The 54,768-nt window shown below is 69.9% G+C and carries 54 protein-coding genes and 1 pseudogene (2 of these 55 cut by a window edge); 30 read left to right on the top strand and 25 right to left on the bottom strand.

The genetic code is table 11. The features are described 5' to 3' along the window. Positions 1-163, bottom strand: partial view of an MFS transporter gene (locus ABSY19_RS11750; protein WP_382162890.1) — the start only. 1,343 nt of this gene lie to the left of the window's left edge; only the first 163 of its 1,506 coding nucleotides appear in the window; the start codon lies at positions 161-163; its stop codon lies beyond the left edge, outside the window. A gap of 138 nt (positions 164-301) precedes the next feature. Between ABSY19_RS11750 and ABSY19_RS11745 the strand changes: the two genes are divergently transcribed. Then, complete coding sequence (locus ABSY19_RS11745) at positions 302-1,411, top strand: AI-2E family transporter (RefSeq protein WP_382162887.1); 1,110 nt, start codon at positions 302-304, stop codon at positions 1,409-1,411. Here the strand turns inward: ABSY19_RS11745 and ABSY19_RS11740 are convergent. Further along, positions 1,408-1,641, bottom strand: coding sequence for a cysteine-rich CWC family protein (locus ABSY19_RS11740; RefSeq protein WP_382162885.1), 234 nt, complete (start codon positions 1,639-1,641; stop codon positions 1,408-1,410). The two genes, ABSY19_RS11745 and ABSY19_RS11740, sit on opposite strands and share 4 nt — an antisense overlap. 60 nt (positions 1,642-1,701) lie before the next feature. Between ABSY19_RS11740 and ABSY19_RS11735 the strand changes: the two genes are divergently transcribed. Then, complete coding sequence (locus tag ABSY19_RS11735) at positions 1,702-2,517, top strand: crotonase/enoyl-CoA hydratase family protein (protein WP_382162883.1); 816 nt, start codon at positions 1,702-1,704, stop codon at positions 2,515-2,517. Here the strand turns inward: ABSY19_RS11735 and ABSY19_RS11730 are convergent. Continuing rightward, positions 2,504-3,571 (bottom strand): acyltransferase family protein, encoded by a 1,068-nt coding sequence (locus ABSY19_RS11730; protein WP_382162881.1) that lies wholly within the window; start codon positions 3,569-3,571, stop codon positions 2,504-2,506. The genes ABSY19_RS11735 and ABSY19_RS11730 overlap by 14 nt on opposite strands. 35 nt (positions 3,572-3,606) lie before the next feature. Beyond that, on the bottom strand, positions 3,607-5,193 hold the full coding sequence (locus ABSY19_RS11725) for a gamma-glutamyltransferase family protein (protein WP_382162878.1): 1,587 nt from the start codon (positions 5,191-5,193) through the stop codon (positions 3,607-3,609). Positions 5,194-5,315: 122 nt separating this feature from the next. Between ABSY19_RS11725 and ABSY19_RS11720 the strand changes: the two genes are divergently transcribed. Next, positions 5,316-6,065, top strand: a complete 750-nt coding sequence (locus tag ABSY19_RS11720) for an SGNH/GDSL hydrolase family protein (RefSeq protein WP_382162875.1) — start codon at positions 5,316-5,318, stop codon at positions 6,063-6,065. A gap of 13 nt (positions 6,066-6,078) precedes the next feature. On the opposite strand, the gene ABSY19_RS11715 is transcribed toward ABSY19_RS11720, so the two are convergent. Continuing rightward, the gene (locus ABSY19_RS11715; RefSeq protein WP_382162873.1) at positions 6,079-6,381 is read right to left on the bottom strand and encodes a hypothetical protein; all 303 of its coding nucleotides are present in this window, start codon (positions 6,379-6,381) and stop codon (positions 6,079-6,081) included. Positions 6,382-6,528: 147 nt separating this feature from the next. Between ABSY19_RS11715 and ABSY19_RS11710 the strand changes: the two genes are divergently transcribed. The 8 genes from ABSY19_RS11710 to ABSY19_RS11675 are packed head-to-tail and all read left to right on the top strand — an operon-like array spanning position 6,529 to position 13,726. Further along, positions 6,529-7,707: an ABC transporter substrate-binding protein gene (locus tag ABSY19_RS11710; RefSeq protein WP_291117322.1), complete on the top strand. Its 1,179-nt coding sequence runs from the start codon at positions 6,529-6,531 to the stop codon at positions 7,705-7,707. A 25-nt stretch (positions 7,708-7,732) separates the two neighbouring features. Next, positions 7,733-8,590 (top strand): branched-chain amino acid ABC transporter permease, encoded by an 858-nt coding sequence (locus ABSY19_RS11705; RefSeq protein ID WP_382162870.1) that lies wholly within the window; start codon positions 7,733-7,735, stop codon positions 8,588-8,590. Further along, entirely contained in the window at positions 8,587-9,600 is a 1,014-nt protein-coding gene (locus ABSY19_RS11700) for a branched-chain amino acid ABC transporter permease (protein WP_382162867.1), read from the top strand. The genes ABSY19_RS11705 and ABSY19_RS11700 overlap by 4 nt, the downstream gene beginning before the upstream one ends. Next, entirely contained in the window at positions 9,597-10,358 is a 762-nt protein-coding gene (locus ABSY19_RS11695; RefSeq protein WP_382162864.1) for an ABC transporter ATP-binding protein, read from the top strand. The genes ABSY19_RS11700 and ABSY19_RS11695 overlap by 4 nt, the downstream gene beginning before the upstream one ends. Then, positions 10,351-11,052, top strand: a complete 702-nt coding sequence (locus ABSY19_RS11690) for an ABC transporter ATP-binding protein (protein WP_382162861.1) — start codon at positions 10,351-10,353, stop codon at positions 11,050-11,052. The genes ABSY19_RS11695 and ABSY19_RS11690 overlap by 8 nt, the downstream gene beginning before the upstream one ends. Before the next feature lie 22 nt (positions 11,053-11,074). Further along, positions 11,075-11,635: a MarR family winged helix-turn-helix transcriptional regulator gene (locus ABSY19_RS11685; protein WP_382162858.1), complete on the top strand. Its 561-nt coding sequence runs from the start codon at positions 11,075-11,077 to the stop codon at positions 11,633-11,635. Between the two features lie 3 nt (positions 11,636-11,638). Beyond that, on the top strand, positions 11,639-12,595 hold the full coding sequence (locus tag ABSY19_RS11680) for a PDR/VanB family oxidoreductase (protein ID WP_382162855.1): 957 nt from the start codon (positions 11,639-11,641) through the stop codon (positions 12,593-12,595). A 36-nt stretch (positions 12,596-12,631) separates the two neighbouring features. After that, a complete protein-coding gene (locus ABSY19_RS11675) occupies positions 12,632-13,726 on the top strand; it encodes a Rieske 2Fe-2S domain-containing protein (protein WP_382162852.1) in 1,095 nt (364 codons plus the stop codon). A gap of 42 nt (positions 13,727-13,768) precedes the next feature. Here the strand turns inward: ABSY19_RS11675 and ABSY19_RS11670 are convergent, their stop codons facing one another. Further along, positions 13,769-15,982 carry a malate synthase G gene (locus ABSY19_RS11670; protein ID WP_382162849.1) on the bottom strand — a complete coding sequence of 738 codons (2,214 nt, stop codon included), beginning with the start codon at positions 15,980-15,982 and terminating at the stop codon, positions 13,769-13,771. A 379-nt stretch (positions 15,983-16,361) separates the two neighbouring features. Between ABSY19_RS11670 and ABSY19_RS11665 the strand changes: the two genes are divergently transcribed. Next, positions 16,362-17,450, top strand: coding sequence for a porin (locus tag ABSY19_RS11665; RefSeq protein WP_382162846.1), 1,089 nt, complete (start codon positions 16,362-16,364; stop codon positions 17,448-17,450). Positions 17,451-17,575: 125 nt separating this feature from the next. Here ABSY19_RS11665 and ABSY19_RS11660 read toward each other — a convergent pair whose 3' ends face one another. After that, the gene (locus ABSY19_RS11660; protein ID WP_382162842.1) at positions 17,576-18,322 is read right to left on the bottom strand and encodes an IclR family transcriptional regulator; all 747 of its coding nucleotides are present in this window, start codon (positions 18,320-18,322) and stop codon (positions 17,576-17,578) included. A gap of 108 nt (positions 18,323-18,430) precedes the next feature. Between ABSY19_RS11660 and ABSY19_RS11655 the strand changes: the two genes are divergently transcribed. From ABSY19_RS11655 to ABSY19_RS11640, 4 genes are all read left to right on the top strand, one after another. Then, the gene (locus ABSY19_RS11655; protein WP_382162840.1) at positions 18,431-19,354 is read left to right on the top strand and encodes a hydroxymethylglutaryl-CoA lyase; all 924 of its coding nucleotides are present in this window, start codon (positions 18,431-18,433) and stop codon (positions 19,352-19,354) included. 18 nt (positions 19,355-19,372) lie between these two features. Next, positions 19,373-20,584 (top strand): CaiB/BaiF CoA transferase family protein, encoded by a 1,212-nt coding sequence (locus tag ABSY19_RS11650; RefSeq protein WP_382162837.1) that lies wholly within the window; start codon positions 19,373-19,375, stop codon positions 20,582-20,584. Between the two features lie 63 nt (positions 20,585-20,647). Beyond that, positions 20,648-21,574: a LysR family transcriptional regulator gene (locus ABSY19_RS11645; RefSeq protein ID WP_291117359.1), complete on the top strand. Its 927-nt coding sequence runs from the start codon at positions 20,648-20,650 to the stop codon at positions 21,572-21,574. A gap of 13 nt (positions 21,575-21,587) precedes the next feature. Further along, positions 21,588-22,154 (top strand): NADPH-dependent FMN reductase, encoded by a 567-nt coding sequence (locus tag ABSY19_RS11640; RefSeq protein ID WP_382162834.1) that lies wholly within the window; start codon positions 21,588-21,590, stop codon positions 22,152-22,154. 15 nt (positions 22,155-22,169) lie between these two features. On the opposite strand, the gene ABSY19_RS11635 is transcribed toward ABSY19_RS11640, so the two are convergent. The 12 genes from ABSY19_RS11635 to ABSY19_RS11580 all read right to left on the bottom strand — a co-directional run bounded on the left by ABSY19_RS11635 (position 22,170) and on the right by ABSY19_RS11580 (position 33,332). Next, positions 22,170-22,625 (bottom strand): SRPBCC family protein, encoded by a 456-nt coding sequence (locus tag ABSY19_RS11635; RefSeq protein ID WP_382162832.1) that lies wholly within the window; start codon positions 22,623-22,625, stop codon positions 22,170-22,172. 123 nt (positions 22,626-22,748) lie between these two features. After that, entirely contained in the window at positions 22,749-23,378 is a 630-nt protein-coding gene (locus ABSY19_RS11630; protein WP_382162829.1) for a hypothetical protein, read from the bottom strand. Positions 23,379-23,406: 28 nt separating this feature from the next. Continuing rightward, entirely contained in the window at positions 23,407-23,934 is a 528-nt protein-coding gene (locus ABSY19_RS11625) for a hypothetical protein (RefSeq protein WP_382162826.1), read from the bottom strand. Between the two features lie 187 nt (positions 23,935-24,121). After that, entirely contained in the window at positions 24,122-24,778 is a 657-nt protein-coding gene (locus ABSY19_RS11620; RefSeq protein WP_382162823.1) for a hypothetical protein, read from the bottom strand. Positions 24,779-24,826: 48 nt separating this feature from the next. Continuing rightward, positions 24,827-26,047, bottom strand: coding sequence for a helix-turn-helix domain-containing protein (locus ABSY19_RS11615; protein ID WP_382162821.1), 1,221 nt, complete (start codon positions 26,045-26,047; stop codon positions 24,827-24,829). A gap of 43 nt (positions 26,048-26,090) precedes the next feature. Continuing rightward, positions 26,091-26,906, bottom strand: coding sequence for an ABC transporter substrate-binding protein (locus tag ABSY19_RS11610; protein ID WP_382162818.1), 816 nt, complete (start codon positions 26,904-26,906; stop codon positions 26,091-26,093). A gap of 1 nt (position 26,907) precedes the next feature. Next, positions 26,908-27,882, bottom strand: coding sequence for a Bug family tripartite tricarboxylate transporter substrate binding protein (locus ABSY19_RS11605; RefSeq protein ID WP_382162815.1), 975 nt, complete (start codon positions 27,880-27,882; stop codon positions 26,908-26,910). A 28-nt stretch (positions 27,883-27,910) separates the two neighbouring features. Beyond that, complete coding sequence (locus tag ABSY19_RS11600; RefSeq protein ID WP_382162812.1) at positions 27,911-28,900, bottom strand: zinc-binding dehydrogenase; 990 nt, start codon at positions 28,898-28,900, stop codon at positions 27,911-27,913. Between the two features lie 21 nt (positions 28,901-28,921). After that, positions 28,922-29,731 carry an enoyl-CoA hydratase gene (locus tag ABSY19_RS11595; protein ID WP_382162809.1) on the bottom strand — a complete coding sequence of 270 codons (810 nt, stop codon included), beginning with the start codon at positions 29,729-29,731 and terminating at the stop codon, positions 28,922-28,924. Continuing rightward, the gene (locus ABSY19_RS11590; RefSeq protein WP_382162806.1) at positions 29,731-30,921 is read right to left on the bottom strand and encodes a CaiB/BaiF CoA transferase family protein; all 1,191 of its coding nucleotides are present in this window, start codon (positions 30,919-30,921) and stop codon (positions 29,731-29,733) included. The genes ABSY19_RS11595 and ABSY19_RS11590 overlap by 1 nt, the downstream gene beginning before the upstream one ends. Before the next feature lie 13 nt (positions 30,922-30,934). Then, entirely contained in the window at positions 30,935-32,308 is a 1,374-nt protein-coding gene (locus ABSY19_RS11585; RefSeq protein ID WP_382162803.1) for an MmgE/PrpD family protein, read from the bottom strand. 52 nt (positions 32,309-32,360) lie between these two features. Further along, positions 32,361-33,332 (bottom strand): Bug family tripartite tricarboxylate transporter substrate binding protein, encoded by a 972-nt coding sequence (locus ABSY19_RS11580; protein ID WP_382162800.1) that lies wholly within the window; start codon positions 33,330-33,332, stop codon positions 32,361-32,363. 94 nt (positions 33,333-33,426) lie between these two features. Between ABSY19_RS11580 and ABSY19_RS11575 the strand changes: the two genes are divergently transcribed. Continuing rightward, positions 33,427-34,374, top strand: a complete 948-nt coding sequence (locus ABSY19_RS11575) for a LysR family transcriptional regulator (protein WP_382162797.1) — start codon at positions 33,427-33,429, stop codon at positions 34,372-34,374. A gap of 44 nt (positions 34,375-34,418) precedes the next feature. Here ABSY19_RS11575 and ABSY19_RS11570 read toward each other — a convergent pair whose 3' ends face one another. The 4 genes from ABSY19_RS11570 to ABSY19_RS11555 form a co-directional block, all read right to left on the bottom strand. After that, positions 34,419-35,018: a hypothetical protein gene (locus ABSY19_RS11570; RefSeq protein WP_382162794.1), complete on the bottom strand. Its 600-nt coding sequence runs from the start codon at positions 35,016-35,018 to the stop codon at positions 34,419-34,421. A gap of 64 nt (positions 35,019-35,082) precedes the next feature. Next, positions 35,083-35,883 carry a carbon-nitrogen hydrolase family protein gene (locus ABSY19_RS11565; protein ID WP_382162791.1) on the bottom strand — a complete coding sequence of 267 codons (801 nt, stop codon included), beginning with the start codon at positions 35,881-35,883 and terminating at the stop codon, positions 35,083-35,085. Positions 35,884-35,885: 2 nt separating this feature from the next. Then, positions 35,886-37,574 carry a flavin monoamine oxidase family protein gene (locus ABSY19_RS11560; RefSeq protein WP_382162788.1) on the bottom strand — a complete coding sequence of 563 codons (1,689 nt, stop codon included), beginning with the start codon at positions 37,572-37,574 and terminating at the stop codon, positions 35,886-35,888. Positions 37,575-37,590: 16 nt separating this feature from the next. Continuing rightward, entirely contained in the window at positions 37,591-38,220 is a 630-nt protein-coding gene (locus ABSY19_RS11555) for a LysE/ArgO family amino acid transporter (RefSeq protein WP_382162785.1), read from the bottom strand. Positions 38,221-38,332: 112 nt separating this feature from the next. On the opposite strand from ABSY19_RS11555, the gene argP reads away from it, so the two are divergent. After that, positions 38,333-39,238, top strand: a complete 906-nt coding sequence (argP, locus tag ABSY19_RS11550; protein WP_382163776.1) for an HTH-type transcriptional regulator ArgP — start codon at positions 38,333-38,335, stop codon at positions 39,236-39,238. A gap of 21 nt (positions 39,239-39,259) precedes the next feature. On the opposite strand, the pseudogene ABSY19_RS11545 reads toward argP, so the two are convergent. Then, positions 39,260-41,565, bottom strand: a pseudogene (locus ABSY19_RS11545) (molybdopterin-dependent oxidoreductase). 33 nt (positions 41,566-41,598) lie between these two features. Beyond that, complete coding sequence (locus ABSY19_RS11540; protein ID WP_382162782.1) at positions 41,599-42,060, bottom strand: Lrp/AsnC family transcriptional regulator; 462 nt, start codon at positions 42,058-42,060, stop codon at positions 41,599-41,601. A gap of 126 nt (positions 42,061-42,186) precedes the next feature. Here ABSY19_RS11540 and metC point away from each other — a divergent pair, with 126 nt between their 5' ends. From metC to ABSY19_RS11480, 12 genes are all read left to right on the top strand, one after another. Further along, positions 42,187-43,374, top strand: a complete 1,188-nt coding sequence (metC, locus tag ABSY19_RS11535) for a cystathionine beta-lyase (protein ID WP_382162779.1) — start codon at positions 42,187-42,189, stop codon at positions 43,372-43,374. A 125-nt stretch (positions 43,375-43,499) separates the two neighbouring features. Next, positions 43,500-44,435: a 4-hydroxy-tetrahydrodipicolinate synthase family protein gene (locus tag ABSY19_RS11530; protein WP_382162776.1), complete on the top strand. Its 936-nt coding sequence runs from the start codon at positions 43,500-43,502 to the stop codon at positions 44,433-44,435. Between the two features lies 1 nt (position 44,436). Then, positions 44,437-45,216, top strand: coding sequence for an SDR family oxidoreductase (locus tag ABSY19_RS11525; protein WP_382162774.1), 780 nt, complete (start codon positions 44,437-44,439; stop codon positions 45,214-45,216). 86 nt (positions 45,217-45,302) lie between these two features. Continuing rightward, the gene (locus ABSY19_RS11520; RefSeq protein WP_382162771.1) at positions 45,303-46,325 is read left to right on the top strand and encodes a Bug family tripartite tricarboxylate transporter substrate binding protein; all 1,023 of its coding nucleotides are present in this window, start codon (positions 45,303-45,305) and stop codon (positions 46,323-46,325) included. 64 nt (positions 46,326-46,389) lie between these two features. Continuing rightward, a complete protein-coding gene (locus tag ABSY19_RS11515; RefSeq protein ID WP_382162768.1) occupies positions 46,390-47,658 on the top strand; it encodes a D-amino acid dehydrogenase in 1,269 nt (422 codons plus the stop codon). A 77-nt stretch (positions 47,659-47,735) separates the two neighbouring features. Continuing rightward, positions 47,736-49,409, top strand: coding sequence for an arginine--tRNA ligase (gene argS, locus ABSY19_RS11510; protein ID WP_382162765.1), 1,674 nt, complete (start codon positions 47,736-47,738; stop codon positions 49,407-49,409). Positions 49,410-49,423: 14 nt separating this feature from the next. After that, complete coding sequence (locus ABSY19_RS11505; RefSeq protein WP_382162762.1) at positions 49,424-50,125, top strand: SPOR domain-containing protein; 702 nt, start codon at positions 49,424-49,426, stop codon at positions 50,123-50,125. A 73-nt stretch (positions 50,126-50,198) separates the two neighbouring features. Continuing rightward, positions 50,199-50,852 (top strand): thiol:disulfide interchange protein DsbA/DsbL, encoded by a 654-nt coding sequence (locus ABSY19_RS11500; protein WP_382162759.1) that lies wholly within the window; start codon positions 50,199-50,201, stop codon positions 50,850-50,852. Between the two features lie 122 nt (positions 50,853-50,974). Beyond that, positions 50,975-51,610, top strand: a complete 636-nt coding sequence (gene lptA, locus ABSY19_RS11495) for a lipopolysaccharide transport periplasmic protein LptA (protein WP_382162756.1) — start codon at positions 50,975-50,977, stop codon at positions 51,608-51,610. Then, the gene (gene lptB, locus ABSY19_RS11490; protein WP_382162753.1) at positions 51,607-52,404 is read left to right on the top strand and encodes an LPS export ABC transporter ATP-binding protein; all 798 of its coding nucleotides are present in this window, start codon (positions 51,607-51,609) and stop codon (positions 52,402-52,404) included. The genes lptA and lptB overlap by 4 nt, the downstream gene beginning before the upstream one ends. 4 nt (positions 52,405-52,408) lie before the next feature. Continuing rightward, positions 52,409-54,025, top strand: coding sequence for an RNA polymerase factor sigma-54 (gene rpoN / locus ABSY19_RS11485; RefSeq protein ID WP_382162750.1), 1,617 nt, complete (start codon positions 52,409-52,411; stop codon positions 54,023-54,025). Then, positions 54,022-54,768, top strand: the 5' portion of a protein-coding gene (locus ABSY19_RS11480; protein ID WP_382162748.1) for a class I SAM-dependent RNA methyltransferase. The gene runs 612 nt beyond the window's last position; only the first 747 of its 1,359 coding nucleotides appear in the window; the start codon lies at positions 54,022-54,024; its stop codon lies beyond the right edge, outside the window. Before rpoN ends, ABSY19_RS11480 begins: the two co-directional genes overlap by 4 nt.

Raw genomic sequence — 54,768 nt, 5'->3', positions numbered from 1 at the left:
GTGCGAAGTGGTGGCTCATGTCGGGGATGGCCACGTTGATGATGGTGGACGACATGATGGCCGCCATGGTGCCGACCATCACCGAAAGCAGCAGCAGCCAGCGGTAACGCTCGCCGTACCGTTCGCGCAAAGCGGGCAGGGAATGGTCGGGCGGTGGGCTCATGGGGTGGGTGCCGTGGTGACGGTCAAGCTTAGCGCCTTTGCGGGCCGGGCCGCGAACGGGCGCGTGTCATCGGGCACCGTAGGGGGTCGGGTATATTGCCCCAGGTCTTTTTGTCTCTCTCCGCGCCCTTCTCCCTCCATGCCACCTGTCCCGAACGCTTCACTGATCATTCGCGGCCTGCTGCTGCTGATCGTGGCGGCCGGTGTCTACTTCTTCCGTGGTTTCCTGGTGCCGGTGCTGGCCGCGCTCATCATCGGCTTCGCCAGCTGGCCGCTGTACCGCCGGGGCGTGCGCGCCTGCGGCGGGCGCACCGCGCTGGCGGCCAGCCTGGCCCTGGTGGTGGTGGTCGTGGTGCTGGTGGTGCCGCTGAGCCTGGCCCTGCACTACGCGCTGAAGGAGGCGGGTGGGCTGGTGGCCTGGCTGCTGGACGTGAACCGCTACGGCGCCCCGCCGCCGCAGTGGATCGAAGCCCTGCCCTGGGTGGGCGAGACGCTGGCCACCTACTGGCGCGAGCACCTGGGCGAGCCGCACGCGCTGGGCGACTGGATCCAGCTGCTCAGCGGCCAGCACATCGGCAACATCTACCGCATGGTGCTCAGCGCCACGGGCGATGCCGTCAACCTCGCGCTGACGGTGCTGTTCATGCTGATCACGCTGTTCTTCGTCTACAAGGACGGCGCGCGCATCGCCGGCCAGCTCGACACCATCGGCGAGCGCATCCTGCCGCTGCAGTGGCAGCGTTTCTCGCGCGTGGTGCCGGCCACCGTGAGCGCCACCGTGACCGGCCTGGGCCTGATCGCCATCGGCGAGGGCGTGGTGCTGGGCGTGGCGTACTGGGTGGCGGGTGTGCCCTCGCCGGTGCTGCTGGGCGTGGCCACCGGTTTCATGGCGCTGATCCCCGGCGGCGCACCGCTGTCGTTCAGCCTGGTCTCGCTCTACCTCGTGGGCTCGGGCCACCTGTGGGCCGGCGTGGGCCTGTTCGCCTGGGGCTCGATCGAGCTCTTCATCGTGGACAAGACCCTGCGCCCGCGCCTGGTGGGCGGGCCGGTGAAGCTGCCCTTCCTGCCGACCTTCTTCGGCCTGGTGGGCGGCGTGAAGACCATGGGCCTCGTCGGCCTGTTCGTGGGCCCGGTGCTGATGGCGCTGCTGGTGGCGATCTGGCGCGAGTGGCTGCACAGCCTGAGCGCGGCGCCCGCGCCGCCGCTGGTGCCGCCGCCCGAGGCGGACCAACCGCCGCGCGAGCCCTAGCCGGCCGCTTCGCGCGCCGCGCGCAGGGCCTGGGCCGCGCAGGCCGTGCAGATGCAGGCCTGGCCGCGCGCGGCCTCGGGGATGCGCTTGAACAGATCCGGGCTGAAGGTCGCGTCCACGCACCAGCAGGGCGGCTGGGGTTCACCGGTCTCGCGCTGGATTTCCATCGCGCAGCGGTTGTCGGCGCCGCAGAGCGGGCAGCGGCCGGGGTCGATCGTGGGGGCGGGCATGGCGCAGTGTATGACGCCTCAGCGACAAGCGCAGCGCCCCGCCTCACTACCATGGGTCGCATGAACGACGACGCACTCACACCCCCTTCCGAAGGCCGCATCCGCACCGAGGTGCAAGGCCCCGTGCTGCTGATCGCGATCGACCGCGCGACCAAGCGCAACGGCTTCACGCCAGCCATGCTGCAGGCCCTCGCCGAGGCCTACACCCGGCTCGACGACGACCCCGCGCTGCGCGTGGGCGTGCTGCACGCCGAGGGCGACCACTTCACCGCCGGGCTGGACCTGCCCAGCTTCGCGCCGTTGATGCAGCGCGGCGAACGCGCCATCGCCGAGGGCCTGGTGGACCCGCTCAACCTGGGCCGCCCCGGCCTGCGTCGGCGCACCAAGCCGATGGTGGTGGCGGTCAAAGGCATCACCTACACGCTGGGCATCGAGCTCATGCTGGCGGCCGACATCGTGGTCGCGGCCGACGACTGCCGCTTCTCTCAGCTGGAGGTGCAGCGCGGCATCATGGCCACGGGCGGCGCCACGCTGCGCATGGCCGAGCGCGCGGGCCTGGGCAACGCCTTGCTGCACCTGCTGACCGCCGACGTGTTCGACAGCGCCGAGGCGCTGCGGCTGCACTTCGTGCAGCGCGTGGTGCCCGCCGGCAGAGAGCTCGACGAGGCCCTGCGCATCGCGCAGGCGATCGCCCAGCAGGCGCCGCTCGCGGTGGTGGCCACGCGGCTCAACGCGCTCAAGGCGGTGGAGGAAGGGCCGATGGCGGCGGCCGACGAATTCGAGGCCACGCAGCGGCGCCTGGCGAACAGCGAGGACGCGCGCGAAGGCGTGTTGTCCTTCCAGGCCAAGCGCGCCGCGCGCTTCACCGGGCGCTGAGCGGCGCCGTCCCGGGCAGGGCCGGCTCGCGCCGGCGCCCGATGCGGCCCAGCGGTTGTTCCACTGCGTGGTGGAACAGCGCCCCCGCCACGTTGCACGCGAGCCAGGCCAGCAGCACACCGATCGTCTGCACCTCGGCGTCGGCGCTGCCGTAGCGCGTGAACAGCGCGTTGACCACCAGCGCGATGGGGAAGTTGAGCAAGAACACCGCGTAGGAGATGCGGCTCAGGTAGGCCACCACGCGGCTGCGCGGCCAGGTGAACAGCCAGCCCTGGCGCTGCGAACAGACCAGCGCCAGGCACACCGCGAGCGCCAGCGCGATGCGCTCGCGGAAGTCGATCGCCAGCGCCAGCAGCGTCATCGCCACCAGGGCGCCGAGCAGCCAGCGGCCGCTGCGCCAGGCCTCGTCGCTGTGGGTGGCCCACCAGGTCAGCGCGCCCAGGCCGTAGGCGCCGAAGAAGTACAGCGCCCAGCTGTCCCAGTCGCTCTCGCGGTTGAAGTGCAGCAACGAGGCCGCCACCACCACCACCACCAGGGCCTGCGCCCAGGCGCCGGCCGCGTGCTGGCGGCGCGCCAGCCAGAGCAGGCCCAGCAGCAGGGCGTAGAGCTGGAAGTCGATCGCCACGTACCAGACGCCGGCCGAGAGCGAGTCCACGTCCAGCAGGGTGTGCAGCAGCAGCGCGTGCGAAATGAACTGCCACAGCCCGGGCGGCGCAGAAAGCGAGTCGTGCGCCATCCACAGGCGGGCCAGTTCGGTGCACAGCATGGCGACCAGCAGCGAGGCGATGTAGGGCAGGGCGGTGCGCACGTAGCGCTGGCCGACCTGGCCCAGCGGCGAGGCGGCGCGCAGCACGCCGTCGGGCGCGAGGCTGCGCGCCGCGAGGAAACCCGCGACCACCAGGAAGACCTGCACCGCCATGCGCGCGTCCTGGCTGAACCAGGTCACGAGCTCGGGCGCGAGCCGGTGCGTCCAGTCCGACATGGGGCCGTAGAAGGCGAGGTGGTGCAGCACGATCAGCTGCGAGCCCACGGCCTTGAGCAGGTCGATGAACATCAGGCGCTCACCCGCGCCGGGGCTTGCAGCGGCCCTCACAGCGCCGCCACGCCGCCGTCGCTGCGCGGGTCGGCCGCGCCCTCGATCACCCCGTCGGGGTGGCGCACCAGCGCGCCCGCGTGGCCCATGGTGTCGCTGAAGGCCTCGGGCAGTTCCTCGATCACGTGGCCGGCGTCGCGCAGGGCCTGCACCAGGGCCGGGTCGAAGCGGCGCTCCAGCTTGAGCGTGGTGCTCTTGTCGCCCCAGGTGCGGCCCAGCAACCAGCGCGGCGCGCTCACGGCCTGCTGCAGCGGCTGGCCAAAGCGCGCGTAGCGCGTGAACACCGCGGCCTGCGTCTGCGGCTGGCCTTCGCCGCCCATGGTGCCGTAGGGCATCACGCGGCCGTCGTCGAACAGCGCCAGCGAGGGGTTGAGCGTGTGAAAGGGCTGGCGGCCCGGCTCGAGGTGGTTGAGCGCCTGCGGGTCGAGCGAGAAGCTGGTGCCGCGGTTCTGCCAGCAGATGCCGGTGTCCTGCAGCACGGTGCCCGAACCGAATTCCCAGTACACGCTCTGGATGAAGCTGACCGAGCGGCCCTGGGCGTCGATCGCGCCCATCCAGATGGTGTCGCCCGGCGCGGCCGGGTCGGGCCAGGGCAAGGCCTGGCGCGGGTCGATCTGCGCGGCCAGGGTGTCCAGCGAGGCGGCCTCCAGCAGGCTTTGCGGGTCGGTCGGCACGCGCCCCGGGTCGGTCACCACGCGGTCGCGCACGCGGAAAGCGCGCTTGGTGGCCTCCACCAGGCCGTGCAGGTGCTCGAAGCCCTCGCCTTCGCTCACGCCCAGGCGGTCGAACAGGCCGAGGATCATCAGCGCCGACAGGCCCTGCGTGGGCGGCGGCAGGTTGTAGACCGTGCTGTCCTTCAGGCGCACCGCGAGCGGCTGGACCCGCTTGGCGCGGTAGGCCGCGAGGTCTGTGGTGCGCAGCGGGCTGCCCAGGCGCTCCAGCTCGGCACCGATGCGCCGGCCCAGCTCGCCGCGGTAGAAGTCGTCCAGGCCGCGTTCGGCCAGCGTGGCCAGGGTCTGGCCCAGCGCGGGTTGCCGCAGCAGGTGGCCGGGCTCGGGCGGCTGGCCTTCCACGAGGTAGGTGGCGGCGAAGCCCGGTGCGTCCTTCAGGCCGTCGAGCTTCTGCCGGGTCAGGGCAGACTGGCTGGTGCTCACCACCACGCCGTCGCGCGCGTGGCGGATCGCGTCGGCCAGCAGGCGCGCCAGCGGCAGGGCCTGGCCCCAGGGCGCGGCCAGGTTCAGCGCTTCGGCCCAGCCGCCGAGGGTGCCGGCCACGGTGAGCGCGGCGGTGGGGCCGCGCGCGGGGATCTCCTGCGCACCGGCATAGAAGTCGCGCGTGGCCAGCGCGGCGGCCGGTCCGCTGGCGTCGATCGCCACCACCGGCTGCCCGGGTTCGTGGATCAGCCAGAAACCGTCGCCACCGATGGCGTTCATGTGGGGGTAGACCACGGCGATGGCCGCGGCGGCGGCCACCATGGCCTCGACCGCGTTGCCGCCGTCGCGCAGCACATCGCGCCCGGCCTGTGCCGCCAGGTGGTGGGGTGCGACCACCATGCCGCCCAGGGCCTTGTGGGTATGGATCATCGGAAAGCGTCTCCTGCGCGTCGGGAAATGAACATGGGGCAACCCGCTATTGTCGCGGCGCCGCGAAGGGCCAAATCCGGGCCGTTGACGCGCCAGCGACGCCGGGGCATAGACTGGGCCGCATGAGTTCCCCGTCCTGGCCCGTGCTGCCCACCCTCATCGCCGTTCTGCTGGTGGTGCTGCTCGCGACCTCGGGTTGCGCGGTCTGGCGCATGGGCCAGGCCCGGGAGCTGGCCCAGCGCAGCGAGCCGCTGCAGCAGGCCCCGGCGGACGCCACGCTGCGCCTGCTCATCGTGGGCGACAGCACCGGCGTGGGCACCGGTGCCAGCGACCCGCGACACAGCCTGGCCGGCCTGCTGGCGCAGGCCTACCCGAGGCTGCACATCGACAACCGCGCCAGCGATGGCGCGACCTTCGCCCAGGTGATCGGCCAACTCGAGGCCGCCACCGCACGCCACGACCTGGTGCTGGTGCAGGCCGGCGGCAACGACGTGATCCGGCTGCGCGCGCTCGACGGCGTGCGCGCCGACATCGAGCGCGTGGCCGTGCTCGCCCGCGCGCGCGGCACTCGCGTGCTGCTCATGCCGGCGGGCAACGTGGGCAACGCGCCCTTTTTCTTCGCACCGGTGTCCTGGCTCATGAGCTCGCGCGCCCGTTCGATGCATGGCATCGTGCGCGAGGCCGCGGCGCGGCACGGGGCGGTGTACGTGAACCTGTTCAAGGAGAAGGCGGACGACCCGTTCGCCCAGCGGCCTGAGCTCAACGCGGCCGATGGCCTGCACCCCAGCGACGCGGGCTACCGCGTGTGGTTCGACGAACTCATGGCGCAAGGCCGGCTCGAGCCCGTGCTGGCGCCCGCGAAGGCGCGCTAGCGCTGCGGGGCCTTCAATCGGCTGGCGCGAAGTGCGCCAGCAGGGCCTCGCCCCAGGCCCAGGGGCCGGTGACCGTCAGCGTCACCGTGGTCCATTCACCGTCCGCCCGCACCTGCTCGTCGGCGTCCCAGGCGCCGCCCTCGTCGAGCGGGCCGCGCGGGCCTGGCGCGTGGGTCTCGGCCCAGTCCAGCACGGCGCGCACCTCGGTCATCACGTCGGGCAGCTGCGCGGCGCGCACGCTGGCCATGGCGTCCCAGGTGCCGGTGCCTTCGCCGTCGTCGCTGGCGTCAAAAAGCAGGTAGTTCATTGCGGGCATGGCGGCGAGCTTAGCCGGTCCACCGAACGCTGTTCAGGGTAAACCCGTATTTAGTTGATATTGCAACTGGTTGGCAATACAACCATAATTCGAGCCGTCAACACCGATGCCATTTCCCCCGAGTGGCGCAACAACCAGGAGACAGACATGTCCATCTCACGACGCGTTCTCTGCGGCACGGCCCTGGCGGCCGCCGTCCTGTCCACCGCGCCCGTCCACGCGCAGGACCCGGCGATCAAGGTGGGCGTCATCGGCCCGTTCTCCGGCCCGTTCGCGCACTACGGCACCTTGTTCAAGGCCGGCGTGGAGGCTTATGTGGCCAGCCAGGGCGGCAAGCTCGCGGGCAAGTCGGTGGAGTTCATCTACCGCGACACCGGCGGCCCGAACCCCGCCCAGACGCGGGTGCTGGCGCAGGAGCTGATCGTCAAGGACAAGGTGGATTACCTGGGTGGTTTTGTCTTCACGCCCAACGCGCTCGCGGTCGCGCCGCTGATCCAGCAGTCGCAGACGCCCACGGTCATCTTCAACGCGGCCACCTCGTCGATCACCGAGAAGTCCGAGTACTTCATCCGCAGCAGCTACACGCTGTGGCAGGTCACGGTGCCGCTGGCCCAGTGGGCCGCCAAGCAGGGCATCAAGAAGGTGGTGACGGCGGTGACGGACTACGGCCCGGGCCTGGACGGTGAAGCGGCGTTCAAGAGCGAATTCGTCAAGCAGGGCGGGACGGTGGTCGAGACCATCCGCATGCCCATCGCCACCACGGACTTCGGCCCGTTCGCGCAGCGCATCCGCGCCAGCGGCGCGCAGGCGGTCTACACCTTCCTGCCGGGCGGCCCGCCGAATCTCGGTTTCGTGAAGGCCTACAACGAGAACGGCCTGGCCAAGGCCGGCATCCAGTTCCTGGGCACCTCGGAAACGGACGAGTTCGACCTGCAGAAGTTCGGTGACTCGGCGCTCGGCCTCACGACCGCGTTCCACTATTCCGGCGCGCACGACTCGCCGGCGAACAAGGCCTTCGTCGCCGCGCTGAAGAAACAGAACCCGGCGGCGGTGGCCAACTACGCCTCGGTCGGCGCGTGGGACGGCATGCACGTCATCCACAAGATGATCGAGGCCACCGGCGGCCAGAAGAACGGCGCCAAGGCCCTGGCCGCGGCGCGCGAGCTGCAGTGGGAAAGCCCGCGCGGCCCGGTGCGCATCGACGCCAAGACGCGCCACATCACGCAGAACGTCTACCTGCGCAAGGTGGAGAAAGAGGGCGGCGTGCTGGTCAACAAGGAAGTGCAGAGCTTCGGACCGCAGACCGATCACGGCCTGAACCCCTGATGCGGCGGCTGATGGACGAAGCGACGTGATCACGTTCTCCAACATCCTGATCGACGGCCTGGCCTACGGCATGGTGCTGTTCGTCATCGCCGTCGGCCTGTCGGTCACGCTGGGGCTCATGCGCTTCGTGAACCTCAGCCATGGCGCCTTCGCCATGGTGGGCGGCTACTGCGTGGCCCTGCTGACGCGCGAGCTCCAGTGGAGTTTCTGGATCGCCGTGCCGCTGGCGGTGCTGGCCACCGGCCTGCTGGGCGCGCTGCTGGAAGCGCTGGTCCTGCGCCACCTGTACCAGCGCAAGGAGCTGGACCAGGTGCTCTTCACGATCGGCCTGACCTTCGTGCTGATCGCCTCGACCAATGCCCTGGTCGGCCCGCAGGTGCAGATGGTCCAGCTGCCGCCCTCGCTGTCGGGCTCGGTGGACCTGGGTTTCCGCACCCTGCCGGCCCAGCGCCTGCTCGTGATCGGCGTGGGCCTGGCCGTGGCCGTGCTGGCCGCGCTCACGGTGACGCGCACGCGCTTCGGCATCTGGCTGCGCGCGGCGGTGGACCACGCGGGCACGGCCTCGACGCTGGGCATTCCGATTCGCCGCGTGCAATGCCTGACCTTCGCCGCCGGTGCGGCGATGGCCGGCCTGGGCGGTGTGCTGGGCGCGGAGGTGATGCCGCTGGAGCCTTACTACGCGCTGAAGTACCTGGTGCTGGTGCTGGTCGTCGTGGCCGTGGGCGGCATGGGCAGCATCGCGGGCTCGCTGTGCGCGGCCATCGTGCTCGGCCTGATCGAGACCGCGAGCAAGTACCTGGCCTCGGACTGGGGCAGCCTTTTCTTCTTCGCCGCCATGGCCCTCTTTCTGGCCTGGCGTCCCAACGGACTGTTGAAACGATGAACGCCCTGTCCTTGTTCAAGACGCGCGCCCTCGCCAGCCCGCAGGACGGTGACGGCGATGCCGCCTCGCCGCGCTGCGCGCCGGCCTGGCGCGCGCCGCTGGTGATGCTGGCGCTGGGCCTGGCGGCCTGCCTGCTGCTGCCCGACCAGCTGGGGCTGCTGACGCGCATCTTCATCATGGGCCTCTTCGTGCTGTCGCTCGACCTGGTGGTGGGCATCGCCGGCCTGGCCACGCTGGGACACGCCGCGATGTTCGGCGTGGGCGCCTACGCGGCGGGCGTGTTCGCCTTGCGCGTGATGCCCGACCCGCTGGTGGGCCTGGCCGTCGGCGTGCTGGCGGGCGCCGTGCTCGCAGCGGCGACCGGGGCCTTCCTGCTGCGCTACCAGGGCTTCACCTTCCTCATGCTCACCGTGGCGGTGGCGCAGATGGTGCTGTCGCTGGCGCACAAGGCGCGCGACTGGACGGGCGGCGACGACGGCCTCTCGGGTTACGTGATGGGCCCGCTGCTGGGGCAGTTCCAATTCGACCTCGAAGGCCGGCTGGCCGCGTTCTACGCGCTGGCGGTGCTGGTGGTCTGCTTCTATGCCGCGCGCCGCCTGGTGGACTCGCCGTTCGGCATGGCCGTGCGCGGCATCCACGAAAACCGCGCCCGCATGGCCGCCCTGGGCACGCCGGTCTACCGCCGCCTCTGGGGCATGTACGCCGCCGCGGGCGCGCTGGCCGGCGCGGCCGGGGCGCTCTCCGCGCAGACCACCGCCGTGGTGGGCCTGGACAGCCTGTCGTTCTCCCTCTCCGCCGAAGCCCTGGTCATGCTGATCCTGGGCGGCGCCGGGCGCCTGAGCGGCGCCCTGGTGGGCGCGGCGGTGTTCCTGGTGCTGCACCACACCGCGGCCTCGATCAACCCCTACCACTGGTTGTTCGTGGTGGGCGGCCTGCTGATGCTGGTGGTGCGGGTGTCGCCCGCGAAGGCCGTGGCCTGGCTGCGCAACCGCTGGGGAGGCCGCCCATGAGCCACCTGCTCGAACTGCGCCACCTGGACAAGCGCTTCGGCGGCATCCACGTGACGCGCGACGTCTCCTTCCGGCTCGCGCCGGGCGACCGCCTGGCCCTCATCGGTCCCAACGGCGCGGGCAAGACCACGCTGGTGAACCAGATCAGCGGGGTGTTCCCCGCCGACAGCGGCGAGATCTGGCTGCGCGGCGAGAACGTGTCGCGCCTGAGCCAGGCCCAGCGCGTGCGCGCCGGCCTGGCCCGCACCTTCCAGATCACCACGCTGGCGCCGCACTTCCCGGTGCAGCGCCAGATCGAACTCGCCCTGTTCGAGCGCGAAGGGCTCGGCGGGTGCTTCTGGCGCGGCATCGACAGCTTCCCCGCGCTCCAGACCGAGGCCCGGGCGCTGCTGGGCCGCTTCGGCCTGCAAGGGCAGGCCGCCACGCCGACGCAGGACCTGGCCTATGGCGAACAACGCCTGATCGAGATGGCGCTGGCCATGGCGCTGCGGCCCCAGGTGCTGCTGCTGGACGAACCCATGGCCGGCGTGCCCAAGGGCGACGGCGAGCGCCTGCTCGCCGCGCTCGATGCCCTGCCGCGGGACCTCGCTGTGCTGATCATCGAACACGACATGGACCTGGTGTTCCGCTTCGCCAGCCGCATCCTGGTGCTCGCCGAGGGCGCGGTGCTGGCCGACGGCACGCCGGACGAGATCCGCCGCGATCCCCTGGTCCGCGCGGCCTACCTGGGTCATGGGGAGGCGACACGGCATGCTTGAAGTCAAAGACGCCACGGCCGGTTACGGCCCCACGACGGTGCTCAACGGCCTGTCGTTCGAGGTCGCCGCCGGCGAGCGCCTGGCCATGATCGGGCGCAACGGCGTGGGCAAGACCACGGCGCTGCGCGCCGTCATGGGCCTGGTGCCGCTGCGCGCCGGCACCATCACCTTCCAGGGCGAGGACGTCACGCGGCTGTCCGCGCACCAGCGCGCGCAGCGCGGCCTGGGCTACGTGCCCCAGACCCGCGACGTGTTTCCCTCGCTGAGCGTCGAGGAGAACCTGCTCGCGGGCCTCAAGCACCGCCCGCGCGCCGCGCTCAGCGAGGCCTACGAGCTGTTCCCGCGCCTGGCCGAGCGCCGCCGCAACGGAGGCGCCCAGCTCTCGGGGGGCGAGCAGCAGATGCTTTCGGTGGCGCGCGCCCTGCTGGGCCAGCCCCGGCTGATCCTGCTGGACGAGCCCCTCGAAGGCCTGGCGCCGCTGATTCGCCTGGACCTGTTGCGCGCCTTCGGCGAGATGAGCCGGCAGACCGGCATCGCGGTCGTCATCGTGGAACAGCAGGTCGACGAGGCCCTGGCCTACGCGGGCCGGGCGGTGGTGCTGGACCACGGTGTGGTGGTGCACGGCGCACCCGCCGACGAGCTGGCGCGCGACACCGCGGCGCTGGAGCGCTGGGTCGGGATGGCGGTGCATTGACATGGGTGTCCAGAATAGAGGCATGAAAACCTCCAAATCCCTCCCCGCCGTCAGCGATCCGCTCAAGCAGATCGACCTCGACCACTACGTCCCGGCCTACCTGACCTGGACCGCCAACAAGCTCTCGCGCGGTGCGTCCCAGCACTACCTGAAGATCTTCGGGGTGGGCATCGAGACCTGGCGCTGCCTGGTGCTGCTGGCCATCGAAGGTTCGATCTCCGCGCAGCAGGTCTCGCGCGTCATCGGCATGGACAAGGCCTCGGTCAGCCGCTGCTTCAAGTCCATGCAGGAAAGTGGCTTCATCCGCATCGAGCTGGACCCGCGCGACGGTCGGGCCCGGATCGCAGTGCTGACCGCCAAGGGCCGCGCCATGCACGATCAGATCCGCGAAGTGGCGCTCGAACGCGAGCGCGCTTTCCTCGAGGTGTTGTCCGCCGACGAAGCCGAGACCCTGCTGGTGCTGCTGCGCCGCCTGCACGAAAACCTGCCGGCCGTGGAAACCGCGACCCAGCGCTTCGTGGAGCAGAAGTACGCCAAAACCCGCAAACCGCCGCGAAAACCGGCGCCCCCCGAAAGCGACTGAGACATGGTGGAACTGGACGTCAGGGTGCGCGCGCGCCAACCGGAGGCCGACGGCATCTGCAGCTTCGACCTGGAGCCCATCGGGGCGAACGAGCTGCCGGCCTTCCGCCCCGGGGCCCACATCGACGTCCAGGTCGCGCCCGGCCTGATCCGCCAGTACTCGCTCTGCGGCCACCCGCAGGAGCGGCGCAGCTGGCGCATCGGCGTGCTGCGCGAACCGCAGTCGCGCGGCGGCTCGGCCGGCCTGCACGACCGGGTGCAGGTGGGCGCGGTGCTCAAGGTGAGCGCGCCGCGCAACCTGTTCGAGCTGGTCGAGGCCCCGCACAGCGTGCTGGTGGCCGGCGGCATCGGCGTCACGCCCATCCTGTCGATGGCGCAGCACCTGCAGGAGACCGGCCGCTCTTTCGAGATGCACTACTGCGCGCGCTCGCCCGAGCGCATGGCGTTTCGCGGGCAGATCGAAGCCGGGCCGCTGGCCGGGCACACGCGGCTCTATTTCAGCGACGCGCCGTCGCCCCAGGCCTTCGACGCCCCGGCTCTGCTGCGGGCCGCGCCCGAAGGCGCGCACCTCTACGTGTGCGGCCCCGCCGGCTTCATGGACTTCGTGCTCTCGGCCGCGCGCGCGGCCGGCTGGGCCGAGGCGCGCCTGCACCGCGAGCACTTCGCGGGCACCGTGGCCGACAGCACCGCTGACCAGGCCTTCCAGATCCGCCTGCAACGCAGCGGCGCCACGCTCGACGTGCCGGTGGGCGTGAGCGCGCTCCAGGTGCTGCTGGACCACGGCGCGGACGTGAACTACGCGTGCGAGGCCGGTGTCTGCGGCAGCTGCCTCACCCGCGTGCTCGAGGGCACGCCCGACCACCGCGACAGCTGCCTGATGGACGCGGAGCGCGCCGCCAACGACCAGTTCACGCCCTGCTGTTCCCGCTCGAAATCCCCCACGCTGGTCCTCGACCTGTGAGACCGACCGCCTGACCGTCACCCAAGGAGACCCCCCATGAACGCCGATTGCATCGCCATCCAACCGATCCCGCCCGCCGCCGCCAGCCGCGGTCGCTTTCCGCTGAACCAGTGGTACATGGCCGGCTTCTCCAGCGACCTGACCGACAAGCCCGTGGGCCGCACCTTCCTGAACCAGAAGGTCGTGCTGTTCCGCACCGGCGAAGGCCAGGTCGCCGCGCTGGAAGACCGCTGCTGCCACCGCTCGCTGCCGCTGTCGTGCGGCTCGGTCGAGGCCTCGGGCGTGCGCTGCGGCTACCACGGCATGCTGTACGCGCCCACGGGCGTGTGCATCGAGATTCCGGGGCAGGACCGCATTCCGGGCAAGGCCCGGGTCAAGGCCTACCACGTCGCCGAGAAGAACCACATCCTCTGGATCTGGATGCCGAAGGAAGAGGGCGGCGCACCCACCGTCGAGGCGCCCGACTACCCCTGGCACGACGACCCGCGCTACAAGTTCGGCTCGGGCCAGTACCACTACAACGCGCCCTGGCAGCTGATCCACGACAACCTGCTGGACCTGAGCCACCTCGGCTACGTGCACCTCAAGACCATCGGCGGCAACGCCCGGCTGCACATGAGCGCCAAGATGAACGTCACGCAGGACGGTGACAAGGTCAAGGTGGTGCGCCTCATGCCCGGCTCCACGCCGCCGCCGACCTACAAGGCCGCCTGGCCTTTCGGCGAGACCTGCGACCGCTGGCAGGAAATCGAGTTCGAGCTCTCGCACCTCAGGATCTGGACCGGCGCCGTCGAGCCCGGCACCGACGCCATCGACGACCCCGAGCGCGGCGGCTTCCACATGCGCGGCCTGCACGGCATCACGCCCGAGACCGAGGAGACCTGCCACTACTTCTGGAGCATGTCCAGCACCCGGCACCCCGACATGCCGGAGAACATCGAGGCCGTCATCGAACAGACCGCCTTCACCTTCGACGAAGACCGCGTGGTGATCGAAGAGCAGTACCGCAACATGCAGCGCTTCGGCGGCAAGCCCAGCTGGATCGACATCCACGTCGACGTGGGGGGCAACCGCGCGCGCCGCATCGTCGAGCGCCTGACCGCGGCATCGGCCGACCCGCAGCCAGCCTGAGTTCCGCAAGAAAAAAGCCCGCCGGGTGGCGGGCTTTCAGGGTCAGGCCGAGGCCTTGACCTTCAGGCGCCAGGCGTGCAGCAGCGGCTCGGTGTAGCCGCTGGGCTGCTCCTTGCCCTTGAACACCAGGTCCAGCGCGGCGAGGTAGGCCTTGCTGGTCTTGAAGTTGCCAGCCATCTTCTTGTACAGCGGATCGCCGGCATTCTGGCCGTCCACCACGGCGGCCATGCGCTCGAAGGTGTCGCGCACCTGCTTCTCGCTCACGATGCCGTGGTGCAGCCAGTTGGCGATGTGCTGGCTGGAAATGCGCAGCGTCGCGCGGTCTTCCATCAGGCCCACGTTGTGGATGTCGGGCACCTTGGAGCAGCCCACGCCCTGGTCCACCCAGCGCACCACGTAACCCAGGATGCCCTGCACGTTGTTGTCCAGCTCCTGCTGCTTCTCGGCCGCGCTCCAGTTCGGGTTGCTGCTCACGGGCACCGTCAGCAGGCCGGTCAGCAGGTTGTCGCGTTCGGCGTTGGCGTCGATCTTCTCCAGGTCCTTCTGCACGTCCGACACCAGCACCTGGTGGTAGTGCAGCGCGTGCAGCGTGGCGCCGGTGGGGCTGGGCACCCAGGCGGTGTTGGCGCCGGCCTTGGGGTGGGCGATCTTCTGGCGCAGCATCTCGGCCATCAGGTCGGGCATGGCCCACATGCCCTTGCCGATCTGCGCCTTGCCGCGCAGGCCGCACGAGAGGCCCACGATCACGTTGTTCTTCTCGTAGCTCTGGATCCAGGCGCTGGCCTTCATGTCGCCCTTGCGCACCATGGGGCCGGCCAGCATGGCGGTGTGCATCTCGTCGCCGGTGCGGTCCAGGAAGCCGGTGTTGATGAAGGCCACGCGGCTCGCGGCCGCGCCGATGCAGGCCTTGAGGTTGATGGAGGTGCGGCGCTCCTCGTCCATGATGCCCAGCTTGACCGTGCTGTCCTTGAGGCCCAGCACCTTTTCCACGCGGCCGAACAGCTCGGCGGCGAACTCCACTTCGCGCGGGCCGTGCATCTTGGGCTTGACGATGTAGACCGAGCCTTTGCGCGAGTTGCGGATCGCGTCCTTCTTCGTGCGCTTGAGGTCGTGCAGGGCGATGGTGGTGGTCACCATCGCGTCCAGGATGCCCTCGGGGATTTCCTTGTCGTCCGCGCCCCAGAGCACGGCGGGGTTGGTCATCAGGTGACCCACGTTGCGCACGAACATGAGCGAGCGGCCGTGCAGGCGCACGCCGTTCTTCTTGCCGTTGGGCGCGGTGTATTCGCGGTCGCCATTGAGGCCGCGCGTGAAGGTCTTGCCCGCCTTGGTGACGGACTCGGTGAGCGTGCCCTGCAGGATGCCCAGCCAGTTGCGGTAGGCCAGCACCTTGTCCTCGGCGTCCACGGCGGCCACGGAGTCTTCCAGGTCCAGGATGGTCGAGAGCGCGGCTTCCACCACCAGGTCGCTCACGCCAGCGGCGTCGCCCTTGCCGATGGCCGTGCTGCGGTCGATCTGGATCTCCAGATGCAGACCGTTGTGCGCGAGCAGCACGGCGCTGGGGCTCTTGGCCTCACCCTGGTAGCCCACGAACTGCGACTTGTCGGCCAGCTTGCTGGTGCCGCCGTCGGCCAGCGTCACCACCAGTTCGCCGTCCTTGTTGATGCGGTAGCCGATCGAGCCCACGTGCGAGCCCTTCTTCAGCGGCGCGGTGCGGTCCAGCACGTAACGCGCGTACTCGATGACCTTGGCTCCGCGCTTGGGGTTGTAGCCGCCCTTGGGGCCGGCCTTGCCGCAGCCCTTGTCTTCCGAAATCACGTCCGTGCCGTACAGCGCGTCGTACAGCGAGCCCCAGCGCGCGTTGGCCGCGTTGAGCGCGTAGCGCGCGTTCAGGATCGGCACCACCAGCTGCGGGCCGGCCTGCACGGCCAGCTCGTCGTCCACATTCCTGGTCGTGGCCTTCACGTTCTTGGGCTGGGGCACCAGGTAGCCGATGGTTTCCAGGAACTTGCGGTAGCCCGCCATGTCGCGGATCGGGCCCGGGTTGGCCGCGTGCCAGGTGTCCAGCTCGGTCTGCAGGCGATCGCGCTCGCCCAGCAGGGCCGCGTTCTTGGGCGCCAGGTCCGCCACGATGCCGTCGAAGCCCTGCCAGAAGTCCGCTTCGCTCACGCCGGTGCCGGGCAGCACCTGCTGGTTGATGAAGTTGAACAGTTCGGTGGCGACCTTCAGGCCGTGGATCTGGGTGCGTGCGGTCATGGAAAGCTCCGTCTGGGCGAAAAGTGGGGGTGCCCGCACTGGCGCGGGCGTGAGCGAACTGTATTCCATACCCACGTCAGCATTAATTCGATTTTTCTTCACGGATCAGTGACTTGACTGGGGGTAATGGGCCCCGAATGGGCATATCGTGCCGCTTTGCCGTGATCGGATGAATTCTTTTGGTTGAAGAATTTCTGCACTTCGATCCGGATTTGAGCCAACTCATTCCTTGTTTGTAATTCTTTGGGTCTAAATCCCTAGATTCCGGGTTCTTCCGAAATTCGGCGCGCAACACCGTGTGCGTGTCCGTTAAGAGGCCACCGGTGGCTCACAAGGCGCTCGCTGGTGGCATGTGTTGAACCCATCTCAAATCTCAAAAATGACACTCTTGAAAAAGACGGCGGTCGCCCTGGCCGCTTTCGGTGCCCTGACCGGGGTCGCCCACGCCCAATCCAACGTCACGCTGTATGGCCTGGTGGACCTCTATGTGGGGAAGAACACCACCAGGACCACGGTGGCCGGCGTCAGCACCCGCACCGGCCCAGGCACGAGCCTGACGAGCGGCGGCCTGAACGGCAGCCGTTGGGGCCTGCGGGGAACGGAAGACCTGGGGGGTGGCCTGAAGGCCACGTTCCAGCTGGAGTCCGGTTTCAACGCCGACACCGGCACCAGCGCCGTGGCCGGCGGTGGCTTCAACCGCACCAGCAAGGCGGGCCTGAGCGGGGGCTTCGGTTCCTTTGAAATGGGCCGCCAATACACGCAGATGTTCCTGCTGATGGACCGGTTCGATGCCCAGGGCACCTCCAGCTTCTCCGCCACCAACGCCATCTTCGGCCCGGCGCCTGCGGGCGCGCTCCCCGGCACGACACCAGCGGCGGTCGGTGCGCTGTCCCCGGCCCTTCGCCGTGACAACATGCTGCAGTACACCACGCCGAACATGGGCGGCTTCACCGGCGCCCTGCAATATGCCTTCGGCGAAAACGGTGGTCCCGGCGTCTCGGCAGGCCGCACGATGGGCCTGTCGGCCCTCTACGAAGGTGGTCCGGTCGCGGTGCAGGGGGTGTATGAGGCCGTCAAGAGTGCCGGTCCGGCCGCCACGACGGCCAAGTCCACCGGCCTGGGGGTGAGCTACGACTTCACCGCGGTGAAGGTGCTGGCCCAGTTCGTCAACCAGAAGAACGGCCTGGCCAACGGCATCAAGGACAGCGGCTTTGTGCTGAGCGTGGCCGTTCCGGTGGGCTCGGCCGGCAGCCTCAACGCGGGCATCGGCAGCGAGAAAACCAAGGCGGTCGCGACCGGCCTGCGCGTCGGCAAGACCACCTCCGCCAGCGTCGAATACCGCCACGATCTGAGCAAGCGCACCACCATGTACGCGGGCCTGACGAACGTGAAGTTCGAGAGGGAATCGGCGCCGGTCAGCACGTTGAAGGACCAAACCTACGGCGTGGGCCTGCGTCACCGGTTCTGAGCAGGACAAGGGTCAACACCTGGTCGCTGGGGGCCAGGTGCTGGAATTGCCCACCGCCATCCGGCGGTGGGCTTTTTTTTGTTCTCTTTCCGTCGAGCGGTCCGTGTCGATCCGGCGCCCGGTGATCAACCGACCCGCCCGCTCAGCTGCCGCGCCGCCGCCAGCACCTTGCCCACGTGCCGCTCATCGAACCGGTGTGCCGGCATCGTGAGCGTGAGGGAGGCGGCGATCGAGCCGTCCGCGTGGAACACCGGTGCCGAAATGCCGGCCACCTCGGCCAGGCGGTCGCCCACGGCGGTCATGAAGCCATCGGTGCGGATGCGCGCCAATACGCGCTTGTCGGCCGGCGTGGGCTTGCGGCTGTCGTCGCCCGCGCCGAACGCCGAGAGCACGCGCCCGCCCGTGCCCTGGTGCAGCGGCAGCACGTCGCCCGCGCGGATGTGGTCGCGCACCGGGTGGGGTGAGTCCACACGGTAGAGGCACAGCCGCGTCTGGTTCGGCGCCTGGCCCTGGCGCACGTGGTAGGCCGCGCTCTCGCCGGTGGCCGACACCAGCTGGCGCAGCACCGGCATGACGACCCGGTCCAGCGAAAAGGAGGCCGCGTAGATGCCGTGCAGCCGCGCCACCTCGCCGCCCAGGGCGTAGCGCCCGTCGTCCAGCCGCTGCAGCAGGTGCGCGTGTTCGAGCGAGGCGAGCAGGCGCAGCGCGGTGCTCTTGTGCAGTTGGGTGCGCTCGGCCAGCTCGGCCAGCGACAACGAGGCGTCGCCCGCGCGGAACGCGCCCAGCAGCGAGAGCGCGCGGTCCACCGCGGCGGTGCCGCCGGTGGCGGCGTTGGCGTCGGCCAAGGAAGGAGTCTGCGCTTTGCGGGGCATGAACGGAGGAGGAAGGGGCTTGGTTGACAGGACGGAAGTGATCTGCGATTCTTTCAATAGAAAGAATATCGTTCTATCTTGTAAAACGCAAGCAACCCGGCTTCTTCCATGCAAAACGCCCCCGAAGTCCTCATCAGCGAAGTCGGCCCGCGCGACGGCCTGCAGTCCGTGAAGGCCACCATGCCCACGGCCGACAAGCTTCGCTGGATCGATGCGCTCGTGGCCGCCGGCCTGCGCGAGATCGAGGTCGGCTCCTTCGTGCCCGCCAAGCTGCTGCCGCAGATGGCCGACGTGGTCGACGTGGTGCGCCACGCCCTGCGGCACCAGGGCATCACCGTGATGGCCCTGGTGCCCAACCGGCGCGGGGCCGAGGCCGCGCTGGCCTCGGGCGTGCACAAGATCACCCTGCCGGTGTCGGCGAGCGAGGCGCATTCGCTGGCCAACGTGCGCAAGACGCGCGAGCAGATGGTGGACGAGCTGCGCGAGGTGCACGCGCTGCGCCGCGACACCGCGCCCGGCGTGGCGATGGAGGTGGGCCTGTCCACCGCCTTCGGCTGCACGCTGCAGGGCGTGGTGGACGAAGACGAGGTGATCCGCCTGGCCGTGGCCTGCGTAAAGGCGGGCGTGGACGAGGTGGGCCTGTCCGACACCACCGGCATGGCCAACCCCGCGCAGGTGCGCCGCCTGTTCACGCGCCTGCGCGCCGAGCTGGGCGAGCGCGCGGGCGCGGCCCACATGCACAACACGCGCGGCCTCGGGCTGGCCAACTGCCTGGCCGCGTTCGACGTGGGCGTGCGCACCTTCGACGCCTCGCTCGGCGGCCTCGGCGGTTGCCCCTACGCGCCAGGGGCCTCCGGCAACGTGGTCACCGAAGACCTGGTCTTCATGTTCGAGGCCATGGGCGTGCGCACCGGCATCGATCTTTCGACCCTCATCGCCGCGCGCGATCCCCTGCGCGCCGGCCTGCCCGGCGAGCCGGTGTACGGCATGACGCCCGAAGCCGGCCTGCCCAAGGGCTGGCGCGCTGCCTGAAACTTCTCCACCCCTGCCATGCCAGACACCCAAGACACCCCCCGTCCCTTGCCCTTCGAAGGCATCCGCGTCGTCGAATTCACCCACATGGTCATGGGCCCCACCTGCGGCATGGTGCTGGCCGACCTGGGCGCCGAGGTCATCAAGGTCGAGCCACCCGCCGGCGACAACACGCGCCGCCTGCTCGGCTCGGGCGCGGGCTTCTACCCGCTGTTCAACCGCAACAAGAAAAGCCTGGTGCTGGACCTGCAGTCGCCCGAAGGCCGGGAGGCCGTGCTCAAGCTGATCGCCACCGCCGATGTGGTGAGCGAGAACTTCAAGCCCGGCACCATGAAGAAGCTGGGGCTCGATCACGCCAGCCTGAAGAAGCTCAACCCGCGCCTCATCTATGTGAGCCACAAGGGCTTCCTGCCCGGCCCGTACGACCACCGCACCGCGCTCGACGAGGTGGTGCAGATGATGGGTGGCCTGGCCTACATGACCGGCCGCCCCGGCGACCCGCTGCGCGCGGGTTCCTCGGTGAACGACATCATGGGCGGTCTGTTCGGCGCCATCGGCGTGATGGCCGCGCTCAGCGCGCGCGAGAAAACCGGCGAAGGCTGCGAGGTGCAGAGCTCGCTGTTCGAGAACAACGTCTTCCTCGTCGCGCAGCACATGATGCAGTTCGCCGTCACCGGCAAGGCCGCCGCGCCCATGCCCGACCGCATCTCCTCCTGGGGCATCTACGACGTCTTCCAGGTGAAGGACGGCGAGCAGATCTTCCTGGCCGTGGTGAGCGACACGCAGTGGGCCATCTTCTGCAACGCCTTCGGCTACCAGGACCTGCAGGCCGACCCGCGCCTGCAAGGCAACAACAACCGCGTGCGAAACCGCGACTGGCTCGTCCCCCTGCTGCGCGAGCGCCTGGCCCTGCAGAGCGCGACCGATCTCGCCGCGCTGTTCGAGCGCCACGGCCTGCCGTTCGCACCCATCACCAAACCCCACGAACTGCTGGACGACCCCCACCTCTGCGCCACGGGCGGGCTCGCGTCCATCACCCTGCCCGATGGCGAGCGCGCCGGCCAGGCCGCGCAGACCGTGTTGCTGCCGCTGGCGCTCGACGGCGAACGCCTGGGCGTGCGCCGCAGCCCGCCGAAACTCGGCGAACACAGCGCCGAGCTGCTGGCCGAGCTGGGCTACGGCGCGGAGGACGCGGCGCAACTGAGCCGCACGGTCGTCAAAGCCGCCTGAAAAGTCATCAATCAACCCAAAGTTGTCATTGATTCGCTCCTGCAGGTGGGGTAATCTGCCCGGGTGGACAAACTCAAGCAACTCGAAACCTTCGTGGCGGTCGCCACGCGCGGCAGCCTCACCGCCGCCGCCAAAGCCGAGGGCGTGGCCCCGGCCATCATCGGGCGCCGGCTCGACGCCCTCGAAGCCCGGCTCGGCGTGAAGCTCATGGTGCGCACCACGCGGCGCATCACCCTCACCCACGAAGGCAGCGCCTTCCTGGAAGACTGCCAGCGCCTGCTGGTGGACATGGCCAACGCCGAGGCCAGCGTGAGCGCCGGCGGCGTCAAGGCCAGCGGCCATCTGCGCATCACCGCGCCGGCCGGTTTCGGCCGCCGCCACGTGGCGCCGCTGGTGCCGCGCTTTCGCGAACTGCACCCCGAGGTCACCATCTCGCTGAACCTGAGCGACCGCGTGGTCGACGTGGCCGGCGAGGCCTACGACTGCGCCGTGCGCGTGGGCGATCTGCCGGACTCCTCCCTGGTCAGCGTGCGACTGGCCGACAACCGCCGCCTGTGCGTGGCCACGCCGCGTTACCTGCAGCAGCACGGCCGCCCGCAGGTGCCGGCCGACCTGGTGCGCTTCGACTGCCTCACGCTCTCCAGCGACGCCTCGCAGACCCGGGGCTGGGCCTTCACCGTGCCGGCGCCCGGCGGCCTGGGCGAGGTGGAGATCGTGCACCTGCGCCCCAACGGTCCGCTGGACTGCACCGACGGCCAGGTGCTGCGCGAATGGTGCCTGGCCGGTTATGGCATCGCCTGGCGCAGCACCTGGGAGGTGGAGGCCGACATCGCCGCCGGTCGGCTGGAAAGCGTGCTCGACGACTTCGCCGCGCCGCCCAATGGCATCTTCGTGCTGTTCCCGCAACGCAAGCACCTCGCGCTGCGCGTGCGCCTGTGGATCGACTTCCTCAAGCACGAGTACGCGCGGCCCGACTTCTGGAAAACCTGAACCCCTCACACCCATGACCACCAAGCTCCTCGGCCTCTCCGGCAGCCTGCGCCAGCTGTCCTTCAACACCTCGCTGCTGCGCGCGGCGGTTCCGCTGGCGGGCGACGCCGCACAGCTCGACGCCGCCACGCTGCACGGCATCCCGCTCTACGACGGCGACCTGGAGCAGCGCGAGGGCACGCCGGCGGCCGTTCGCGAACTCAAGGAAAAGATCCTCGCCAGCGACGGCCTGCTGCTCGTCACGCCCGAGTACAACAACGGCATTCCCGGCGTGTTCAAGAACGCGGTGGACTGGCTCTCGCGGCCCACGCCCGGCCTGCCCGACGTGTTCCGCGACCGGCCCGTGGCCGTCATCGGCGCCTCGCCCGGGGGCTTCGGCACCATCCTGTCGCAAGCCCACTGGCTGCCGGTGTTGCGCACCCTGGGCACCCACACGTGGCAGGGCGGGCGGCTCATGGTTTCGCGCGCGTCGTCCGTGTTCGGCCCCGACGGCGCGCTGCTGGACGACAAGGTGCGCCAGCAGCTCGGCGAATTCGTGCAGGGTTTCGCGGCCTTCGTCGCGGCCGCGAAAAAGCCCTGAAAGGGCGGCGGCGGTTCAGCCGGGGATGTCCGGCTCCACTAGGTGCGCCAGCTGGGCCAGCGACTCCTGCCAGCCCAGGTAACACATCTCCAGCGGGATCACGTCGGGGATGCCTTCCTGCACCACGTTGAACTCGGTGCCGCAGGACACCGCCGTGAGCTGCACGTCCACCGACATCGTGCCGGGCAGGTTCGGGTCGTCGAACTTGTCGGTGTAGCGCAGGCGCTGATGGGGCACGAGTTCCACGTACTCGCCGCCGAACGAATGGGCGTGGCCGGTCGAGAAATTGCGGAAAGACATGCGGAACGTGCCACCCACCCTGGCGTCCAGGTGCTCCACCTTGCAGAGAAAACCGTAGGGCGGCAGCCAGCGGGCGAGGGCATCGGCGTCGAGGAAGGCGCGGTAGACCTTCTCGGGCGGGGCTTTGAGGACACGGTGGAGGCGAACGGCGCGGGAAGAGGACGTGCTCATGGCGAGGGCCTTTCAGAAATGATCGTGTGACAAGGTCGGCGCCGGGGAGGCTTCTCGACCGGCTCCTGTTGACACGACGATCCAGGGTACGCCTTTTCGACAACGGCGTGCCCGAGGCCCGACTCATCGATGGCGTTTCTGCCTTAGGAGCTGTTCGTACAAGGCCAGCACCCGGGCCTTGTCGCGATGGTTCAAGTTGTCGAAATTCTCGTGTTCCACGTCACTGAAGACCGCTTCATCGGTGCAGCTCTCCGCGTGGTCGCTGCCAGTGGGGTTGGGTTCGGGCGCATAGGTATCCAGAAGAACCGCGATGCTGGTGCGATCGGCCCATCCAGCGAGTTCCAGTGCCGTTCGTCCATCGTGATTTTCCAGATCCCATTCGATGTTCCCGTGGACGTTTTCCAGGAATGGTTCCAGCGTGTCTTCCCATCCACCGTCGTCCATGGCTGCGTCCGTCATTCGCAAGGCAAGGTGATGCAGCAGGGTGTTCCCCTCGGCATCAGGCTGGTTGAGGTCGTATCCGTCAGGGTGTTCAGTCAAGAGAACGAAGGCGTTGATGTTGAGGCATCGAACGGCTTCGATCAGCAGCGTGCGCTGTTCTGCGGTGAGCGTGTGACCATCGACCTCTCCCGCATGGACCATGCGTTGAAGTCGGGTCATGTCGTTGTTGGCGATGGCCTCCTGGGCGACCCGACCCGAGTCGGGGAGGGCCAGCGCCGTGGTCTGGAAGTGTTTGAGCGAGATGGGGTTCATCTGGGGTCCTGGTTCCGCTGGGCGTGGGTCATTCGATGTGCATGTTCATGGATGGGATCGCTGTGGGCTCCATCTGCCCCGCGATCCATCCCGCGATGAGCTGCTTGTCGAGGTGCAGGGCCACATCAAGGGGGGTCTGGTTGTGCATGTTGCGCAAGCCCCAGTCGATCTGCAGGTGGGGGTTGTCTTCCAGCAATTCGTCCAGATGATCGAGCCATCCACTGCTCTCAAAAACCCCGTTGTTCAAGTGCAAGGCCATCGCGTGCCACGCCGAGTTGCCGTCCCAGTCTGTTTCATTGAGATCTCCCGCACCTGGGTGCGCCACCATGTCGAGAAACGAGAAAAGGGCGGACTGCCGCACCGCATAGATCAAGAGCGTTTCGCCGTTTTCACCGCTGGGGGTGTTGGCTGTGATGACGCCTTGTTCGAGCATCGCTCCCAGCTGCTCGAGTTGCTCTGTCTCATCGGCGTCAATCAGCGCCTTCGCCGTGGCAACGAGGTGCTCTGGGAGATGCATAGGGCCCGCGGGCCAGTGATGGGCGAAATTGACGTTCATGGGTTGTCGTGTCTGTGGCGAAAAAGGGTGACGGGAGTCCCCTGGACTCCCGAGAGCTGCAGTGGATCGAGGTGTCAAGAAGTTCGCTCGCAATGCACCCTTTAGGCCGGAACGGACTTGGCCTTGTGTGATTTCATCCTGTCCACGAGATCGCTCTTTCCAAGCCAGGACGCCAGCGCGGCCCCGATCACGCGGCCTTGGGTCGCCGCACCGCCCGCACCTTCCCACTCGGCCCACCGCCGCAATAGAACAGGTCCGCGCCATCGGATTCGAGGCCGCTCACGCCGAGGCCGGGCGGCATGTCCAGCCTTTCGAGCACCTTGCCACTCTGCGGGTCGATGCGGCGGATGTCGCTCTCGTCGCCCTCCCAGGTGCCGTGCCAGAGTTCGCCGTCGACCCAGGTGACACCGGTGACGAAGCGGTTGGATTCGATGGTGCGCCGGATCGCGCCGGTGGCCGGGTCGATCTGGTGGATCTTGCGGTCGCGGTACTGGCCGACCCACAGGCTGCCTTCGGCCCAGGTGAGCCCGGAGTCGGCGCCGCCGCCGGGCGCGGGGATGGAGGCGAGCACGGCGCCGGTGGCGGGGTCGATCTTGTCGATGCGCGCCTCGGCGATCTGGTACAGGTGCTTGCCGTCGAAGGCGGTGCCGGCATCGCCCGCGCGTTTCAGCGTGCGGGTGATCTCGCCGCTGGCGGGGTCGAAGGCGACGATGCCGTCGTCGGTGGCGGCCCACACGCGCTGGCCGTCGTGGGTGACGCCGTGCACGCGTTCGGAGCCGAGGAAGGGACCGTACTCGCGCACGACTTCGGCGGTGCGCGCGGTGGGGGTGGTCTGACGGGTCATGGTGAATCTCCTTGTGGCAGCACCGGGTGTCGGCGCTTGAGGGTCACTCTATTCAATCGGCAGCGAAGCAGGGAGTAACAAGATCGTCGCGAATCCGGCCAGCGGCGGCGCCAGCCAGCGCCGCGCGCGCGCCTGGCCGATGGCGCGCACGCGGCCCCCGGCCTCCAGCTCGGCGAGCGCGCGCTGCACGGTGCGCTGGCTCGCGCCCAGCGCGAGCGCGAGGGCCGAGGTGGACCAGGCCGCGCCGTCGGCCAGCAGCGCCAGCAGCGAGGCCTGTTCGCCGTCGATGGGCGGCGCGAGCAGCACGAGGGAGCGCCCGCCCGAGGGCCGCAGCGCGAAGCCGCGCGCGGTGGCCTCGATGCCCGCGAGGGGTTTGACGAGCGCGCGCAGGCGGCCGATCTCGACGCGCAGGCGCGCGCGGTGCGTCTCGTCCGGGCGGCGGGTGCGGAACGCCTCGGCGATCAGGGCCTCGCGCTCCACGTCGCCCGGCCAGGCCTGGGCGAGCGCGCGCGCCAGCGCGAACAGCACGGGCCGGCGCGCGAGCGATTGCCACGCGGCGCCCGTGCCCAGGCCGCGGCGGCAGGCGTCCACCACCAGCGCGTCGGAGGCCAGCAGGGCCGCCACGTCGGCCAGCCGCAGCGCCTGCTCGCTGCCGTTGCCCAGGCGGCGCGCGGCCGGTTGGTCCAGCGTGGCCTGGGCTTGTGCGACCTCGGCCTGCAGGGCGGGCACGCCGGCCCGTGTGGCCGCATCGCGCGCGCGGGCCAGGGCCGCGCGCCCGGCCTCCACGCGCAGCGAGCGCAGCGCGAGCTCGGCCGCGATCAGTTCGGCCACCGCCATGAGCGCGGGCGGCAGGCGGGCGGTGTCGATGGCCGCGAGCGCGGCCTCGGCCTCGGCGAGGCGGCCGAGCAGCAGCAGGCGGCGCGCCGCGATCAGCCGGGCCTGGCGCGCGTTGGCGTGGTCGGCGTGGGCTTCCAGGGTGGCCGCGGCGGCGGCCAGCGGGCGCGTGGAGCCACCGAGGTCACGCATGGCCAGCGCCACCTCGGCCTCGGCCACCACGCAGCGGGCGCGCGCCAGGGTTTCGTGTGCGCCGAAGCCTCGGCCGGCGCGCCGCAGCAGGTCGCGCGCGCGCGGGTGTTCCCCGAGCTGGGACATGGCGATGCCGCGCAAGGCCAGGGCCGGCGGGTCGTCGCGCAAGGCCACGCGCTTGAGCGCGCCCAGCGCGTCGCCCGCGGCCAGGGCGCGCGCGGCGGCGGTGATGAGGGAATCCATGCCGACAGGCTACCCCAGCCGGCGCAGGGGCGCCTCGCCGTGGTCAGCGGCTGGCGCGCGCGGGCGCCACGGCGGCGCCCTGGATCTGGTGCCGTTGCAGGCCCTGGGCCACGAAGCCGCTGGCCTTCATCTCTTCGATGAACCCGCTGAGCCAGGCTTGCGCCGCCGTGCGGCCCTTGGGCACGCCCATGGCCTGCTCGATCACCATGAAGCGCCCGGGCAGCAGGCGCACGCCGCCCACGCGCTGCGCGTCCGCCTCCAGCTGCTGCTTCACGCCGGCGGCCACGTCCAGCTTTTCGGCGAGGAACAGGTCGGTCACGGCGGGCGAGGTGGGCGCGCGCACCAGGGTGGCTGCCTTGATCTCGCGCGTGAGGAACAGGTCGTACGCGCTGCCGCGCCCGACGACCACGCGCGTGCCGGCGCGGTCCACGTCCTCGTTGCGGCGCAGCGGCGAGTCGTTGCGCACGAGGTAGGCGCCTTCGATGATCACGTAGGGCGCGGTGTACTCCATGTCGGCCGCGCGGACCGGGTCGATGGCGACGAAGGCGAGGTCCACCTGCCGGGCCTTGACCGCCTCCACCACGTTGCCGGCCGAGTTGAACAGCACCAGTTCGATGGGCACGCCCAGGCGCCGCGCGGCCTCGCGCGCGAGATCGACCGACACGCCCTGCGGCTCGCCCGAGGCGCTGCGCGTGGCCAGGATGGGGTTGCCGAAGTTGATCGCGGCGCGCAGCTTGCCGGTGGACGAGAGTTCGGCGATCGCGGCGGCCGGCGGGGGCGCCGAGGCGGGTCCGGGCGCGGCGCAGCCGGCGAGCGCCAGGGCGCTGGCGGCGCACAGGGTGCGGCGAAAGAGGTCCATGTCAGTCCACCTTCACGTTGGCGGTCTTGACCAGGTTGACCCAGAACTTGCCGTCTTCCACCAGGAAGCTGGCGAATTGCTCGGGCGAGCCGGAGAGCGAGACCTCGGTGCCTTCGCGCTCCAGCGCGGCCTTCACCGAGGGCTGCTGCATGGCGGTGCGCACCGCGTCGTGGATGGTCTTCACGATGGCCGGCGGCGTGCCCACGGGCGCGAACATGCCGTACCAGAACTCCAGGTTGTATTCGGGCAGGCCGGCCTCGCGCATGCCGGGCATGTCGGGCACCAGCGGCGAGCGTTCGCGCGTGCTGACGGCGATGGCGCGCAGCTTGCCCGCATTGGCCTGCGGCAGCACCGAGGGCGAGGTGCCGAAGGTGAGCTGCGTCTCGCCGGCCATCACCGAGGTGATGGCGAAGGAGCCGCCCCGGTAGGGCACGTGCGTCATCTCGGTGTTCGTCAGCAGGCTGAAGAGCGCGGCGCCCAGGTGCGGCGCCGAGCCGTTGCCCGAGGTGGAGTAGTTGAGCTTGCCGGGGTCTTTCTTGGCCGCCGCGATCAGGTCGGGCACGGTGCGGATGCTGCTGCTGGGGTTGACCGCCAGCACCAGCGGCGAGGTGGTCATCTTGCCCACGGGCAGCAGGTCGCTGGGCTTGTAGGTCAGCTTGGGGTTGAGCGCGGGGTTGACCGAGATGGCGCTGGGGCTGGCGATCAGCAGCGTGTAGCCGTCGGGCGCGGCCTTGGCCACGATGTCGGCCGCGATGCTGGAGCCGTTGCCGGGCTTGTTGTCGATCAGCACGGTCTGGCCCAGGGCCTTGCTGAAGGACTCGCTCATGGCGCGCGCCACGTAGTCGGCCGCGCCGCCCGGCGCGAAGCCGATCACGATGCGGATGGGCTTGTTCGGGTAGGGCGCGGGCTGCGCCCAGCCGAGGGAGGCCAGGGTGCCCAGCGCGAGCGCCAGGACGAATTGCTTGCGGTGCTTCACGGGGTTGTCTCCTCTTGCGGGTGGTGGTTCAGCTCGCGTCCGCCGGCATGCGCAGGACGATTTTTCCGATGTGCGCGCCGGCTTCCATGCGCGCCTTGGCTTGCTCGAGTTGCGAGAAGTCCATCACCCGGTCGATGTGCGGCTGGATGCGGCCGGCAGCGATGAGGGGCATGACCTCGGCCACGAAACGCGGCAGCGCGGCCGCCCGCTGTTCCTTGGTGCGCAATTTGTTGGAGACGCCGAACAGCACGAGGCGTTTGGCGTGCAGGGCTTCGAGGTCGATCTCGGCGCGCACCACGCCGTCCACATAGCCCACGGTGGCCAGGCGCCCTTCGAACGCGAGCGCGCGCAGGCTCTCGGCGAACACCGTGCCGCCCACGGTGTTGATGACCAGGTTCACGCCCTGCTGGTCCGTGGCCTTGAGCACGGCGGGCGCGAAGTCGGCCGCGCGGGTGTGCAGCGCCACGTCCAGGCCCAGCGGCTGCAGCGCCGCGAGCTTGTCGGCCGAGCCCGAGGTGCCGATGACCCGCGCGCCCAGGGCCTTGGCCAGCTGCAGCGAGGCCACGCCCACGCCGGAGGACACGCCGTTGATGAGCAGCCACTCGCCCGCCTGCAGCCGGCCTTGCAGCACCAGCATGTCGAACGCGACCAGGAAGGTGAGCGGCACGGCGGCGGCCTGTTCCCAGCCGAGCGCCACCGGCACGGGCATGGCTTCGATCTCTTCCATCAGCGCGCACTCGGCGAAGGCGCCCGGGCAGCGGCCCATCACGCGGTCACCGGGTCGGAAGGTGGTGACCTCGGCGCCGACGGCGATCACCTCGCCCGCGCCTTCGCCGCCGATGGCTTTCCAGGTGCCGGGCGCGCCGTGCAGGCCGTGGCCGAGCAGGAACTCGCCGCGGTTCAGCGCAGCCGCTCGCATGCGCACCAGCAGCTGCCGCGCGCCGGGCGTGGGCACCGGCGTCTCGCGCAAGGCGAGCTCGGTGGCGGTGTCGGTCATCTGCATCCAGTAGGCCTGCATGGTGGGGTTTCCTGGTGTGGCTCAGCGGCCGGTGAACACGGGTTTGCGCTTCTGCATGAAGGCCGTGCGGCCTTCGGTGTAGTCGGCGCTTTCGAAGCAGCCGCGGATGAGCGAGGCGCACAGCGCGCTGTCGAGTTCGGGCGAAGGCTTGAGGATTTCGCGCGTGATCGCCTTGCCGGCCATCACGGTCAGCGGCGCGTTCTCGGCGATGCTGCCCGCGTACTCCGCCAGCAGCGCGGGCAGGGCCTCGGGCTCGCAGACGCGCGAGACCAGGCCGAGCGATGTCGCTTCGGCCGCGTCGATGCGGCGGGCGGTGAAGAACAGGTCCTTGGCCGCGCCGGGGCCGATCAGGTCCACCAGGTTTTTCATGGCGGAGTAGCGGTAGCCCAGGCCCAGGCGCGCGGCCGGGATGGAGAACACCGAGTCGCTGGCGGCGATGCGGATGTCGCAGCTGATCGCCACGTTCACGCCGCCGCCGATGCAGTAACCCCGGATGCAGGCCAGCGTGGGCTTGGGGAAGTCGTGGATGCCCATCAGCGTGGTCTCGGCCATCTTCTCGTAGTAGGCGACGGCCTCGCGCGCGGCGCGCATGTCCTCGAACTGCGTGATGTCCGCGCCCGAGACGAAGGCCTTGTCGCCCGCGCCGGAGAACACGACCAGGCGCACGCGGTCATCGTCGCGGGCCAGGGCCAGCAGCGGCGGCACGGCCTCCCACATGTCGACCGAGAGCGCGTTGTGGCGCGCCGGGTTGTTGAAGCGGATGTGCAGCGTGCGCCCGTCCAGCCAGGTCTGCACGCGCTCGGTGGGGGAGGTGTAGGTGGGATCGGTCATCAATAGACTCCGGCGGCTTTCATGCGGGCGAGGTCCTCGGGCCCGAGGCCGAGTTCGGCCAGGATTTCTTCGGTGTGTTCGCCCCGGCGCGGCGCGGCGCGCGCGATGGTGCTGGGCGTGCGCTCCAGCTGCATGGGCTGGCCCACCAGGCGCTGCGGTCCCTGCCACTTCGAGACCACGTCCTTGACCATGCCCAGGTGCTGCACCTGCGGTTCTTCCAGCGCTTCCTGCATGTTGCTGATCAGGCCGCAGGCCACGCCGCCGTCGTTGAGTTGCGCGATCCAGTGGCTGCGGTCGTGCTCGGCCAGGCGGTGGTTGATCTCGGCGTTGAGCGTGTCGCGGTTCACCGAGCGCGAGGGCTTGTCGTGGTAACGCTCGTCGGTGATCCATTCGGGCGCGCCGAGGATGTGGCAGAAGCGTTCCCAGATCTTGGAGCCGAACACCGCGATGTTCATGTAGCCGTCGCGCGCCTTGTAGACGCCGGTGGGGATGCTGGTGGGGTGGAAGTTGCCGGCCTGCGTGGCGACCTCGCCGTCGATCAGGTAGCGCGAGGTCTGGAAGTCCAGCATGTAGACCATGGACTCCAGCAGCGAGGTGTGCAGGAACTGGCCTTTCCCCGAGGCTTCGCGCTCCAGCAGCGCGACCAGGATGCCCTGCGCGGCGAAGATGCCGGCGCACAGGTCGGCGATGGGTATGCCCACGCGCATCGGGCCGTCACCCGGCGTGCCGGTGACGGACATCAGGCCGCCCATGCCCTGCGCGATCTGGTCGAAGCCGGGGCGCGAGGCGAGCGGGCCGGTCTGGCCGAAGCCCGAGATGCTGGCGTAGACCAGGCCCGGGTTGCTCGCGGCCAGCGAGGCGTAGTCGATGCCCAGGCGGAACTTCACATCGGGCCGGAAGTTCTCGACCACCACGTCCGCGCCGTCGATCAGGCGCTTGAGCGTGGCGATGCCTTCGTCCGTCTTGAGGTTGAGCGTGATCGAACGCTTGTTGCGGTGCGTGTACTGGTAGTCGGAGCCGTCCTGGCCGCCGAGCGTGTCGTCGCCGCGCATGCTGTCGGGCATCTGCACCTGGACCACGTCGGCGCCCCAGTCGGCGAGCTGGCGGCAGGCCGTGGGGCCGGCGCGCACCTGGGTCAGGTCGATGACGCGAAAGCGCTGCAGGGCGGTGGAGGCGGGCAGGTGGGGCATGGTGCGCCTCCGGTCACTGCGGGCGGCACAGCGCGGTGAGCGCGCGCACGTCCGGCAGCGAGGCCAGCGAGGCGCAGGCGGCCGTGATGTCGCGCGCCTTCGCCTCGCCCAGCACGGGCACCACCAGGGCCTGGAATTTCGCTTCGAGCTGTGCGTCCGACAGCGGGTTGCGCAGCGAGCCGATGGCGTCCTCCACGCGCACTTCCACGCGCCGGCCGTCGAGCAGCACGGCCGTCACATGCACCGCCGCTTCGGCGATGCTGTCGTCCACCGCGGCCTGCACCTTGTCGCGCAGGGCCACCACCCGCGGGTCGGTGACGACCGCGTCGGAGAACTCTTCCTCGCCTGCGCGCCCGTGGATCAGGCCCACCGCGCAGCCGTGGTACACGCTGAACTTGCCCTGCAGGCCGTCCTTCGGCGCCTTCTTGCCGGTGAGTTCCAGCACCAGCGAGTGCACGCGCAGCTCGATGTGCTTCACCTGATCCGGTGTCACGCCTTGCCCGCGCAGCTGCACGCAGGCGTCGATGCTGGGGTGGATGACGATGCCGCAGGCGAAGGGCTTGTAGGTGTTGAAGGAGATCTCGAAGCGCTCGCCGAGTTCGTCCGTCGCTTCGTTCCAGGCGCGCTTGTCCGAGGCCACCTGCACGAAGCCGCGCGGTGCCTCGAGCGCGCGTGGGCTGGCGGTGAAGCCCTGGCTGGCCAGCAGGGCCGACATGAGGCCGGCGCGCGCCGCACCGCCGGGGTGGAAGGGCTTGGTCATGGTGCCGAACTGCTCGCGCAGGCCGACCGGTTGCGAGGCCGCGATGCCGATGGCCATGGCGGTCTGCGCCTCGTCCAGCCCGAGCAGGCGCGCGCAGCCGGCCGCCGCGCCCAGCATGCCGGTGGAGCCGGTGATGTGCCAGCCGCGGTCGTAGTGGTCGGGGTACATCACGTTGCCGATGCGGCAGGCCACGTCGATGCCCAGCACCAGGGCATCGAGCACCTCGCGCCCGCTGCTGCCCCGGTGCTCGGCCAGGGCCAGCACGGCCGAGGCCACCGGGCCGGCGGGGTGGATGATGGTCTTCAGGTGCGTGTCGTCGAAGTCGAAGGTGTGCGAGGTGATGCCGTTGACCAGCGCCGCGCTGGCCATGTCCACCTGCTCGCGGCGGCCGAGCACGCTGGCCTGGGGCGCGGGCTGCAGCAGCTGCACGGCGGCCACGGCGGCGTCCGCCGCCTCGTGTTGCGCCGCGCCGATGGCGCAGCCCAGCCAGTTGTAGAAGGTGCGGTGGGCCTCGCGCTCCACGGCCTCGCTCCAGCCGCGCGAGGGGTGGCGGGCGACGAAGCGGGCGAGCAGGGTGGTGATGGGCGGGGCCGTGAGATCGGCGGGGACTTGGGTGTTGCGGGTCACGGGTTCGGGGCTCTGAGGTTGGAGAAGAGAAAGAAAGAGCGGGCGCCGGGCGTCACTCGTCCAGGCGGATGTTTCGGGCCTTGGCCAGCGCGGTCCAGCGCGTGACGTCGGCCTTGATGTACTGGCCGAACTGCTCGGGCGTCATGGGCCACGGCTCCACCGCTTCGCCCGCGAGCTTCTCGGCCAGCTCGGGCGCCTTGAGCACGGCGACCTGGGTTTCGTTGAGGCGGCGCACGATGTCGGGTGGCATGCCGGCCGGGCCGACCACGCCGTACCACTGCATGGCGTCGAAACCTTTGAAACCGACCTCTTCCATGGTCGGCACGTCTTTCAGTTGCGGGCTGCGCTGCTTGCCGGTCACGGCGAGCGCGCGCATGCGGCCCGAGCGCAGGTGGGGCAGGGCCGCGGCCAGGCCCGGGAAGACGGCCTGGGTCTGGCCGCCGAGCAGGTCGTTCATGGCCGGCGCGACGCCGCGGTAGGGGATGTGCAGCAGGAACATGCCCGTCTCCTGCTTGAGCAGCTCCATCGTGAGGTGGGTGAGCGAGCCCTGGCCGGCCGAGCCGTAGCTGAGCTTGCCCGGCTGGCGCTTCACGTAGTCGATGAATTCCTTGATGTCCTTGACCGGCACGCTGCTGTTGACCACCAGCACGTTGGGCGTGGCGCCGATCATGCCGATGGGGGTGAAGTCGGTGACGGCGTCGTAGCTGACGCGGCGCGTGGCGGGCGTGGTGCCGTGGGTGGCGACGTAGCCCTGCAGCAGGGTGTAGCCGTCGGCCGGCGCGCGCGCGGTGAGCTGGCAGGCCACCACGCCGCCGCCGCCGCTCTGGTTGTCCACGACGAAGTTCTGGTTGAGCAGCTTGCCCCAGCGCTCGGTGACCACGCGGGCGATCATGTCGCTGCCGCCGCCGGCCGCCACCGGGACGATGTAGCGCATGGAGCGCGCGGGGTAGGCCTGTTGGGCCATGGCGAGCTGCGGCAGGGCCAGGGTGGCCCCCGCTGCCTGCAAGAGGTGGCGGCGTTTCATGTGGCTTGTCTCCTTCGTTGTGGGCGCATGTTGACAGTGGGCCAACCTGCTGTAAATTGCATCTTTCTGAGGTCTTGATGCATTGCTTGCAAGAATGAAAGGCACCCCCATGGGCACGCTCAAACCCACGCTGGCGGACCTGCGCGCCTTCGTCACCGTGGGCGAACTGCAGAGCTTCGCGGCCGCCGCCAAGGCCCTGCACCTGTCGCAGCCAGCGCTCTCGCGCCGCATCTCGCACCTGGAGGGGCTGCTGGACGTGCGCCTGTTCGACCGCACCACGCGCAGCGTGGAACTCACGCAGCTGGGCCAGCGCTTTCTGGGCCAGGTGCGCAGCGTCATCACCGACCTGGACCGCTCGGTGGTCGACCTGCACGACGTGGCCCACATCGAGGCCGGCGACGTCACGGTGGGCTGCGTGTTCTCCGCCGTGCACCATTTCCTGCCCGGCGTGATCCGCAGTTTTCGCGAGCAGCACCCGCACGTGCTGGTGCGCATCATCGAAGAGGGGGCCGACGAGGTCCTGGCCAGCGTGAAGAGCGGCGAAGCCGACTTCGCGCTCAACTACACCGGCATGCAGGACCCGGAGGTGGCGTTCACGCCCTTGCTGAAGGAGCGTTTCGTGCTGGCCTGCCCGGTCGGGCACCCGCTGGCCAAGCGCCGCTCGGTGCGCTGGGAGGAGATCGTGGACTACCCCTACGCGCTGGTGTCGCACGCCAGCCGCAACCGCGTGCTGATCGACCAGGCGCTGGCCGAGGTGACACCGCTGCCCCGGCCGGTGTGCGAGTTCCGCCACATCTCCACGCTGATCGGCTTCGTGGACAACGGGCTGGGCGTGGCCATCGTGCCGCAGCTCACGCTGCCGCGCCAGCCAGCCTCGGTGGTGGGCGTTCCGCTGGAGCACCCGGTCATCAGCCGCACCATCGGTCTGACGCAGCGCACCGGGCGCAGCCTCTCGCCGGCGGCGGCGGCCTTCGCGCGCCTGCTCACGCAGGCCAGCCGCGCCACGACCCGGCGCGGCCTTCGGCGTTCAGGCGTGGTCTGACGCGCTGGCCGCTTCAACGTGAGCGGCTGTCCGGGCGGCGCCTCTCAGGCCAGCAGGCCGTGGCCTTCAACGTCCGGATCGCCCGGCCCATCCGAACCGCTGCGGAATGAATGGCCGGACTCGAGGTCGCTGCTGGCCGAGGTGTCCACGCCCGGGACTTCGTAGGTCGCCAGGAAGCCGAGAAGGTTGTCTTTGTGCACCGTTTCGGCCAGCTCGACCGCCGTGAGGCCTCGGATGTTGTGGCGTTCCCAGTCGAAGAACAAGTGGAATTCGTGGAAGAAGTCTTCCAGCAGGTTCGCGAGCACCGGTTGGTCCGAGGGTTCGTCAAACCAGGCATCTGGCAGGTGCGTCGCCATGTCGTGGAGCACCGTGTTGCCCTGGTCATCGTGGTGCATCAGTTCGGGCTCGATCGACCGGATCGCCACGTCGGCGAGCAGCAGGTACAGGGCGTTGGCGTTGCGGTGCCTCACGGTCTCCATCAGCAGGGTGACGCCCTGGGTGTTCCGCGTATTCAGGTTGACGTTCTGTTGGGCCAGCTGCCACATGAGTTGGGGCAGGTCGTGGTTGGCGATGGCCTGGCGCGCCAGATCGCCGGGATCGACGGCTGCCTGTGGACGAAGGCCGGTACCAAAGATGGAGTGCACGGAGGGCTCACTTTCGCTTCAAAAAGGATGAAGCAGAAGCAGTGGGCGCGGTCCCGCGCTCGGTTCAGCTCCAAGCGGGAGGGAGATCGCCGCGCCGGTCGCGCAGCTGCGAGTGCTGCCGCGCTTCGGCCAGGGCGCCGCGCGCGAGGGTGGCGAAGCGCAGGGTTTCCTCGCGCCCACCCTGGTCCATCACGGCGCCGTCCGGCGCGCAGACCGTGCTCAGGCCGCCGTAGGTGGTGCGGCCTTCCTGGCCGCAGGCGTTGGCGTAGGCCACGAACACGCGGTTCTCCAGCGCGCGCGCGGGCAGCAGCAGGCGCTGCACCTCGTCGAAGTCGATCATGTTCGCGGTCGGCACGAGCACCGCGTCGGCACCCTGCAGCGCGAGGCCGCGCGCGGGTTCGGGGAACTCGATGTCGTAGCAGATCAGCAGGCCGAGCCGCCAGCCTTGCCAGGCGAACACGGCGGGCGCCTGCGGGCCGGGGCTGAACTGCGCGCGGTCGATGTCGCCGAACAGGTGGGTCTTGCGGTAGTTCGCGAGGCGCTGGCCGTCGGCGTCGATGAACTGCACCGCGTTCCAGGGCTTGCCGTCGGCGTTCTGCTCGGGGTAGCCGTAGACGATGGCGAGGCCATGGCGCTGCGCGATGGCGGCCACGGCCTGCGCGAGCGCGCCGTCGGCCGGCTCGGCCAGGGCCGCCACGCCGGCCGCGCCGATCTGGTAACCGGTGAGCGACATCTCGGGGCACAGCAGCAGCCCGGCGCCCTGGGCGCGCGCCTGCGCGGCGGTGGCGTCGAGCAGCACCAGGGCCTGGGACGGGCTGCCCGCGTAGGGGCATTGCCAGAGGGCGAGGGTGAGGGTGTCGTCCATGCTCAGTCCGGCAGGGCCATGGGCCCGAGTTCGGCGAACACGTCGCCCGGCCCGGGGTTGGCCGCGTGCGTGTGGCCGCCCAGGTGCTTGACGATGCCCCACACCGCGTTCAGCGAGGTCTGCACCGCGCCCTCGACCCAGGCGGGCGTGAAGGACACGTCGTCGCCCGCGAGGAAGATGCCGCGCTCGGTGGCCGCGAAGCCGTCCTGCATGAAGTGGCTGTACATGCGGTGGTTGTAACGGTAGTGGCCGGGCAGCGCGCCCTTGAAGGCGCCGAGGAAGTGCGGGTCGGCCTCCCAGGAGACGCTGATCGGGTCGCCGATGATGTGGCTGGCGATGTCCACGTCGGGGTAGATCTTCTGCAGGGCCTGCAGCGCGAGCTGCACGCGCTTCTGGGTGCCGTGCGGCAGCATCTTGAGCGCATCGCCCATCCAGGCGTAGCTCAGGCAGATCACGCCGGGCTGGTCGGGCCCGTTGTCGAACAGGTAGGTGCCGCGCGTGAGCCGGTCGGTGAGCGTCATGCCCATCTGCGGCCAGCCCTTTTTCACCCCTTCGTCCCGCAGGTCGTTCCAGAACGGGCGGTCCACCATCACGAAGGTCTTGGACGACTGCATGTAGCGCGTGCGATCCAGCGCCATCCAGTGCTTCTGCGAGAACAGCGCCTCTTCCACCGCGATCTGCGTGGTCAGCAGCCAGCTCTGGCAGGTGGTGAGCACGGCCGGGTAGCTGCGCGTGTTGCCCCAGGTGTCGGTGACGGCGAGTTCGTTGCTCGCCGCGCGCGCGATGGCCGTGACGCCGGGGCGCGGCGCGCCGTGGTGCAGGCCGGCCAGGGTGGTGCCGGCGGGCCAGTGGCGCAGCTCGTTTTCGGCGGGCGCGTGGTGCCACAGGCCCAGCGGCACCTGCTGCACGCCACCCACGATGAGGTGCTGGTTCTCGTCGCAGCCGGTGAGCACCACGCGCAGGATCTCGAGCATGGAGTTGGGGAAGTCGGAGTCCCAGCCGCCGGTGCCGAAACCGACCTGGCCGAACACCTCGCGGTGCTGGAACGGCAGGCGCGAGAAGGCTTTGGAGGTGGCGACGAAGTCGTAGAAGGTGCGGTCGTCCCACAGGGGAACGAGGCGGTCCCACAGCGCCTTGAGCTTGGCCGCGTCGCGCTCGCGCAGCGCCTGCTGCAGGCCGGTGAAGCCGGCGCCTTCCTCCAGCGCCTGGGCCCAGGCCTCGGCCACCTCGCCGAACAGGGGCGGCAGGTCGGCCAGGGTGCGGCCCCAGTGGGTCTGGCCTTCGAGGTCGATCACGGTGCAGCCGGCGGCGGGTGTGAGCGGGTTGGGGAAGGGCTGGGTCTTGAGGCCGAGCCGGTTCACGTAGTGGAAGAAGGCGGTGCTCGACGCGGGAAAGCGCATGCCCCCGAGCTCGGCGATCGCGCCCTGGCCACCCTCGAAGGCCTGCGAGCGCAGCCGCCCGCCCATGCGCGAGGCCTCGTAGACCACGGGCTTCAAGCCCAGCTTCATCAGCTCGTAGGCCGCCACCATGCCAGCCATGCCGGCGCCGACGATGGCCACCTCCTGCCCCAGGCGCTCGGCGGGCAGCTCGCCCAGGCCTTGCGGGTGGGCGATCCAGTCGTCGAAGGCGAACGGGAAGTCGGGTCCGAACAGGGTCACGGGCGCTTCGGCGCCGCGTTGGGGGGTGGACATGGTGGAACCTCCGGGGTCAGAACAGGCTGGTCAACAACCAGGCGGCCGTGCCCCACATCATCAACGCAACCAGGCCATCCAGCACGCGCCACACGTGCAGGGAGTTGAGCCGGCGGCCGAGCCAGAAGGCGGCCGCGCCCAGCGCGATGAACCAGACCAGCGAGCCGGTGGCCGCGCCCAGGCCGAAGACGGCGCTGCCCTGGCCGTAGGCGAGCGAGGCGGTGCCGATCAGCACGGCGGTGTCGAGCCAGGCGTGCGGGTTCAGGAAGGAGAAGGCCAGGGCGGCGAACACCGCCTGGCGCGGCGACACGGGTTCGGCGGTGAGGCCGCCGTCGGCGCTGAAGGGCGTGGCGCGCGGGCGCAGGAAACGCTGGAAGGCCTGCCAGCCGTAGACGCCGAGGAACAGCACGCCCGCGCCGATCATCGCGCCGAGCAGCTTGTCCGACAGGCCGCCGAGCTGGGCCAGGCCCAGCACGCCCAGGCCGATGAGCACCACGTCGGCCAGCGCGCAGGTGAGCACGGTGAGCCACAGGTGCTGGCGCTGCAGGCCCATGCGCAGCACGTGGGCGTTCTGCGGGCCGATCGCCATGATCAGCGACATGCTCAGCACCATGCCGGCGGTGAAGGTGGGAAAGGCGAGGGTCATGCGAACTCCGGAAACCAAAACGGGTGAATGGCCGGCAGTGTGCGCGCAAAACCGCTTAATTTAAATCAAGTTAACTTAAACTCAGATCGATTGAAAATAACTTGAGTGAATGATGCTGGACGCCCGCCAACTCGACGCCCTGGCCGCCGTGGTCGAACACGGCGGCTTCGGCCCGGCCGCGCAGGCCCTCTCGCTCACGCTGGCGGCGGTGTCGCTGCGCATCAAGTCGCTGGAGGACACGCTGGGCCAGCGCCTGCTGGTGCGTGGCAAGCAGGTGCGCGCCACCCCGGCCGGGCAGGCGCTGCTGGCCCATGTGAAGCAGGTGCGGCTGATGGAGGCCGACCTGCTCGACGGCCTGCAGGGCGGGGCGCCGGCCCCGGGCGGCGTGCGCTGGCAGAGCCTGTCGGTGGCGATCAACGCCGACTCCGTGGCGGGCTGGTTCCTGCCCGGCGTGGCCCCGCTGCTGCGGCGCCACCACCTGCTGCTGGACATCATGATCGACGACCAGGACCACACGCACAGCGCGCTCAAGAGCGGCGACGTGATGGGCTGCGTGACCGCGTTGTCCACGGCCATGCGCGGCTGCGTGGCCGAGCCGCTGGGCGTGATGCGCTACCACTGCGTGGCCGCGCCGGCCGTGGTGCAGCGCTGCCGCACGCCCAAGGGCGCGGTCTCGGTGCACAAGCTGCTGGCGCAGCCGGCCATCATCTTCAACCGCAAGGATGCGCTGCAGGACGCCTTTCTGGAGCAGCACTTCGGCCTGCGCCAGCCGCGCTACCCGCGCCATTTCGCGCCGGCGGTGGAGGCCTTCGAGACCGCGATCGAGCTCGGCCTGGGCTGGGGCATGGTGCCCGAGCAGCACCTGCAGAACCGCCCGGCGTTGCAGGAAATCCTGCCCGGCGCCACGGTGGACGTGTCGCTGTACTGGCAGCACTGGGCGCACGAATCGCTGTCGGCGCAGCGACTGACCGAAGCGGTGAAGGCGGCGGCGCGCGCGCACCTGGCGGCGCCGGTCTGAGCGCCCGGGCGGCGGTGGCGCTCAGGCGGTGGTGAGGGTCGGCGGTTCGAAGGCGCGCACGGGTGCCGCCTCGCCGTGCCAGAGCGCCACGTCCACGAGCGCGGTCATGGCGCTGCTGCCCTGGGCCAGGCGCGAGGTGCCGAGGTCGATCGTGAGCACGTTCGGGTTGCCGTGGCGCTCCGGCTCGCCACCGTCGCTGTCGAACCAGGCGCCGGTGGAGATCACGACCACGCCCGGCATCACGGCCTCGTCCAGCGTGGCGCCGCCCAGGCAGGTGCCGCGGGCGTTGAACACGCGCACCAGGTCGCCGTCGGCGATGCCGCGTGCGCGGGCGTCGTCCGGGTTCAGTCGAACGCGTTGGCGCTCGCGCAGCTTCTGCTCGCGCGAGACGACCCCGGCATCGAGCTGCGAGTGCAGCTTGTCGGCCGGTTGCGAACTGATCAGGTGCAGCGGCCACTGGCGCGCGCTGTCCGCGCCCAGCCATTCGGCGGGGGCGAGCCAGCTCGGGTGGGGCGGGCAGTCCGCGTAGCCGAAGCCCGCGATGGCGCTCGAGTGCAGCTCGATGCGGCCCGACGGCGTGCCCAGCGGCGCGGCCTGCGGGTCCTGGCGGAAGGCTTCGAACAGCACCATCTCGCGCTCGGGCTCGGGCAGCTCGGCCATGCCCTCTTCCCAGAACCGGTCGAAATCGGGCAGCGGGAAGCCGGCCGCGCGCCAGTTGTCGGCGGTGCTGTCGTAGAGGGCGCGCACCCAGGCGGCCTCGTCGCGGCCCTCGGTGAACGCGGCCTCGTGCCCGGCGCGCGCCGCCAGGTCGCGGTAGATGTCGAAGTCGTTGCGGCTCTGGCCCACCGGCGCGATCGCCTGCTTCATCGCCAGCAGGTAACGGTCGCGCGAAGAGCCCCCGACGTCGTTGCGCTCCAGCGTGGTGGTGGCCGGCAGCACGATGTCGGCACGGCGCGCGGTGGGCGTCCACCAGCTGTCGTGCACGACGATGGTCTCGGGCTTCTGCCAGGCGCGCAGCAGGCGGTTCAGGTCCTGGTGGTGGTGGAACGGGTTGCCGCCGGCCCAGTAGACCAGCTCGATGTCGGGGTAGGTGCCGGTGCGCCCGTTGAAGGCGTAGCTCTCGCCGGGCTGCAGCAGCATGTCGGCCATCCGCGCCACCGGGATGCTGCGGCCGATCGGGTTGGGGCCGGCCGAGAGCCGGGGGCGGCGACATCGGGCCGGGGCGTGGCCGCGCCATTGATGGAGCCATGGCCGAAGGCGAACCCGCCGCCGGGCAGGCCGATCTGGCCCAGCACGGCGGCCAGCGCGATGCTGGCCCAGTAAGGCTGTTCGCCGTGGTGCGCGCGCTGCAGCGACCAGGTGCAGTTGATCATGGTGCGCTGGCGCGCGGCGCTGCGCGCCAGCTCGGCGATGGTGAGGGCGTCGACGCCGCAGAGGGCGGCCGCCCAGGCCGCGTCCTTGGGCTGCCCGTCGTCCGTGCCGCGCAGGTAGCGGGCCCAGGCGTCGAAGCCGTTGCAATGGGTGCGCAGGAAACCGGTGTCGTGCAGGTCCTCGGCCAGCAGGGTGTGGGCCATGCCCAGCATCAGCGCCGTGTCGGTGTTGGGCCGGATCGGAATCCAGCGCGCGCTCAGGCCCTCGGGCACGTCGGCGCGCGTCGGGCTGACGACCACGAACTCGATGCCGGACTGGGCGGCCCGGGCGATCCAGGCCGCGCTGCTGTGTTCGCCCGCGCCGCCGGAGGTGACCTGGGTGTTGCGCAGCGGCAGGCCGCCGAAGGCGATGAACAGCCGGGTGTGGGCCAGCACGCTGCGCCAGTCGGTCACGCGGCCGGTCACGGGGGCGTAGGTGCCGATCACGTGCGGCAGCAGGAACTGGGCCGCGCCCCAGCTGTAGTTGCCGGCTTGTCCGACGCAGCCGCCGCCGCTGTGCAGAAAGCGCTGGGTGAGCGTGCGCGCGTGGTGCAGGCCGCCGGCCGACGACCAGCCGTAGGAGCCGCCGAAGACGGCGTCGTGGCCGTGTTGCCCGCGCACCCGGGCCAGTTCGCCGGCCACCAGGTCCAGCGCCGTGTCCCAGTCGACCTCGACGAAACGGTCGTGGCCGCGCGCGGCGCGGTCGCTGCCCTCACGCTGGCGCAGCCAGCCCTCGCGCACCGCCGGGCGCGCGATGCGCAGCGGCGAATGCACCATGCCCGGCATGGAGCGCAGGATGGGCGAGGGGACCGGGTCGCGCGCGAAGGGCAGGCAGTCGACCACGCGGCCGTTCTCGACCACGGCGGTGAAGGCGCCCCAATGGGACAGGGAAGGAAAGTGCTGGCGCGGGTGTTGCATGGTCGGAAATGGAGGCCGCGTCTGGCACGGGGGTCAGACGGCGTAGTTGAGCGGCAGCGCGGTGGTGTACTTGATCTCTTCCATCGCGAAGCTGGAGCTGACGTCGAACAGCTCCACGATCTGGATCAGTTTCTTGTAGACGACGTCGAAGCCCGCGATGTCGGGCACCACCACCTTGAGCAGGTAGTCGGTGTCGCCGCTCATGCGGTAGAACTCGACCACCTCGGGCAGGTCGCGCACGCCCAGGGCAAAGCGGCGCAGCCACTGCAGATCGTGGTGGCTGGTCTTGATGGACACGAACACCGTCACGCCCAGGCCGAGCTTGGCGCTGTCGAGCAGGCACACCTGCTGGCGGATGTAGCCCTGTTCGTGCAGGCGCTGCACGCGCTTCCAGCAGGCGGTGGTCGACAGGCTCACGCGCTCGGCGATCTCGCTGACGGGCAGCCGCGCATCGGTTTGCAGCAGGGCGAGGATGGCTCGGTCTTTCTTGTCCATGGGTGCTTCCGAGTGTCGGGTCGGCAATGGTAAATTTTTTTCACTTGCAAGGCGGATTGAGCGCCCATTTGGAAAAAAACGTCCCCGCCCCCGCTCCTAGACTGGCCGCTCAAGGAGTTCCCTCACATGCAAGAAAGCACCCGCCTGGCCTCCCTCGGCCGAGACCCCCAGCGCTTTGGCGGCCTGGTCAATACGCCCATCTTTCGCGGCTCGACGATCCTCTCGTCCAGCATGGCCGAATGGGAGCAGCGCAAGGCCGATCGCGCCGCCGACGTGCCGGGTGCCACCACCTACGGCCGTTTTGGCACCCCCACCACGCACGCGCTGGAAGATGCCATCGCGCAGCTCGAAGGCGGTCACCGTGCCCAGCTGTTTCCCTCGGGGCTGGCGGCCATCACCACCGTGCTCACCGGCCTGCTGCGCCAGGGCGACCACATCCTGGTGACCGACAGCGCCTACGGCCCCACGCGCGGTTTTCTCTCGCGCGTGCTGGCCCGCTTCGGTGTCGAGACGACGCTGTACGACCCGCGCATCGGCGCCGGCATCGCCGCGCTGATGCGGCCCAACACCCGCGTCGTGTACGTGGAATCGCCGGGCTCGGAGACCTTCGAGATCCAGGACATCCCGGCCATTGCGGAGGCCGCGCACCGCCAGGGCGCCCATGTGGTGATGGACAACACCTGGGGCACGCCGCTGTTCTACAAACCCTTCGAGCACGGCGTGGACGTGTCCATCCAGGCCGCCACCAAGTACATCGTCGGCCACTCGGATGCGATGCTGGGCATCGCCACCTGCACCGCGCAGACCTGGCCGCTGATCAAGCAGGCGGCCCAGGACCTGGGCCAGACCACCAGCCCCGACGATGCCTACCTGGCGCTGCGCGGCCTGCGCACGCTGGGCGTGCGCCTGCGCCAGCACCACAGCGCCGGCCTGGAGGTGGCGCGCTGGCTGGAAGGCCACGACGCCATCGAGGCCGTGCTGCACCCGGCCCTGCCCAGCCACCCGGGCCACGCCCTGTGGCAACGCGATTTCCTGGGCGCGTGCGGCCTGTTCTCGGTGGTGCTCAAGACCACCTCGGTGCAGGACATGCACGGCTTCGTCGACGCGCTGCAGCTGTTCGGCCTGGGGGTGTCCTGGGGGGGCTTCGAAAGCCTGGTCATCCCCTTCACGCCAGGTGGCGACCACACCGCCGCGCGCTGGCCCTGGCGCGGCCAGGCCCTGCGCCTGCACGTGGGCCTGGAAGACCCGCGGGACCTGATCGCGGACCTCGATCAGGCGCTGGTGGCCATGTCGCGGCGCCTGCGCGCGGCCTGACATAAGCTTCTTTCCAATCTGTCTAAACGATCGGCTTCAAATGACCTTTCGGCGACTACCATCGTTCCCCTTGGGACATACTGGTTCGCCTTTTTTCTGTTCCACCCCATCCCAGGTATCTCTCCATGAGCAAGATGAAAATTGAGGGCTCCTTCGTCGCCCTGATCACCCCGTTCAACCAGGACGGCAGCCCCGACTTCGGCGCCTTTCGCAGCCTGCTGAAATTCCAGGAAGACCACGGCACCAGCGCGGTGCTCATCATGGGATCGACCGGCGAAGTCTCCATGCTCTCGCAGAAAGAGCGCGAAACCATCATCGCCGAGACCGCGCGCTTCAAGACCGGGAAGATGAAGTTCTTCTACGGTTGCACTGGCAACAACACCCAGACCACCATCGATTACCTGAAGTTCGCCCGTGCCAACGGCGCCGACGGTGCGATCCTGGCCGCACCGGCCTACATCTGCGGCCCCGAGGCCGATCTGGAAGACTATTTCCTGGAAGTGGCCGACGCCACCGACCTGCCGCTGGGCCTCTACAACAACCCGCCGCGCGTCAAGACCGACCTGCACTGGGACAACCTGCTGCGCATCTTCAAGCACCCCAACTACGTGGTGCACAAGGAGTCGACCACCCGCGTGGGCCAGGTCGCGCAGGTCCTCAAGGCACGCCCGGACGTGTCGGTGATGTGCTGCGACTCGCCCAACCTGGGCCTGGTCGTGCCGACCATGAGCCTGGGCGGCCACGGCACCGCGAACATGACCGGCAACATCGCTCCCGCCGAGCTGGTCACCATTTCCAAGCCCTGGGCCACGCCGGACGTGTCGGTCAGCTTCCGCGACGCCTACCTCGGCCTGCTGCCCATGCTGCACTACTCCTACTCCGCCATCAACCCGGTGGCCATCAAGTCCCTGATGAAGGCCGTCGGCCTGCCCTCCGGCATCCTGCGCAAGCCGCTCAAGAACCTGGAAGGCGAAGCGCTGCTCAAGGGCCTGCGCATCGTCAAGGAGCTGGAGCTGGACAAGAAGTACGGCTGGAGCTCGCCCGAGCTGAAGGCGGTCTGACATGGACCTCGGCATCGCAGGGCGCAAGGCGCTCGTGTTTGGCGGCAGCAAGGGCATGGGCCGCGCCTGCGCGCGCGAGCTGTCGGCCGAGGGCGTCGAGGTGGTGATCGCCGCCCGCACGCCGGCCACGCTGGAACAGGCGGCGGCGGAGATCGCGGCCGAAACGGGCACCCCGGTGCGCTGGGTGTCGGCCGACATCACCACCGATGCCGGGCGCGACGCGGCCTTGGCCGCCTGCCCGGCGCCCGACATCCTGATCAACAACGCCGACGGCATGCCGCCCGGCGATTTCCGCGAGTGGACGCCGGCCGACTGGCACCGCGCGGTGGACTCGATGATGGTCGGTCCGATCGAAATGATGCGCCGCACCGTGGACGGCATGATCGAGCGGCGCTTCGGCCGCATCGTCAACATCGTCTCGCGCAGCGTCAAGACGCCGCAGCTGGAGCTGGGCCTGTCCAACGGCGCGCGCTCGGGCCTGGTGGGTTTCGTGGCCGGTCTGGCGCGCCAGACCGTGCGCCACAACGTGACCATCAACAACCTGCTGCCCGGTGTGTTCGCCACCGACGCGCAGCGCCACCACATCCTGGGCATGCTTGACACCACGGGCAAGACCTTCGACCAGCTCTGGCACGAACGCGGCACGCAGAACCCGGCCGGCCGCTATGGCGAGGCCCATGAGCTCGGGGCGCTGTGCGGCTTCATCTGCTCGGCGCGCGCGGGCTACATCACCGGTCAGAACCTCTTGATCGACGGAGGCGCCTACCCAGGCACCTTCTGACATCCGTTTTGCAAGCCGGCACCCGACCGGCGTCACCGGAGACAGCGTCCCCACCACCGTCCCATCGCCAACCATCCGAGGTCTCCATGAAATCGATCCATCGCCGCGCTTTCACCCGTTATGGCGTCGCCCTGGCCAGCCTGGCCAGCCTGGCCGCCGCTGGTGCGCTTCACGCGCCCCTGGCCCTGGCCCAGGCGCCGTACCCCACCGCCAAGCCCATCGTCATCGTCGTGCCGCACGCGGCCGGTGGCGCGGTGGACGGTGTGGCCCGCACCCTGGCCGAGCGCCTGGCCGAGGATCTGAAACAAAGCGTGGTGGTGGAGAACCGCCCGGGGGCCTCGGGCCTGATCGGCGCCGCATCGGTGGCGCGTGCCGAGGCCGACGGCTACACGCTGTACTTCAACGCCTCCATCCACGCTGCGGCGCCCCTGCTCTACAAGAGCCAGGTCAAGTTCGACGCGATCAAGGACTTCACGCCGATTGGCATGGTGGCCGAAGGCGCGCTGATCTTCAGCGTCAACCCGCAGGTGCCGGCGAACACGGTGATCGACCTGGTCAACGTGGTCAAGGCCAACCCCAACAAGTACAGCTTCGTCACCAGCGGCTATGGCTCCGCGGGCCACCTGGGCATGGCGCAGTTCGTGTCCGACGTCGGCCTGGCCGACAAGGGCATACCGATCGCGCTGTACAAGGGCGCCGCGCCCGCGCTGCAGGACCTGATCGGCGGCCAGGTGCACGCCATGATGGACCCCTTCCTGTCCTCGCTGCCCCACGTGCAGAGTGGTCGCTTGCGCGCCCTGGCCCAGACCGGCCGCGTGCGCAGCCCGCTGCTGCCCGATGTGCCCACCATGCGCGAAGCCGGCCTGCGCGACTTCGAGTTCTATTCCTGGTACGGCCTGTGGGCGCCGGCCAAGCTGCCCGCACCCGTGTTGAAGGCGCTGGAGTCCGCCACCGAGCGCTCCACGAAGTCGGCCGCGTTCAAGACCAAGCTCAACGGCCTGGGCTTCGACGCCACCTTCCGCAGCTCGGCCGACTTCAACAAGTACATCATCAGCGAGACGGCCAAGTACCAGGCCATCATCGAGAAGGCCGGCATCAAGATCGAGTGACCACCCGGTCTTGCGCGGCCTCGGGCCGCGTGGCCGGTGGGCGCGCGAGCGGGCCGATCCGACGATGAGAGTCCTGGTGCTGGGCGCGGGCGTGGTCGGCATGGCCACGGCCTACTACCTCTGGCGCGATGGCCACGAAGTGACCGTGGTCGAGCGCAACGCCGGCGCGGCCGGCGAGACCAGCTTCGGCAATGCCGGCGGCCTGTGCCCCAGCTTCGCCGGCCCCTGGGCGGCGCCCGGCATGGTGTCCAAGGTGATGCGCATGCTGCTGCAGGCGGACGCCCCCATCCGCTTCCGGCCGCAGGCCAGCCTGCACCAGTGGCGCTGGATCGCCCGCTGGGTGGCCGAATGCAACCCGGAGAGCTTTCGCCGCAACAAGCTGCGCATGCAGCGCGTGGCGCACTACAGCCTGGCCTGCCTGCGCAGCCTGGCCGACGAGGCGGGCCTGCACGACTTCGACTTCCACGCCGACGGCACCCTGTGGCTGTTCCGCACACCGCAGGAGGCCGAGCTGGGCCGGCTGGCCGCGCGGGCGCTGGACAGCTTCGGCGTGCCCTGGCGCTGGCTGGAGCCGCACGAGGTCGATGCCTGCGAACCCGCGCTGGCGCAGCGCAGCGCCCGCATCGCCGGCGCGCTGCAGCTGCCCGCCGACGCCTCGGGCGACAGCCACCGGTTCGCCCAGTCGCTGGCGCAGCTGCTGCGCGACCAGGGGGTGGCGCTGCGCTTCAACACCACGGTCGAGGCGCTGGAGACCGAAGGGGACCGCGTCACCGGCGTGCGCAGCTCGGCCGGGCGGCTGACGGCCGACGCCTATGTGGTGGCCCTGGGCAACCAGGCGCCTTTCCTGCTGCGCCCGCTGGGACTGAGCCTGCCGGTCTACCCGCTCAAGGGTTATTCGATCACCGTGCCGCTCCTGGCGGACGCGCCCGACATCCGTCCCGCGCTGATGGACGAGCACAACAAGGTCATGATCTCGCGCCTGGGCGGGCGCATCCGCGCGGCGGGCATGGCCGAGCTGGGCGGCTATGGCCTGAGCGCCGACCCGGCCCAGCGCGAGATGCTGCTGCGCGTGGTGCGCGAGTTCATCCCGCGCGGCATGGACGAACAGCGGGTGGATTTCTGGGCCGGCCTGCGCCCCATGACGCCCGATGGCCCGCCCATCCTGGGGCCCACGCGCTGGCGAGGCCTGTTCCTCAACAGCGGACATGGCTCCAACGGCTGGACCCAGGCCTGCGGCACCAGCCGCATCGTGGCCAGCCTGGTGGCCGGGCGCACACCCGAGATCGACCTCGAAGGCCTCACCGGCGAGCGCTTCGGCATCAGCGCGCGCTGAGGCGGGGTGACCCCGGCAGGGTGCCGCCGGGGCGCCGATCCCGCCGCGAAAGGCGGCCCCCGTAAAATTCCGCCCCTATGCTCAAGATCAAACAGGAACTGTTGGACGGCCTCGCCGCTGCGCTGGAAAGCCTCTCGCCCGGTGCCGGCGCCAAGGCGGCGTTCGAATCGCCCAAGGTGGCGGCCCATGGCGACTTCGCCAGCACCGCGGCCATGCAGCTGGCCAAACCGCTCAAGCTCAACCCGCGCCAGCTCGGCGAGAACCTGCGCGCCCTGCTGCTGGCGCAGCCGGTGTACCAGCGCTGGGTGTCGGAGATCGACCTGGCCGGCCCGGGTTTCCTCAACATCCGCCTCAAGCCCGAGGCCAAGCAGCAGATCGTGCGCGAGGTGCTGCAGGGCGGTGACGCGTTCGGCGTGCAGCCTTCCAACGGCCAGCGCCTGATGGTGGAGTTCGTCTCGGCCAACCCCACCGGCCCGCTGCACGTGGGCCACGGCCGCCAGGCCGCGCTGGGCGATGCGATCTGCAACCTCTACGGCACCCAGGGCTGGAGCGTGCACCGCGAGTTCTATTACAACGACGCGGGCGTGCAGATCGGCACCCTGGCCACTTCCACGCAGCTGCGCGCCCAGGGCGTCAAGCCAGGCGATGCGGGCTGGCCCGAGGCGGCCTACAACGGCGACTACATCCAGGACATCGCCAACGACTTCCTCGCGAAAGAAACCGTGAAGGCCGACGACCGCGAGTTCACCGCCAGCGGCGACGTGAACGACCTCGACGGCATCCGCCAGTTCGCCGTGGCCTACCTGCGCCACGAGCAGGACCTGGACCTGCAGGCCTTCGCGGTGAAGTTCGACCACTACTACCTGGAGTCCAGCCTGTACACCAGCGGGCGCGTGGCGGCCACGGTGCAGAAGCTGATCGACGCCGGCAAGACCTACGAACAGGACGGCGCGCTCTGGCTCAAGTCGACCGAGTACGGCGACGACAAGGACCGCGTGATGCGCAAGTCCGACGGCTCGTTCACCTACTTCGTGCCCGACGTGGCGTACCACATCGCCAAGTGGGAGCGTGGCTTCAGCAAGGTCATCAACATCCAGGGCACGGACCACCACGGCACCATCGCGCGCGTGCGCGCCGGCCTGCAGGCCGCGGGCGTGGGCATTCCCCAGGGCTACCCCGACTACGTGCTGCACACCATGGTGCGGGTGGTGCGTGGCGGCGAAGAGGTCAAGATCAGCAAGCGCGCGGGCAGCTACGTCACGCTGCGCGACCTGATCGAATGGACCAGCAAGGACGCGGTGCGCTTCTTCCTGCTCAGCCGCAAGCCCGACACCGAGTACACCTTCGACGTCGACCTCGCGGTGCAGAAGAACAACGACAACCCGGTGTACTACGTGCAGTACGCGCACGCGCGCATCTGCTCGGTGCTGGCCTCGTGGGGCGGCGATGCCGCCTCGCTGGCCGACGCCGACCTGTCCGCGCTCGACAGCGCGCCGGCCCAGGCCCTGATGCTGCTGCTGGCCAAGTACCCGGCGATGCTGAGCGACGCCGCGCGCGACTTCGCGCCGCACGACGTCACCTTCTACCTGCGCGAGCTTGCGGCCAGTTACCACAGTTACTACGACGCCGAGCGCATCCTGGTCGATGATGAGGCGGTGAAAAAAGCCCGCCTGGCGCTGGTGAAGGCCACCGCGCAGGTGTTGCACAATGGCCTGGCCGTGCTGGGCGTCAGTGCCCCGCAGAAGATGTGATGGTGAAACAAGCGATGAAAAAGAAATCCTCCGCCAACCGAAGCAGCTTCGGCGGCACCCTCATGGGTTTCGTCATCGGCCTGCTCGTGGGCCTGGGCGCCGCGCTGGCCGTGGCGGTGTACGTGACGCGCGTGCCGATCCCGTTCGTGGACCGCAACGTCTCGCGCAACCCCGATCAGGACGCGCTCGAGGCCGAGCGCAACAAGGGCTGGAACCCGAACCGCAGCCTGGGTGGCGCCCCCGTGCCGGCCACCCCCGCGCCCGCCGTGCCGGCCGCGCAGGCGCCGGGCGCCATCGTGGTGCCCCCGGCCGATGGCCAGCCCCTGCCGGCGCCGGCCGTGCCCGCCACCGGTGCGGCCACCCGCCCGGCCGCCGACCCGCTGGGCGACCTGGTGCAGTCGCGCCTGGGCCAGCCCGGGGCCGCCGCGCCAGCGCCCACCGCGCCGGCCACCACGGCCGCCGCCGCCCCCGGGGCCGACCCGTTCACCTACTTCGTGCAGGCCGGTGCCTTCCGCACGCCGGAAGACGCCGAGGCCCAGCGCGCCAAGCTCGCCATGCTGGGCATCGATGCCGCGATCAGCGAGCGCGAGCAGAACGGCCGCACGGTGTTCCGCGTGCGCGTGGGCCCCTTCAACCAGAAGGCCCTGGCCGACCTGACGCTGGAGCAGCTGCAGGTCAACCACATCGAGTCGGCCCTGGTGCGCGTGCAGCGCTGAGGCGAACCTCCGGCGGGAACTTTTGCGGCTCCGGCCAGCCCCAACCGGGCCTGTTCCCCTGGAGTTTCATTTCATGCAACGTCGCGATTTCTCCCGTTCCCTGCTGGCCGCCGGCACCACCGCCCTGGGCGCCGCCAGTGGCCTGACCCTCACGCCCGCCCTGGCGCAGCGCGTGGGCCCCAAGGAAGGCGTGGACTTCATGCGCCTGGCCCAGCCGGCTCCGGTGCAGAGCCCGGCGAGCCAGGTTGAGGTGCTGGAGTTCTTTGCCTACAGCTGCATCCACTGTTTCAACTTCGAGCCGATCTTCGAGGACTGGATCCAGAAGAAGCCGGCGCATGTGACCGTCAGGCGCATGCCGGTCGCCTTCAGCCCGCAGTTCGTGCCCATGCAGCGCCTGTACTTCACGCTGGAGGCCATGAACCTGGTCGACAAGCTGCACGCCAAGGTCTTCCAGGCCATCCATGTGGAGCGCCTGCCGCTGACCACGCCGCCGGCCATCATCGACTGGGTGGCCAAGCAGGGCGTGGACCGCGCGAAGTTCACCGAGATCTTCGACATCGCCGCGACCGGCCAGAAGGCCCAGCAAGCCGTGAACCTGCAGGATGCCTACGGGGTGGAGGGCACGCCCGCGCTGGGCATCGGTGGCCGCTACTACCTGCCTGGGCAGGGCCCGCGCACCCTGGTGGTGGCCAATGCCCTGATCGCCGAACTGCGCGCCAAGGCCTGAAACCACCGCTTGTCCCGCTCCCAAGGCCCGCCCCGTGCGGGCCTTGTGGTTTGTGCGGCGCTTCCCCGGGGAAGCAGGTTGTCGCCGCTACAATGAATGCAAGTTTCGTGCCCTCAAATCCCATGCCCCTCCTTTCCACTTCCCGCCGCGCCGTTCCCTGGGCCCTCTGCCTGTCCGCCGCGCTGTGGTGCGCGGGCCCTGCCCAGGCCGAGAAAGCCGACCGCAACCTGCCCTTGAACGCCGAGGCCGATGCGCTGCGCCACGACGACGCGCGCCAGACCAGCGTGTTCACCGGCAATGTGGTCATCACCAAGGGCACCATCATCATCCGCGGCGACCAGGTCGAGGTGCGGCAGGACGCCCAGGGCAACCAGTTCGGCATCGTGCATGGCAAACCCGGCTTCTTCCGCCAGAAGCGCGACCTGGTCGACGAGTTCATCGAAGGCACGGGCCAGCGCATCGACTACGACGGCAAGGCCGACACCGTGCGCTTCACCGGCAACGCGGTGCTCAAGCGCTTCAAGGGCACGCAACTGAACGACGAGACCACGGGCAACGTGATCGTCTACAACAACACCACCGACGTGTTCACCGTGGACGGTGGCGTGGCCAACCGCACGCCGCAGAACCCCACCGGCCGCGTGCGCGCCATGCTCACGCCCGTGCCCAAGGAGGGCGGCGTCCCCGCCACCCCACCGCCGCCCGCCCCGCCGGCCACGCTCAAACCCAGTCCCCAGCTCGAAGAGGGCCGCCAGTGACGGATGCCTCTCCCAGCCCGGCGGCCACCCCCAGGGGCCGCCCCGCCCCGGTGGTCAGCCGCCTCGAGGCGCGCGGCCTGCAGAAGTCCTACGGCAGCCGCAAGGTGGTCAAGGACGTGTCGCTCGCGGTCTTCAAGGGCGAGGTGGTCGGCCTGCTCGGCCCCAACGGCGCGGGCAAGACCACGTCCTTCTACATGCTGGTCGGCCTGCTGCGCTCCGACGCGGGCCAGATCCTGCTGGACAACCAGCCGATCGAGAGCCTGCCCATCCACCGCCGCGCGCGCCTGGGGCTGGGCTACCTGCCGCAGGAGGCCTCGATCTTCCGCAAGCTCAGCGTGGCCGACAACGTGCGTGCCGTGCTGGAGCTGCAGGAGGACGAGCAAGGCAAGTCGCTGGACCGCGCCACCATCGAAAGCCGGCTCGACGCCCTGCTGCAGGACCTGCACGTGGAGCACTTGCGCGATTCGCCCGCGCCGGCGCTCTCCGGCGGTGAACGCCGGCGCGTGGAAATCGCCCGCGCCCTGGCCACCGAGCCGCGCTTCATCCTGCTTGACGAGCCCTTCGCCGGCATCGACCCCATCGCCGTGATCGAGATCCAGCGCATCATCGGCTTCCTCAAGTCGCGTGGCATCGGCGTGCTGATCACCGACCACAACGTGCGCGAAACGCTGGGCATCTGCGACCGCGCCTACATCATCAACGACGGCCACGTGCTCACCAGCGGCACCCCCGCCGAGATCGTGGAAAACGCCGACGTCCGCCGGGTGTATCTCGGCGAACACTTCAGGATGTGAGGCCGTGAAACAAGGCCTGTCACTGCGCGTCTCGCAGCACCTGGCGCTCACGCCCCAGCTGCAGCAGTCGATCCGGCTGCTGCAGCTGTCCACGCTGGAGATGGCGCAGGAAGTCGAGCAGATGCTCGACGACAACCCCTTCCTCGAGCGCGCGGAGGAAATCGCCGAGCGCGAGACCTTCGGGCTGGAGCAGACCGATGTGCCGGTGAGCGCCGGCGAGCAGATCGCCGAGGCGGCCCTGCCCGAGGCGCCGGTGCCCTTGTCCCCTTCCCTCGAATCCTCCAGCGCGAGCACCGACAGCGGTGACGGCGATGGCCTGGAAAGCAAGCTGGACGGCGCCACCCCGGTGGAGGAAAGCTGGGAGGGCGACGGCACGGTGGAGATGGCGCCCGACGACAGCGAGTGGGGTGGCGACGCGCCCGCGCGCAACAGCGGTTCGGGCGACAACGACGAGACCGCCAGCGCCGCCGACCTGGCGCGCGCCCCGGTCAGCCTGCAGGACCACCTGCACGACCAGGCGCGCTGCCTGCGCCTGTCGGACGAGGACCGCGCCGCGCTCTACTTCCTGATCGAGTCGCTCAACGACGACGGTTACCTGGAGGAAAGCCTGGCCGAGCTGGCCGACGCCTGGCTGCACCTCTCGGGCACGCCCCAGCTCGCGGGCGACCCGAACGACGCGCTGGAGGCGCGCGAGGCGCTGGAGCAGCGCCTCGCGGTGGCGCTGCAGCTGCTGCAGCACATGGAGCCCTCGGGCGTGGGCGCGCGCGACCTGGGCGAATGCCTGCGCCTGCAGATCCTGGAGCTGCGCAACACGGCCGAGGCGCGCGCCGCGCTCGCCATCTGCAACCAGCCGCTGGAGCTCATGGCCAAGCGCGACGTGAAGCGCCTGTGCAACCTCTGCGGCATCGACGACGAGACCGCGCGCGCCGCGCTCGGCCTGATCGCGCGCCTCGAACCCAAGCCGGGCCGCCGCTTCGTCGACGTGGAGCGCAACGTGGTCGTGCCCGACGTGATCGTCACGCGCGCCGGCCGGGGCTTCAAGGTCATCCTCAATCCCGACGTGATGCCGCGCTTGCGCGTGCACGATGTCTACGCCAACGCCATGCGGCAGAACCGCGGCGGTGGCGAGGCCGGCCACGCCGCCATGCAGCAGCGCCTGCAGGAGGCGCGCTGGTTCATCAAGAACATCCAGCAGCGCTTCGACACCATCCTGCGCGTCTCCAGCGCCATCGTCGAGCGCCAGCGCAACTTCTTCATGCACGGCGAACTCGCCATGCGCCCGCTGGTGCTGCGCGAGATCGCCGACGAACTCGGCCTGCACGAATCCACCATCAGCCGCGTGACCACCGCCAAGTACATGGCCACGCCCTTCGGCACCTACGAGCTCAAGTACTTCTTCGGCTCGTCGCTGGGCACCGAGACCGGCGGCAACGCCTCCAGCACGGCGGTGCGCGCGCTGCTCAAGCAGTTCATCGCCGCCGAGGAGCCCGCCAAGCCGCTGTCGGACAACCAGCTCTCCGACCTGCTGCGCGAGCAGGGCATCGAGTGCGCGCGCCGCACGGTGGCCAAATACCGCGAGGCGCTGCGCATCGCGCCCGCGAACCTGCGCAAAGCACTGTGAACCAACTTCAAGTTTTTCTGCCCTGCGCCGCCGGCGTGGAGGACATGCTCGCCGCCGAGGTGCAGCGCATCACCGGCGAGGCTTCGCCCTACAAGGCGCGCGGCGGTGTCGCGCTCAACGCCTCGTGGCGCGATGCCCTGCGCCTGAACCTGCACAGCCGCCTCACGCAGCGCGTGCTGGTGCAGCTCTGGCACGGCGGCTACCGCAACGAGCAGGACCTGTACAACGCCGCCGGCGAGGTGGCCTGGGAGATCTGGTTCACGCCGGCCGAGACCATCAAGGTCGAGATCACCGCGCAGCACAGCCCGCTGACCTCGCTGAACTTCGCCGCGCTCAAGGTGAAGGACGCGATCTGCGACCGCTTCCGCGCCAAGCGCGGCGAGCGGCCCAGCGTGAACACCACCTGGCCCGACGTGCGCATCTACGTGCACCTGACCACCGAGACGGTGAGTCTGTACATCGACACCTCGGGCGAGCCGCTGTTCAAGCGCGGCTGGCGCGAAGACAAGGGCGACGCACCGCTGAAGGAAACCCTGGCCGCCGCGATGATCGCGGCCACCGGCTGGGAAGCCGGCATCGAGACGCCGCTGGACGCCATCGCGCCGCTGTACGACCCCTGCTGCGGCAGCGGCACGGTGGTGATCGAGGCCGCGCAGATCGCGCTCAACATCGCGCCCGGCCAGCTGCGCCGCTTCGCGTTCGAGAAACTGCTGCCGTTCCAGCCGCACGTGTGGCAGGCCATC

It is taken from the genome of Hydrogenophaga sp. ANAO-22 (assembly GCF_042466645.1).
GTDB lineage: Bacteria > Pseudomonadota > Gammaproteobacteria > Burkholderiales > Burkholderiaceae_C > Hydrogenophaga.
Note: the sequence above shows the minus strand (reverse complement) of the source record. Positions and strands in the feature narration are given on the sequence as shown.

Excerpts from the sequence above, each read along its gene's own strand:
- ABSY19_RS11745 (WP_382162887.1), top strand. The coding sequence starts at position 302 with ATGCCACCTGTCCCGAACGCTTCACTGATCATTCGCGGCCTGCTGCTG.
- ABSY19_RS11740 (WP_382162885.1), bottom strand. The coding sequence starts at position 1,641 with ATGCCCGCCCCCACGATCGACCCCGGCCGCTGCCCGCTCTGCGGCGCC.
- ABSY19_RS11735 (WP_382162883.1), top strand. The coding sequence starts at position 1,702 with ATGAACGACGACGCACTCACACCCCCTTCCGAAGGCCGCATCCGCACC.
- ABSY19_RS11730 (WP_382162881.1), bottom strand. The coding sequence starts at position 3,571 with ATGTTCATCGACCTGCTCAAGGCCGTGGGCTCGCAGCTGATCGTGCTG.
- ABSY19_RS11725 (WP_382162878.1), bottom strand. The coding sequence starts at position 5,193 with ATGATCCATACCCACAAGGCCCTGGGCGGCATGGTGGTCGCACCCCAC.
- ABSY19_RS11720 (WP_382162875.1), top strand. The coding sequence starts at position 5,316 with ATGAGTTCCCCGTCCTGGCCCGTGCTGCCCACCCTCATCGCCGTTCTG.
- ABSY19_RS11715 (WP_382162873.1), bottom strand. The coding sequence starts at position 6,381 with ATGCCCGCAATGAACTACCTGCTTTTTGACGCCAGCGACGACGGCGAA.
- ABSY19_RS11710 (WP_291117322.1), top strand. The coding sequence starts at position 6,529 with ATGTCCATCTCACGACGCGTTCTCTGCGGCACGGCCCTGGCGGCCGCC.
- ABSY19_RS11700 (WP_382162867.1), top strand. The coding sequence starts at position 8,587 with ATGAACGCCCTGTCCTTGTTCAAGACGCGCGCCCTCGCCAGCCCGCAG.
- ABSY19_RS11695 (WP_382162864.1), top strand. The coding sequence starts at position 9,597 with ATGAGCCACCTGCTCGAACTGCGCCACCTGGACAAGCGCTTCGGCGGC.
- ABSY19_RS11690 (WP_382162861.1), top strand. The coding sequence starts at position 10,351 with ATGCTTGAAGTCAAAGACGCCACGGCCGGTTACGGCCCCACGACGGTG.
- ABSY19_RS11685 (WP_382162858.1), top strand. The coding sequence starts at position 11,075 with ATGAAAACCTCCAAATCCCTCCCCGCCGTCAGCGATCCGCTCAAGCAG.
- ABSY19_RS11680 (WP_382162855.1), top strand. The coding sequence starts at position 11,639 with ATGGTGGAACTGGACGTCAGGGTGCGCGCGCGCCAACCGGAGGCCGAC.
- ABSY19_RS11675 (WP_382162852.1), top strand. The coding sequence starts at position 12,632 with ATGAACGCCGATTGCATCGCCATCCAACCGATCCCGCCCGCCGCCGCC.
- ABSY19_RS11670 (WP_382162849.1), bottom strand. The coding sequence starts at position 15,982 with ATGACCGCACGCACCCAGATCCACGGCCTGAAGGTCGCCACCGAACTG.
- ABSY19_RS11665 (WP_382162846.1), top strand. The coding sequence starts at position 16,362 with ATGACACTCTTGAAAAAGACGGCGGTCGCCCTGGCCGCTTTCGGTGCC.
- ABSY19_RS11660 (WP_382162842.1), bottom strand. The coding sequence starts at position 18,322 with ATGCCCCGCAAAGCGCAGACTCCTTCCTTGGCCGACGCCAACGCCGCC.
- ABSY19_RS11655 (WP_382162840.1), top strand. The coding sequence starts at position 18,431 with ATGCAAAACGCCCCCGAAGTCCTCATCAGCGAAGTCGGCCCGCGCGAC.
- ABSY19_RS11650 (WP_382162837.1), top strand. The coding sequence starts at position 19,373 with ATGCCAGACACCCAAGACACCCCCCGTCCCTTGCCCTTCGAAGGCATC.
- ABSY19_RS11640 (WP_382162834.1), top strand. The coding sequence starts at position 21,588 with ATGACCACCAAGCTCCTCGGCCTCTCCGGCAGCCTGCGCCAGCTGTCC.
- ABSY19_RS11635 (WP_382162832.1), bottom strand. The coding sequence starts at position 22,625 with ATGAGCACGTCCTCTTCCCGCGCCGTTCGCCTCCACCGTGTCCTCAAA.
- ABSY19_RS11630 (WP_382162829.1), bottom strand. The coding sequence starts at position 23,378 with ATGAACCCCATCTCGCTCAAACACTTCCAGACCACGGCGCTGGCCCTC.
- ABSY19_RS11625 (WP_382162826.1), bottom strand. The coding sequence starts at position 23,934 with ATGAACGTCAATTTCGCCCATCACTGGCCCGCGGGCCCTATGCATCTC.
- ABSY19_RS11620 (WP_382162823.1), bottom strand. The coding sequence starts at position 24,778 with ATGACCCGTCAGACCACCCCCACCGCGCGCACCGCCGAAGTCGTGCGC.
- ABSY19_RS11615 (WP_382162821.1), bottom strand. The coding sequence starts at position 26,047 with ATGGATTCCCTCATCACCGCCGCCGCGCGCGCCCTGGCCGCGGGCGAC.
- ABSY19_RS11610 (WP_382162818.1), bottom strand. The coding sequence starts at position 26,906 with ATGGACCTCTTTCGCCGCACCCTGTGCGCCGCCAGCGCCCTGGCGCTC.
- ABSY19_RS11600 (WP_382162812.1), bottom strand. The coding sequence starts at position 28,900 with ATGCAGGCCTACTGGATGCAGATGACCGACACCGCCACCGAGCTCGCC.
- ABSY19_RS11595 (WP_382162809.1), bottom strand. The coding sequence starts at position 29,731 with ATGACCGATCCCACCTACACCTCCCCCACCGAGCGCGTGCAGACCTGG.
- ABSY19_RS11590 (WP_382162806.1), bottom strand. The coding sequence starts at position 30,921 with ATGCCCCACCTGCCCGCCTCCACCGCCCTGCAGCGCTTTCGCGTCATC.
- ABSY19_RS11580 (WP_382162800.1), bottom strand. The coding sequence starts at position 33,332 with ATGAAACGCCGCCACCTCTTGCAGGCAGCGGGGGCCACCCTGGCCCTG.
- ABSY19_RS11575 (WP_382162797.1), top strand. The coding sequence starts at position 33,427 with ATGAAAGGCACCCCCATGGGCACGCTCAAACCCACGCTGGCGGACCTG.
- ABSY19_RS11565 (WP_382162791.1), bottom strand. The coding sequence starts at position 35,883 with ATGGACGACACCCTCACCCTCGCCCTCTGGCAATGCCCCTACGCGGGC.
- ABSY19_RS11560 (WP_382162788.1), bottom strand. The coding sequence starts at position 37,574 with ATGTCCACCCCCCAACGCGGCGCCGAAGCGCCCGTGACCCTGTTCGGA.
- ABSY19_RS11555 (WP_382162785.1), bottom strand. The coding sequence starts at position 38,220 with ATGACCCTCGCCTTTCCCACCTTCACCGCCGGCATGGTGCTGAGCATG.
- argP (WP_382163776.1), top strand. The coding sequence starts at position 38,333 with ATGCTGGACGCCCGCCAACTCGACGCCCTGGCCGCCGTGGTCGAACAC.
- ABSY19_RS11540 (WP_382162782.1), bottom strand. The coding sequence starts at position 42,060 with ATGGACAAGAAAGACCGAGCCATCCTCGCCCTGCTGCAAACCGATGCG.
- metC (WP_382162779.1), top strand. The coding sequence starts at position 42,187 with ATGCAAGAAAGCACCCGCCTGGCCTCCCTCGGCCGAGACCCCCAGCGC.
- ABSY19_RS11530 (WP_382162776.1), top strand. The coding sequence starts at position 43,500 with ATGAGCAAGATGAAAATTGAGGGCTCCTTCGTCGCCCTGATCACCCCG.
- ABSY19_RS11525 (WP_382162774.1), top strand. The coding sequence starts at position 44,437 with ATGGACCTCGGCATCGCAGGGCGCAAGGCGCTCGTGTTTGGCGGCAGC.
- ABSY19_RS11520 (WP_382162771.1), top strand. The coding sequence starts at position 45,303 with ATGAAATCGATCCATCGCCGCGCTTTCACCCGTTATGGCGTCGCCCTG.
- ABSY19_RS11515 (WP_382162768.1), top strand. The coding sequence starts at position 46,390 with ATGAGAGTCCTGGTGCTGGGCGCGGGCGTGGTCGGCATGGCCACGGCC.
- argS (WP_382162765.1), top strand. The coding sequence starts at position 47,736 with ATGCTCAAGATCAAACAGGAACTGTTGGACGGCCTCGCCGCTGCGCTG.
- ABSY19_RS11505 (WP_382162762.1), top strand. The coding sequence starts at position 49,424 with ATGAAAAAGAAATCCTCCGCCAACCGAAGCAGCTTCGGCGGCACCCTC.
- ABSY19_RS11500 (WP_382162759.1), top strand. The coding sequence starts at position 50,199 with ATGCAACGTCGCGATTTCTCCCGTTCCCTGCTGGCCGCCGGCACCACC.
- lptA (WP_382162756.1), top strand. The coding sequence starts at position 50,975 with ATGCCCCTCCTTTCCACTTCCCGCCGCGCCGTTCCCTGGGCCCTCTGC.